The sequence below is a fragment of the Kribbella sancticallisti genome, assembly GCF_039530625.1.
GTDB lineage: Bacteria > Actinomycetota > Actinomycetes > Propionibacteriales > Kribbellaceae > Kribbella > Kribbella sancticallisti.
The window spans coordinates 112,631-169,086 of the sequence record NZ_BAAAOS010000045.1; the positions used below are offsets into that span (position 1 = coordinate 112,631).

Below are 56,456 nucleotides of genomic sequence, written 5' to 3' on the forward strand. Positions count from 1 at the left end.
ATCCGGTCCAAGTTCACCTCGCGCCGGACCAGCGGCAACCCGCTGGACCAACTGCTGAAGCGCCTGCTCGGCCTGGACGCCAAGCTGCGCCAGTACCAGGACGGAGCCGCCTTCGTCCGGCGGGTGGTCGACCAGGTCGGCATGGAGGGCTTCAACCGGGTCTGGACCGGCCCGAACACCCTGCCGACCAAGCACGAGATCGCCAACCCCGATGCCTGGGTCACCCGACTCCACGGCTGAGCCGGCACCCGCAGGCTCAGCACAACCGGCCGTGACCGCGGTCGAGGCGGAGGTGGAGGAGCGGCGGGGCCGGCTGCATCCGGCGGTCGCCAGGGTCCGCGAAGCAGTCCGTACTGCGCTCGCCGAGCTTCCGCGTGAGACCACAGTCCTCGTAGCCTGCTCCGGCGGCGCAGACTCGCTTGCACTGGCCGCGGCGACCGCCTTCGAAGCCCCCAAGCTCGGGCTGCGCGCAGGCGCGGTCATCGTCGATCACGGACTACAAGCGGACTCAGCCCACACCGCCGAGATCGCCGCCGACCAGTGCCGATCCCTGGGCCTTGACCCGGTGCAGGTGCGCGCAGTCGAGGTCGGCACCGAGGGCGGACCCGAGGGAGCCGCCCGAACCGCCCGGTACGACGCCCTGCGAGACGCAGCCGACGAGTTCGGCGCAGACGTCGTCCTACTCGCCCACACCCGGGACGACCAGGCTGAGACGGTCCTGCTCGGCCTGGCCCGTGGTTCAGGCGCCCGCTCGCTCGCGGGAATGGCCCCGATGGCGGGGCTGCTCCGACGCCCCCTGCTCGAAGTCCCCCGAAGTGCGACGGCCGCTGCCTGCATCGCGTCGGGCCTGCGCCCGTGGCACGACCCGCACAACGACGACCCGACGTACCGGCGGGTCCGGGTGCGGCACGAGGTGCTGCCGATCCTGGAGGAGGCCCTCGGGCCGGGTGTAACAGAGGCCCTGGCCCGTACGGCGGGTCTGCTCCGGGCCGACGCGGACGCCCTGGACGCCCTGGCCGCGGACCTGGCGGAGACCTCCGTACGCCGTACTGGTGACGAGGTGCTCTGCGACGTCGGCATGCTCGAGGCGGAGCCGGCCGCACTGCGCACCCGGGTGCTCCGGCAGGCCGCGCTGGAAGCCGGGTGCCGGTCCACGGATCTCACCGCCGGCCACGTCGCCGCGGTCGACGAACTCGTCACGGACTGGCGCGGGCAGCGCTGGATCGACCTGCCGCAAGGGGTCCGGGCGCTGCGCCGGGCCGGATTCATCGTCCTGCGCTGAGGGTGTGCCAGGTCACCACCCGGCTGCCGGGCACGATTACGTCGCACGCCGTGGGGTGTGTCAGGCTGACCTCGTGGACGCGTCGGACATCGAGAAGGACCTGGCCCAGATTCACTTCACCGAGGAGCAGATCCAGGCGAAGCTGCGGGAACTGGCCGGACAGATCGAGCGGGACTACGAGGGCAAGGACCTGCTGATCATCGGTGTCCTGCGGGGCGCGGTGATGGTGATGGCCGACCTCGCCCGGTCGTTCAGCCGGCACGTCGAGATGGACTGGATGGCGATCTCCTCCTACGGCTCGGGGACGAAGTCGTCCGGTGTGGTCCGGATCCAGAAGGACCTGGACACCGACATCACCAACCGGCACGTGCTGATCGTCGAGGACATCATCGACACCGGGCTGACGCTGACCTGGCTGGTCAGCAACCTGCAGTCGCGCAAGCCCGCCTCGCTGGAGATCTGCACCGCCTTCCGCAAGCCGGACGCGGCCAAGATGGCCGTGCCGGTGAAATACGTCGGGCTCGAACTGCCGGACGAGTTCGTCGTCGGCTACGGCCTCGACTACGCGGAGAAGTACCGCAACCTGCGCTGCGTGGCCACCCTCGCCCCGCACGTCTATTCCTGACCTCCCCCGGCGCTGACCTGTCCGCGATTTGATGACAGGTTGTAGACAGGCCCGTACCGTCGTTCGGTGACCCTCGTGGTGAGCACGCTTGCCCGGCACGAGACACTTGGACTGGTATTACCGTCACAAGCCCGTTCACCCGGGCCTGCTGAGCTAGGAGGGACGGGGCGCCTGCCCTGATCATGGACGTGAAGCGCATCTTCCGCGGACCCCTGTTCTGGATCATCCTCGCCTTCGTCGGCGTGTTGTTGATCGGGCAGCTCCTGACCGGCTCGTCCGGGTACAAGACCGAGCCCACCGGCCAGGTGGTGCAGCTGATCCAGCAGGCCAAGGCGTCGAGCGACAAGTCGATCAAGTCGGTGACGCTGATCGACCCCGACCAGGAGATCCGGGTCGAGAAGACCGACGGGACCAAGGTCCGGGCGCACTGGGTCGACGGCCAGGCCAACGCCCTGGGCACCGACCTGCAGACCCTCTTCCAGGATCAGAAGATCGAGCGGTACGACGTCGAGAACCCCAAGCCGAGCTTCATCGGCCAGGTCTTCTCCACGCTGATCCCGTTCCTGCTGATCGCGGTCGTCTTCATCTTCTTGATGAACTCGATGCAGGGCGGCGGCTCGCGGGTGATGAGCTTCGCCAAGTCCAAGGCCAAGCTGGTCACCAAGGACACCCCGAAGACGACGTTCGCCGACGTGGCCGGGGCCGACGAGGCGATCGAGGAACTCGGCGAGATCAAGGAGTTCCTGCAGGAGCCGGGCAAGTTCCAGGCGGTCGGCGCGAAGATCCCGAAGGGCGTGCTGCTGTACGGCCAGCCCGGTACGGGCAAGACGCTGCTGGCCCGGGCGGTCGCGGGCGAGGCGGGCGTTCCGTTCTACTCGATCTCCGGCTCGGACTTCGTCGAGATGTTCGTCGGTGTCGGTGCCTCCCGGGTCCGCGACCTGTTCGAGCAGGCCAAGACGAACGCGCCGGCGATCATCTTCATCGACGAGATCGACGCCGTCGGCCGGCACCGTGGTGCGGGTCTGGGCGGCGGCCACGACGAGCGCGAGCAGACGCTGAACCAGTTGCTGGTCGAGATGGACGGCTTCGACGTCCGCGGCGGTGTGATCCTGATCGCCGCGACGAACCGTCCGGACGTGCTCGACCCGGCGCTGCTGCGGCCGGGCCGGTTCGACCGGCAGATCCCGGTCGACGCGCCGGACCTGCCGGGCCGCGACAAGATCCTGCGGGTGCACGCCCGGGGCAAGCCGATGTCGGAGGACGCCGACCTGACGGCCGTCGCCCGCCGGACCCCCGGCTTCACCGGTGCGGACCTGGCCAACGTGCTGAACGAGGCGGCGCTGCTGACCGCCCGGCTGAACAAGCAGCAGATCGACAAGAACGCCCTGGACGAGGCGATCGACCGCGTGATCGCGGGACCGCAGCGCCGGACCCGGCTGATGTCGGACAAGGAGAAGGTGCTGACCGCGTACCACGAGGGCGGGCACGCCCTGGTGGCCGCGGCGCTGCCGCACTCCGACCCGGTGCACAAGGTGACGATCCTGCCGCGCGGCCGGGCGCTGGGCTACACGATGGTGCTGCCGGACGAGGACAAGTACTCGACCACCCGGTCGGAGATGCTCGACAAGCTCGCCTACATGCTCGGTGGCCGCGCCGCCGAGGAGATGGTGTTCCACGACCCGACCACCGGGGCCAGCAACGACATCGAGAAGGCGACCGCGCTCGCCCGGGCGATGGTCACGCAGTACGGCATGACCGAGCGGCTCGGGGCGATCAAGTTCGGCCAGGACTCCGGTGAGCCGTTCCTGGGCCGCGATCTGGGCAGCCAGCGCAACTACTCCGAGGAGATCGCCGCGGCGGTCGACGAGGAGGTCGGCAAGCTGATCCTGAACGCGCACCAGGAGGCCTTCGACATCCTGGCCGAGAACCGCGCGGTGCTGGACCACCTGGTCGAGGAACTGCTGGAGAAGGAGACCCTGGACAAGGCGGAGATCGCCCGGGTGTTCGCCCCGATCCAGAAGCGCGAACTGCGGCCGGCCTGGACCGGATCGTCGACCCGGGTGCCGTCCGAGCAGCCGCCGGTGATGCCGCTGCCGACCCGGGGCGAGCAGAACGGCTCGCTGTCCGACGTGATCCCCGGTGGGTCGGTCGGTCCGGACGAGGCCGCCAGGGGCCCGAACTACGGCGGTGGCCCGACCCCGCCGGCGGAGTGAGTCGGAGCCCTTATGACCTCGCCGAAGTTCGATCACGCACGCGCGGAACGTGCCGTCCGTGAGTTGTTGATCGCGATCGGCGAGGATCCCGATCGTGAAGGTCTGAAGGACACCCCGGCCCGGGTGGCGCGCTCGTACGCCGAGATCACCGCCGGGCTGGGGCAGTCCGCCGAGGACGTGCTCAGCACGACCTTCGACCTCGGCCACGACGAGATGATCCTGGTCAAGGACATCGAGGTCTGGTCCCTGTGCGAGCACCACCTGGTGCCGTTCACCGGGGTGGCGCACGTCGGCTACATTCCGGCGCCGGACGGCCAGATCACCGGCCTGTCCAAGCTGGCCCGGCTGGTCGACGTGTACGCGAAACGCCCGCAGGTGCAGGAGCGGCTGACCACCCAGGTGGCCGAATCCCTGGTGGAGTTGCTGAAACCGCGCGGCGTGATCGTCGTGATCGAGTGCGAGCACCTTTGCATGACGATGCGCGGGGTGCGCAAGCCCGGCGCCAAGACGATCACCTCGGCCGTCCGCGGCCAACTGCGCAACCCGGTCACCCGGGCCGAGGCGATGAGCCTGATCGTCGGCTGATTCCCTGCCCCGGCAGGTTGTCGCCGCCGGACCCGTAGCTTCCCGGCCGGCGGTCTCGTTGGACATTCAGAGCCGTGGCCCATGGACAATCCGTGTCTGAGCGAATACTTTCCGTAGTGGTGCTGTGTCGCACAGGCAGGGCGCCGGCGTGAGGAGGAAAGTATGGCAGGGCGTTTTCGGGTCGGCGCCGCACTCACCGGGATCGTCGTCCTGACGGCGGCCGGGCTGATCGCGGCGAACGGCGCGCAAGCGGATCCCCAGACCGGGGCTGAGGCCGCGAGTCCGGACCAGAAGCTTCTGCGGGTCCAGGACCAGGCACAGTCCCTGGAAGGCCAGCTCGGAGCGGGTGTCGTCGGCAGCTATCTCGACCCCGCGGGTGACCTGGTGGTCGCCGTCTCCGACGAGGCGACCGCACAGCTCGTCCGGGCAGCAGGCGCGATCCCCAAGCTGGTCGACTACACCCTCGAGCAACTGCGGGCGGTGCAGCGGCAGCTCGACCACATCGCCGTCGGGTCCAGCGCGGGCAAGGTCAGGTCCTGGTACGTCGATCCCGTCAGCGGGACCGTGGTCGTCACCGTCCCACCGGGCGCTCGTGACTCCGTGACCCAGCGATTCCTCCGCAAGGCGCTCGCCCACGGCGGCATGGTGACGCTCAAGCGGACGCCGGGCCAGGTGACCCTCACCGACGACCAGTTCGGCCTGCTGGGTGGCTATCAGGTGGACAAGAACACCGGCTTCACCTGCTCGCTCGGCTTCAATGCCCGGGCCGGCGACGGCGCCCGGATCTTCCTGACCGCCGGCCACTGCACGTCGGGCCGGCCCTCGTTCTCGCGCAACGGCTACATCATCGGCAACACCCGCACGTCCAGCTTCCCGGGCAGCGACTACGGCACGGTGGGCGTGATCGAGGGCTGGGACCAGCAGGGCCGGGTCGAGCGCTGGGGCGCCACCGACGTGGTGGTCCGCGGCTCGACGACCGCGATGGTCGGAGCCGGCCTGTGCAAGTCCGGCAAGAGCACCGGCTGGACCTGCGGGCGGATCGTGGCCCGCGACGTCACGGTGAACTACGGCAACAACAAGGTCGTCCGGGGACTGTTCCAGCACACGGCCTGCACCGAGGCCGGTGACTCCGGTGGTGCGAACATGACCGGCGACTACGCACAGGGCATCAGCAGCGGGGCCGCCCTGATCAGTGGCCAGTGCATGGAGAAGCACGGCCAGTCCAACGAGTCCTACTCACAACCGATCGGTGAGGCGCTGTCCGCTAGCGGCGCCTCATTGGTGCTGGGTTAGCGACCCCCGGCTGGAGCCGGGAGTTGATGGGGGCCCACGCACCTAGGTGGGGCAGTTCGAGCCGCGGCCACTACGGTGGTCGAGTGCGAACTGCCCCACCGAGTCACGTCCAGGGACTCCCAGCGCCGGATCGATGTCTGGTGATGGGGGTCGTCAACGTGACCCCGGACTCCTTCTCCGACGGCGGTGAGTGGTTCGAGCCGTCGGCCGCGATCAAGCACGGCCGCGAACTGCTGGCCGAGGGCGCCGATCTGCTCGACGTCGGCGGCGAGTCCACCAGGCCCGGCGCCGAGCGCCCCGCGCCGGCCGAGGAGATCCGCCGGGTGCTGCCGGTGATCGAGACCCTGGCCGCCGAGGGCGCGCTGATCTCGGTCGACACGATGCGGGCCGACGTCGCCGCCCTCGCACTGAACGCGGGCGCGGTGATGGTGAACGACGTGTCCGGCGGGCTGGCCGATCCGGACATGCTCGGCCTGGTGGCGGAGCGCGGTGCGGCGTACATCTGCATGCACTGGCGCGGGCACTCCGCCGGCATGCAGCAGCGGGCGCAGTACGACGACGTGGTGGCCGAGGTGATCGCCGAGGTGGGGGAGCGGCTGGAGGCGATCCGGGCCGCCGGCGTCGACCTGGGCCGGGTGGCGGTGGACCCGGGCCTGGGGTTCGCGAAGAACGCGGACCACAACTGGGAGATGCTGCGGCGGCTGCGCGAGTTCGCCGTACTGGGGCAGCCGTTGCTGATCGGTGCCTCCCGCAAGGCGTTCCTGGGTAGGCTGCTCGCCGACGAGGAGACCGGCGAGCCGAGACCGGCCGTCCGACGAGACGACGCCAGCGCGGCCGTCTCCGCCCTCGCCGCCGCATCCGGTGCCTGGTGTGTCCGGGCCCACGCGGTGGCACCGAGTGCGGACGCGGTCCGGGTGGCGCGCAGGTGGGGAGCGGTATGACCGAAGAGCCGGGCGGTACGCGGCGGGGTACGGGCGCCTCCGCGGAGAGCGTGGTGCTGAACGCGAACACGGCGTTCTACAACGCGTTCGAGGCGGGCGACCTGGACCTGATGGCGGCGGTCTGGCTGCCGGAACCAGATCCGGTCTGCATCCACCCGGGCAACGCGGCGATCTACGGCTACTCGGAGATGATGCGGGCCTGGGCGATGATCTTCGCCAACACGCCCTACATCCAGTTCTTCCTGACCGACGTGCAGGTAAGAGTGGATGAAGACGTGGCTTACGTCACGTGTACGGAGAACGTCCTGTCGTCCGGCGAAGGGGCGCCGGAGGAGGGCTTCGCGGGGGGCAAGGCGCTGGCCACGAACGTCTTCCGCCGTACTTCGACCGGCTGGCGGTTGTGGATCCACCACGCGTCCCCGGTACTGTCGTCTGGGGGTCGACAGGAGGAGGCGGAATGAGCGGTCCCTTGCTACCTGCCGCCAGGCCTCCCGACGTGATCGAGATCCGCGGTATCCGCGGCTTCGGCCGGCACGGGGTGTTCGACCACGAGCGGACCGACGGACAGGAGTTCGTCGTCGACGTCCGGCTCGAGCTGGACACCCGGGCGGCGGCGGCCACGGACGACCTGGCCGACACCGTGAACTACGGGGTGGTCGCCGAACAGGTGCACGCGGCGATCGAGAACGATCCGGTCGACCTGATTGAGACACTGGCCCAACGGATCGCGGATCTGTGCCTCGCCGACCGGCGGGTGACAGCCACCGCGGTGACCATCCACAAACCCTCGGCGCCGATCACGGTGCCGTTCGACGACGTTGTCCTGACCGTGCAGCGCAGAGCCGGAGAATCCTCGTGACCGAGACCCCTAGTCCCCACGTCATCGACGCGGACACCCTCAGCGGTGGCCTCAAGCCGATCCGTCAGGTGATCCTGTCGCTCGGCAGCAACCTCGGCGATCGGGAAGCGAACCTGCAGGGCGCGGTCGACGCGCTGCGGGACACGCCGGACGTGGTCGTCGTCGACGTCTCGCCGGTCTACGAGACCGAACCGGTCGGCGGGCCGGACGAGTCCGGTCCGTACCTGAACATCGTGCTGCTGGCCGACACCACCCTGTCGGTCGACACGCTGCTGGACCGGGCGCACGCCGTCGAGCAGGCGTTCGGCCGGGAGCGCAGCGTGCCGGGCGCGCCGCGGACCCTGGACGTCGACCTGATCACCTATGGCAAGAAGACGATCGAGTCCGAGGAACTGACCGTGCCGCACCCGCGGGCGCACGAGCGCGCCTTCGTGCTGGCGCCGTGGCTGGACATCGAGCCCGACGCGGTCCTGCCCGGCGTCGGCCCGGTCGCGGACCTGCTGGCCAAGGTCGGCACCGACGGCGTCAAGCGGGTCGACGAACTCACCATCGAGCTGCAGTAGTGGTGTCAGGCGGTACCGGTCCGGACCGGGCACCAGGGGCCGGCAAGGAGCCGCCGCGCCCTGGGTCCGTCCGGCCTACCTCGCGCCGGCTGCTGGTCGCGATCGTGGTCCTCGGGGCGGCGATCGGCTGGACCATCGTCAGGGCGGTCGAGTCCAGCGGTGGGGTGGCTCCGACTGTCTCCTGGCTCACCCTCGTCGCTTGGGGCTTCCTCGCGGCACTGCTGTTCGTGGCCGCCCGCAACACCCACCAGCGGATCCAGGTCCGCCACGAACGGGTCGAGCCGTCGCGCGCGGTGTTCCTGCTGCTGATCGGAAAAGCGAGTGCCTTCGTCGGCGCGTTGTGCACCGGTGTGTACGCAGGGTTCGCGTTATCCTTCCTGAGCGCGGTCGGTGCTTCCGGCCCGCGCAACCGGGTGATCACCGCTGGTGCTGCGGCAGTGATCTCAGTGCTGGTCGTCGTGGCCGGATTGCTCCTCGAACGTGCGTGTCGTATCCCCGAGGACCCTGACGAGACCCCCTAACATGTCGGTCCATGGGGTCAAGGGGTAGCCGCCGTCGAACCAAGGCCACTGTTCTCGTCGTGGCCAACGTGTTACTGGTCGTCGTCTGCCTGGCCGTCAGCATCTCCTTGTTCTCCCAGAACCAGTGGATCCTGCGCGCGGCCGCCGTCGCCGCCGTCCTGGTCGCGATCGGCGCGTCGGTCCTGACCCGCCACCAACTCCTGATCGAACGCCTCGCCCACAGCGACGAGCGGGCCCAGGTGGCCCAGGAGTACTCCCGGATCACCAGCGCCCGGGTGGTGGAGAACGCCGAGTTCGTCGACCTGATGCAGCGCCGCCTGGACCGGATCGACCAGCGCCTCGACAAGATCGACGAGGAGGTCGCCACGGTGGTTGCCGCGGGCGACAAGCACTCCCAGGCCGACGCCCCGACCGTCGTGGACCTGAAACTGCGGGGTCTGGCCGCTTCCTGAGGTACTCCGCCCCGGCCCATACTGCGTGGTGGGAGGGGACGACATGGGCTTGGACGCGAACTACCCGGCAGTGACGATGAACAACCCGCAGGGCACGGTCACGGTCTACAACGAGGACCACGTGCCGATCGGGCATCTCGGCCCGACGCCGTACGAGTCGCCGTCGGTCAACGTGACGTGCCGGCTGAAGTCGTGGGACGACGCGTACTGGTACCGCCTGCTGAACGCCGAGGGCTGGGACCTGCCCGCCACCACCGCGTACGTCTCAGCCGACGAAACCCATGAACTGAACCCGGGCATGCCCTATCCCATCCCCGACTGCGCCAACGTCGGCTGCCGCCGCAAGGCCGGCCAGGCCGCCGGCGCGGGAGTCCTCGCCCTCGGCGCCTACACCGCCGCCCGAGCCTGGCGCCGCCGCTTCGACGAGAGCTGAACCTACTTGTCGATGTCTCCCACTACGAAGAACATTGAGCCGAGGATGGCGATCATGTCGGCGACGATGGTGTCGGGGAGCATCTCGGGGAGGACGGAGATGTTGTTGAAGCTGGCGGAGCGGAGTTTGAGCCGCCAGGGGGTCTTGTCGCCGCGGGAGACCAGGTAGTAGCCGTTGATGCCGAGCGGGTTCTCGGTCCAGGCGTAGGTCTGGCCCTCGGGGACCTTGAGGATCTTGGGCAGGCGGGTGTTGACCGGACCGGCCGGGATCGAGCGGAGGCGGTCGAGGCAGGCGTCCACCAGGTCCAGGGAGACCTTGACCTGTTCGAGGAGCACCGAGAAGCGGCCGAAGCAGTCGCCGTCGGTGCGGGTGACGACGCGGAGTACGCCGTCGCGGGCCAGTTCCTCGTAGCCGAGGTAGGGCTCGTCGCGGCGCAGGTCGGCGTCGACGCCGGAGGCGCGGGCGATCGGGCCGGAGATACCGTAGGCGGCGATCAGTTCGGGGGACAGCCGGCCGACGCCGACGGTCCGGGCCCGGAAGATCTCGTTGCCGAGGACAAGGTTCTCGATGTCGGGCAGGCGGCGCCGGACCGCGACCGAGGCCTCGCCGGCGCGGTCGAGCCAGCCGTACGGGATGTCCTCCTTGAGCCCGCCGACCCGGTTGAACATGTAGTGCATCCGGCCGCCGGACAGTTCCTCCATCACCGCCTGGATGGTCTCCCGCTCGCGGAAGGCGTAGAAGACCGGCGTGATCGCGCCCAGCTCCAGCGGGTAGGAGCCGAGGAACATCAGGTGGTTCAGGACCCGGTTCAGCTCGGCCAGCAGGGTGCGCAGCCAGACGGCCCGGACCGGGACCTCGAGACCCATCATCCGCTCGACGGCGAGCACCACGCCGAGCTCGTTGGAGAAGGCCGACAGCCAGTCGTGCCGGTTCGCCAGCACCAGGATCTGGCGGTAGTCACGGACCTCGAAGAGCTTCTCGGCGCCGCGGTGCATGTAGCCGATGATCGGCTCGCAGTTGACGATCCGCTCCCCGTCCAGGGTCAGCCGCAGCCGCAGTACGCCGTGCGTTGCGGGGTGTTGCGGGCCGATGTTGAGCACCATGTCGGTGGTCGGCAGCTCGGAACCCGTCCCGGTCCCGCCCCGCTCGTACAGCGGGTCCAGCCCAGCGGCCCCCGCGCCGATTCCCACCACTCTTTCGGTACTCATGACCCTTAGTGTGCCGTGAACGGCACACGATCGTGACAGGCTGGTGGGGTGGATGACCTCTTCGCACCTGCCGATGTCAGCTGGACGCCGGTCTCTGCCAAGCTCGCGACGGTGCGCAGGCTGAACGCCGCGATCACGTTCGGTCTGCTGGCGATCGCCGGCTTGCTGCTGTTCGGGCTGCTGATGGGCTGGCTGTACGGCGGACTGTTCCTCGTGCTCGCCGGGCTCGGTTTCGCCTGGTCCTGGGTCCTGATCGGCCGGAATCAGCAGTCCTGGAAGTACGCCGAGCGCGAGGACGAGTTGCTCGTCAGCCACGGCATCATGTTCCGCCAGCTGGTAGTGGTGCCTTATGGGCGGATGCAGTTCGTGGACGTGGCTGCCGGGCCGTTGGAGCGTTCGTTCGGCCTGGCGACGGTGGAGCTGCACACAGCGACCCCGGCCACCGACGCGAAGATCCCCGGGCTGCACCCGGACGAGGCGGCGCGGTTGCGTGACCGGCTGTCCGCTCTCGGCCAAGCACAGGCGTGGGGCCTGTGACTGAGCCGTCCGCGCCGGTGCAGGCGCCACAGGTCCAGCAGGAGGTGACAGGTGCTCGTCTGCACCCGCTGACGCCCTTCGTGAAGGGCTGGGGGTACTTCGTCGTCGCCGCGGTCGCGATGGCCAACAACGAGGGCCTGCGGAGCAACCTCACCATCGCCGGCTTCGGCCTGATCGGCGTACTGGTCGGCGGGATCCTGCTGGGCGCGCTGTCCTGGTGGTTCACCAAGTGGCAGCTGACGGAGGACGCGATCCGGGTGGACAGCGGGTTCCTGTTCCGCCGGACCAGGATCATCCGGTTCGACCGGATTCAGGCGATCGACGTGGCGCAGCCCTTCGTGGCCCGGCTGTTCGGCATGGCCGAGCTGCGGATGGACGTCGCCGGTGGCGGCAAAAGCGACGGCCGCCTGAGCTACTTCACGTACGACGAAGCCCAGAAGCTCCGCGGACTTCTGCTGGTCCGGGCCAAGGGAGAGCAGGCCATTGAGCAGCAGACCCAGCAACCGGAGCCGGAGCCGCTGCTGGTGGTTCCGACCGGCAGGTTGCTCGGGGCCACGTTGCTGTCGTCCACAGTGCTCGGTAGTGCGGCCGCCCTGATCTGGTTGATCGTGGCGACCACAGTGCTGGAGTTCCACGTCGGTCTGTTCGCTGGTCTGCCGCTGCTGCTGGGTGTCGTGCAGCCGATCTGGAAGCAGGTCGTCGGCAACCACGGCTTCACCCTGTCGGAGACCCAGGACGGACTGCGTACCAAGCGCGGCCTGTTCGACGTGCAGCGCCAGACCATTCCTCCGGGCCGCGTGCAGGGCCTGCTGATCACCGAGCCGCTGATCTGGCGCCTGATCGGCTGGTCCCGGGTGGACCTGGACATCGCCGGGGTAGCCGGTTCCCAGGCGGACGGCGAGGACGACAACGAGGGAGCCCAGTTGCTCCCTGTCGGCGAGCGGCAGGAGGTCGCCGGAGTACTGGCCAGGGTCCTGCCCGGGCTGGACCTGGCCGCTATCGAGATGCACCGGGCCCCGGCGCGCGCCAAGTGGCTGCGCCCGGTCGGCTGGCGGTACCTGACCTACGGTGCCGACGACCAGGTCCTGGTGACCACCCGCGGGTGGGTGAGCCGTCGTACGTCGATCGTGCTCCACCACAAGACCCAGTCGGTCCGCCTCTATCAGGGGCCGCTGCAGCGCCGCCTACGCCTCGCCAACGTCCACGTGGACACGCCCCAGGGCCCGACCGACGCTGTGGCTCTCCACCGCGACGAGCGAGAGGCTGCGGCGCTGGTGGAGGCTCAAGCCCACAGAGCCCGAGAAGCCCGCCGTACTGCGGACTCCCCGCGCGCGGTCCACACCCAGCCGAAGGAGCCGAGCCCAGACGGGTTCAACAGCTCGGCAGCCTCCCCGGCCGACGACAGCTCGGCCAAGTAGCGCAAGGGCTCGGTGCGAGCCAGTTCCTGGCTAGGGCGTTCGGCAGACAGGCCGAGCGCCCGCAAAGCCTCCCGCTGCGTCGTGACCTCACCAGACACGGCGGCAGCCAAGGAATCCAGGGCAACGTGCGCAGTGACGTCGCACGAGCCGTCCAGGACCACCTCACACTCGCGGCCGTTCCTGAACCCCGTCAAAGTCCCGTACGCCGGCCGCCCCGCGCGCAGGTGTCCGTAGTCGACAGCGACGGCCAAGCCCTCCTCCAGCCGGCCGACCACGTCCGCCCAGGCGAGATCCCGGGCGAGCCCGATCTCGGCCCGATCACCCGGCTCGGCCAACGGCCACCAGCGCTCGAGCCAGGCCAGATCGTTGCCGGCGACAACATCGCCGAGGGACAAGTCCGCCAGCACGTAACGAGGCATGGACGACGAGTCCAGCTCGGCCACGTCGCACGGCACGTTGTCCAGCCATTCGTTCGCGATCACCAGACCGCGGAGCCGGGCGGGGAGCTCGTCGTTCAGCTCCACGTCGAGCACGTCCAGCCCGCTCTTGCGCAACTCCCGGCCGAGTTCGCCTTCCCCCGCGGCGATGTCGACCACTGTCGAGGCGCCGACGTCACGAGCCAGCCGCGCGATCGCCTCGGCGAACAACGGCGACGCGTGCACCGAAGTACGGAAGTGGGCGGCGGGTCGCTCACGCCGGTAGAACCCGTCCGGCCCGTACAGGGCCGCGTCCCAGGCCTGTCGCAGCGTCCTCAATCGGAGGCGCCTCCGAGCGGGACGGCCCCGGTCAGTTGCCAGACGCCGTCCTCGCCCTCCCGCCACAGGGTCAGGTCGTCGAGACAGACCGTGGGAGCCTTCTCGGCCGCGAGCACGTCCTCGGCCTCGGCGACCACAGCGGCGCCACCGCGGGAGGAGATCGTCAGATGGGGATGCGGGTCGGGGAACTCGCCACCGTAGGGCTGGCACTGCGGGAACGCGGCGATCACCGTCCTCAGCAGGTCGCGGACCTGGTCGAAGGGCTCGGGGCGCAGCCAGGCGGTCCCGTTGGCGAACTGCCCCGCGGCCGGGAAGCTGAGCTCGAACGGCTCCACCTGGGCGACCGCGTCCTCCAGTCGCTGGACGTGCTCCGGCGTGGGGTCCGGCATCCATGGCACCAGGACGGTGATGTGCGGCGGAATCAGCTCGGTCAGCGCCCGGTACGGCCGCGTCGACGAGTTGGACGAGGACCGCCAGCGATCCGTGAACTCGGCAAGTTCGGGCACCGCGATCAGGATCGCGGTCCGCGCCACCCAGGGCAAAGGTCGTTCGCTCACCGCCTCATCGTCCCACTTGTGACGCACAACTCGCCCCAGCAAGCCGTCCACGCGCATCAAGTGGTCGGCACCACCGATTCGTCGGCGCCTGCGGCGGTGCCGCGCACTAAGCTGTCCTGAACCGCACCAATCGTCTGGTACCTCGGTCGAGGACTGGAACGTAGAGAGTGGACATGAAACGCATCGGCATCATCGGCTCCGGCCGGGCCGGGAGCGCCTTGGGAGCAGCCTTGGCGTCTGCCGGACACCCCGTCACCGGCGTCACCGCACGCTCGCGCGCGTCGCTCGAACGAGCCGCGCGGCTTCTTCCGCACGTCCCGGTCCTGTCGCCCGCCGAGGTGACCGCCCGCGCGGACGTCGTTCTGGTCGCAGTACCTGACGATGCCCTCCGGGAGACCGCGGCGAGTCTCCCGCTGACCGCCGAGCAGTACGTCGTGCACCTGTCCGGCGCCCACGGCCTGGCGGTGCTCCAAACCGCCGCGATTCCGGTGGCGCTGCACCCTCCGATGACGTTCACGGGAGATCTGCCCGACCTGACCGGCGTGACCTTCACGGCGACCGCTCCGGACCAGGCCCGGCCGGTCGTCGAGCGGCTCGTGAAAGGGCTCGGCGCGGGTTTGCAATGGATCGCGGAGGACCAGCGCGCGCAGTACCACGCAGGAGTCGTGCACGGCGCCAACCACCTGGTCACCCTGGTCACGCAGGCCCTCGACGTACTCCGGGCGGCCGGGATCGAGGACCCGGCGGCCACACTGCGCCCGCTGCTGACCGCAACTCTCGACAACACGCTGCGGTCCGGTCATGATGCGCTCACCGGGCCGATCGCGCGTGGCGACGTCGAGACGGTGGCAGCCCACCTGGCCGTACTGCGGGGCCGCACCGCCGGCACCTACGCCGAGTTGGCCGGGGCGACGGTAGACGTGGCGGCAGCGGACGGACGGCTGGACGGGAACACGGCCGAGCGGTTCCACAAGGTGCTGGAGCGGTACAGAACAGGGGAGGCACCACGGTGAGACTCACCCAGACGAAAGCCGAGCTGCGGGCTGCCGCGGCGATCCGGCCACGCGCTGTCGTGATGACGATGGGCGCCCTGCACGAGGGGCATGCGGCCTTGCTCGCCGAGGCCCGCGAGCGGGTCGGACCGGACGGCAGCGTGGTCCTGACGATCTTCGTGAATCCCTTGCAGTTCGGGCCGACCGAGGACTTCGACCGTTATCCGCGGACGCTGGCCAGCGACCTGGCGATCGCCAAGAACGAGGGCGTCGACCTGGTCTTCAACCCGTCCCGCGACGAGCTCTACCCGAACGAGCCGTCGATCACCGTGCATCCCGGACCGCTGGCCGACGAGCTGGAGGGGATGGTCCGGCCGGGCCACTTCGCCGGCGTCCTGACGGTGGTGTCGAAGATGCTGCACCTGACCTCGCCGGACCTGGCGCTGTTCGGCGAGAAGGACTACCAGCAGCTGACGCTGATCCGCGAGATGGTCTGCGACCTGGACATGGATGTCGACATCGTGCCGGTGCAGACCGTGCGGGAGCCGGACGGGCTCGCCCTGTCGTCACGCAATCGCTACCTGGACGAGACCGAACGTGACGAGGCGCTGGTGCTCTATCGCGCTCTGACCGCGGGCGCGAAGGCGGGAATGAACGGCCCGGACGCCGTACTGGCCGCCGCTCACGCCGAGCTCGAGGCCGTCCCCTCAGTACAGATCGACTATCTGGCGCTGCGCGCGCCCGACCTGGGCCCGGTGATCGGCCCCGGCGAGGCCCGCATGCTGGTCGCGGCGCGGGTCGGGACCACCCGTCTCATTGACAACATTTCCATCACGCTGCGATGAAACTGGTTGATACGGTCGCCTGATGACTGCACCTGCTGTGCCGCAGCGGCTTGCCGCGCCTGAGCCGGGCTGGACCGACACGGTCGACGTGGTGGTGATCGGTTCGGGGATCGCGGGGCTGACGGCCGCCCTGAGGGCTCGGGAGCTCGGATCGGTGCTGGTGGTGACGAAGGATGTCGTCGCCTCCGGGTCGACCCAGTGGGCCCAGGGCGGGATCGCGGCGGCGCTCGGTGAGGGGGATTCTCCCGAGGACCACCTGACGGACACGCTGGTCGCGGGTGCCGGGTTGTCGGATCCGGAGGCCGTGCGGGTCCTGGTGACGGAGGGGCCGGACGCAGTACGGGATCTGATCGAGCTCGGTGCGGTGTTCGACACCGGCGCCGGCGGGGATCTGTCGCTGACCCGCGAAGGCGGCCATCTCCGCAACCGGATCGCGCACGCAGGTGGTGACGCGACCGGCGCGGAGATCGAGCGGGCCCTGGTCGCTGCCGTGAAGCGCGCGCCCGACATCCGGATCATCGAGCACGCGCTGGTGCTGGACCTGCTCACCGCCGACGACGGTTCGGTGGCCGGCGTGACGCTGCACGTGATGGGCGAGGGCCAGTTGGACGGCGTCGGGGCGATCCGCAGCCGCGCGGTGATCCTCGCCTCCGGCGGACTCGGCCAGTTGTATGCCGCGACCACGAACCCGAGTGTCTCCACCGGCGACGGGATGGCGCTGGCGTTGCGGGCTGGGGCGAAGGTGCGCGACCTGGAGTTCGTGCAGTTCCACCCGACCGTGCTGTGGCTGGGTAAGGGCGCGAAAGGCCAGCAGCCGTTGGTGTCCGAGGCCGTGCGCGGTGAGGGCGCCTTCCTCGTCGACCACGAGGGCAAGCGGTTCCTGCAGGGCCAGCACGAGCTCGCCGACCTGGCTCCGCGGGACGTGGTGGCGAAGGCGATCATGCGGCAGATGCTTGCCTCGGGCAAGGATCATGTGTTCCTGGACGCCCGCGCCTTCGGTGACGAGAAGTGGCGCGTCCGCTTCCCCACGATCCTGGCGTCCTGCCGGTCGCACGGTATCGACCCGGTGCATGAACTGATCCCCGTCGCCCCCGCCTGCCACTACTCCTCCGGTGGGGTCTGGACCGACCTGCACGGCCGGACGTCCGTGCCAGGTCTGTACGCGTGTGGCGAGGTCGCCTGCACCGGTGTGCACGGCGCGAACCGCCTCGCCTCGAACTCGCTGCTGGAGGGCCTCGTCTTCGCCCGCCGGATCGCGGCGTCGCTGGCCGAGGACCTGCCGGAGCTCCGCGAACCCGCGGTCGACCACCGAGTACCTGGGCTGGTGGATGCGGACGTAGTACCGGAGTTGCAGCGGGTGATGACGGTCGGCGCCGGCGTGATCCGGAGCGAGAGCGGACTGTTCGAGGCGGGTGACAGACTCGCCAAACTGATCGACCAGCCGGCCGCCCACCCCGGGACTCCCGACTGGGAGGCGACGAACCTGGCCACGGTCGCGTCCGCGCTGATCGCGGCCGCCACGACCCGGGAGGAGAGCCGCGGCTCGCACTGGCGAGAGGACCACCCGGATCGCGACGACGAGAACTGGTCGGGCAGTCTGGACCTCACATTGCCGGCCGAGGGCACCTCGGCCCGGCCTGCCGCGACGTTCGTGGCGCAAGCACCATCGGAGGGGAAGTAGCAGCATGGATGACACGCTCGACAGGCAGTGGGTCGAGGACCTCGTCCGGGCCACCATCGAGGAGGACCTGGCCGGCGGAGTCGACGTCACCACCACGGCCACGGTCGACGCGGACCAGGTCTCGGTCGCGGAGTTCGTGGCCCGGGCCGACGGCGTCGTGGCCGGCCTGGAGATCGCCGAACTGGTGCTCAAGCTGGTCGCGGGCAAGGACGAGGTGGAGATCGAGCACTCGGTCACCGATGGCGCCACGGTGAAGACCGGCGACGTCCTGATGACCGTGCGCGGCAAGACCCGCCAGTTGCTCACCGCCGAGCGGACCACGCTCAACCTGCTCTGCCACCTGTCCGGCGTGGCCACGCTGACCAGCCGCTGGGTCGCCGCCGTCGAGGGCACCGGCGCGGTCATCCGCGACACCCGCAAGACGATGCCGTTGCTGCGCACGCTGGAGAAGTACGCCGTCCGCTGCGGCGGCGGCAAGAACCACCGGATGGCGCTGTCGGACGCCGCGCTGATCAAGGACAACCACGTCATCGCCGCGGGTGGCGTCGCCGAGGCGTTCCGGCTGGTCCGCAAGGCCTACCCGGACGTCCCGGTCGAGGTCGAGGTGGACTCGGTCGAGGACGCCCTGATCGCGGTCGAGTCCGGGGCCGAGCTGATCCTGCTCGACAACATGGACGTGCCGCAGTTGCGCGAAGCGGTGGAGAAGGTGGCCGGCCGGGCCCGGCTCGAGGCCTCCGGTGGGCTCACGCTGGACATGGCCCGCGAGGTCGCCGAGACCGGCGTGGACTTCCTCGCCGTCGGCGCCCTGACCCACTCCGCCCCCGTCCTCGACATCGCGATGGACCTCTAAGTGGCCCGGACACACCGCGGGGAAGCCTGATGCTGCTCGCCGTCGCCGTCGAGAACACCCGGACGCTGGTCGGCTTGATCGACGACGGCACGGTCGAGCGGCACTGGTGGGTGGGCACGGACTCACGCCGTACGGCGGACGAGTGGGCGGTGCTCCTCGGCGGGCTCCTGGCCGGGGAGCCAGCCGTGTCCGGGGTCGCGCTGTGCTCGGCGGTCCCACACGTCCTGCACGAACTGCGGGACGTGGTCGCCCGGTACTACAGCGAAGTACCGAGTGTCGTCGTCGAGCCGGGCGTGAAGACGGGCCTGCCGGTGCTCGTGGACAACCCGCGCGAGGTCGGCACCGACCGGATCGCCAACGCCCTGGCCGCCGTCCACCGGTATGGCGCCCCCTGCATCATCGCCGACTTCGGTACTGCGACCACGGTGGACGTGGTGAACGCGAACGGCGCCTTCATCGGCGGCGCGATCGCCCCCGGCATCGAGACCGCCGTCGACGCCCTCGGCATCACCGCGGCCCAACTCCGCCGGGTCGAACTGGTCCGCCCGCGCGCGGTGGTCGCCAAGAACACCGTAGAAGCCCTCCAGTCCGGCGCCATCTTCGGCTTCGCCGCCCTGGTCGACGGCCTGATCACCCGAATCCTCACCGAACAGTCCCTGGACCCGGCCACCGTCACGGTCGTGGCCACCGGCGCCCTGGCCCCCTTGGTGGTCGCCGAGTCCCACCAGATCAACCACCACGAGCCCTACCTAACCCTCCAGGGCCTCCACCAAGCCTTCACCCGCAACCACTGACGGTCACGCTCAGGTCACCGATTTCCCCTCTTGTGTACTCCGGGTTACCGGATCAGGATGTGAGGAGCGACACCTGGGCGGGGAGGTCCGGGGCCACGGGGTGAGGTCGGTGGTCGCAACGCGCGGGTCGTGGTGGTCGGGGGAGGATCATGAAATCCATCTATCGCGCGCTCGCGGCGCTGATCGCTGTCGGGGTGCTGGTCCAGGTGATGGCCATCGGGCTCGGCTGGTTCACCGCCATCAAGGACGTCGACGACGGCCTGGTGATCGACAAGAACTACGAGGGCAACTTCGGTCATGAGGTGCACGGCATCGTCGGGATGATGGTGATCCCGGTCCTGGCGATCCTGCTGCTGATCGTGTCGTTCTTCGCCCGGGTGGCCGGTGGGGTGAAGTGGGCGGCGATCGTGTTCGGGGTGGTCGCGCTGCAGATCGCGCTGGCCGTCGTGTCCTTCGGGGTGCCGGCGATCGGGGCGCTGCACGGGGCGAACGCGCTGGCGCTGCTGGTGGTGGCGAGGATCGCGATGCGCCGGGCGACGCCTGCTCCGTCGGTCGTCGAGGCGGACCAGGAGGCGGCCGTTTAGATGCCGTTGGCAACTGACGGCGGCAGCTGCGGTCAGCTCGACGGCGTCGGCGGGACCTGCGGATGAACCGCCGCGGGCCGAGCCGCCGAACGCTCGTCGCGCTCGCGGCGACCCTCGTCGTGCTCGCGCCGATCGGCTGGTTCTGGCAGCAGAGCCTGGTGCCGGACGGCCTGTCGGCGATGGAGATGGGGTACGCCGACCACGGTGGCGGGCCGTCGATGCGGCCTATGCACCATCACCAGAGCCTGGCCGAGCTGAAGCCTGCCGCTGATCGGCCCGCTGACGTGTCGGTGCGGCTGGTCGCGCGCAAGGAGCGGTTCGAGATCGCCGGCCGCGGTTCGATGCGGGGCTACACGCTCAACCACACGTCACCGGGCCCGCAGATCACCGCGAAACAAGGCGAACTGATCGAGGTGACGCTGGTCAACGAATCCGTGCCCGAGGGGATGACCCTGCACTGGCACGGCGTCGACGTACCGGCTGCTGAGGATGGAGTCGCCGGGATCACGCAGGACGCCGTACTGCCTGGGCAGACGTTCGTGTACCGGTTCGTGGCGGTCGACGTGGGGACGTACTGGTACCACTCGCACCAGGTGTCACACGAGCAGGTGAAGGACGGCCTGTACGGCGTACTCGTGGTCTCACCCGGTACTACGGACGTGGTCGCCGCAGTACACACGTACGACAAGGTCCGGACCGTCAACGGCGGGTACGGCGAGCGCCGGGTGGCCGGGACCGGCACTGTCAGGCTGCGACTGATCAACACGGACAACGGGCCGATGGCGGCCTGGGTGGACGGTGCCGGGTATCGGGTGCTCGCTGTCGACGGTACCGAGGTGAACGCGCCGACACCTGTCGAGGGGAAGTCGGTACTGGTCACGGCAGGCGGCCGGATCGACTTGGAGATCACCCTGCCCGGCAAGGCCGTCCGCATCGGTCTGGGCGGTGGTCCGACCACCCTGGTGATCGGCGAGGGCGATGCCCCGGCCGGGCGGGAGCCGGCGGATCGGGTCGACCTGCTGAGCTACGGGAAACCGGCCGCGTTGCCGTTCGACCCGGCCGCCGCCGACCGGCACTTCGAGTACCGGATCGGCCGCCGGCCCGGCTTCCTCGACGGGAAACCCGGCCTGTGGTGGACGATCAACGGCCACCAGTTCCCCGACGTACCGATGTTCATGGTGGCCGAGGACGACGTGGTCACGATGACGATCAAGAACGGCTCCGGCCAGGTCCACCCGATGCATCTGCACGGCCACCACGTCCTGGTCCTCAGCCGCGACGGAGTACGAGCGACGGGCAGCCCGTGGTGGACCGACTCCCTCAACGTCGAGGACGACGAGACCTACGAGATCGCCTTCCGGGCCGACAACCCCGGTATCTGGATGGACCACTGCCACAACCTCCCGCACGCGGCCCAGGGCCTGACCACGCACCTGATGTACGAAGGCGTCACCACGCCGTTCCACCTGGACGGGCCGACGCACAACGAGCCGGAGTAGTCAGTCGATCGGGCGGCCGACGGTCAGGGCTTCGGCCAAGGAGCTCGGGAGGTTCCGGAAGGCCGCGTCCGGGGTGGTGCCGGTGGCGTCGAGGGTCTTGGAGAAGAAGGAGCGGGCCGCGGCGGCCAGGACGATGTCGAGGACATCCTCGTCGGACAGGCCCAGTGCGCGAAGGTCCTCGACATCGGAGCTGGTGACGGTGTCGGCGGCCAGGGCGACCTTACGGGCGAACGCCATCACGGCGCGGTCCACCGGGTCGGCCGGCGGCTCGACGACCAGGGCGGCGACCTCGGTGTCGGAGTAGAACTTGTCGGCCAGGACCTGGCCGTGGGCGAGGCTGCAGTAGCTGGACTTCAGCGCGGTGGCCGCTGCCAGCGTCACGAGCTCGTAGCGGCGCAGGTCCATGTTCGCCTTGATCGCCCCGTTGAGCTGCTTCCAGGCGTCGTAGACGTCCGGCCTGGCGGCGAACAGGGTGACGAAGTTGGGGATGTGCCCGGCCGGCGCCCGGTTCTGCTCGAGGAAGTCGTCAGCCGGTTCCGGCGTACTGATGAAGGCCATTTCCTGAGTGTGACCGATCCGGCCCGATCTGGCCGAGAGGCGCTCAGCTGTACGACCAGCCGGTCCAGTTCTCGATCGTGACGGTGATCACCGGTCCGCGGGGTGGATCGAGGCGGTACTGCGGGTACTTCGAAGCGAGTGACTCCACTGCTGCCTGGTTCTGCTCGTCCACCCGCGCCGTGCCGTCCGCGCGGATCCACCAGAGCTTGCGCCAGTCGGCGTCGTACCGGTCGCACAGAACCGCCACGTTCGGGTTCCAGGCGATGTTGCGCAGCCGGCGCAGATCGGTGGTCGACTTCGGCTTCTGGTCGATCGCGATCACCAGTTCGTCAGCCGTCGGTGCGACCGTCAGCGCGAAGACGACCGGGACGAGATGGGGCCGGAGATCCTCGCCGGTGCTGGCGAGGAAGGCGCGATCGGCCGCGGCCAGCCGTTCCCGGCAGACGTTCTCGCCCAGTCTCACGACTCCGACCCTACTGCTGCTCGGCCTACTATGTAGGGTCGAGCCGATCGCACGGTCAAGGGGCAGGTGAGGCGCGATGGTGAGGTGGCGGGCTGTTCTCGCGACCGCTCTCGCGGTCGTTCTCGGAGCGGCGACGCTGACCGCGTGCTCGTCCGATCCGACCCCCAGCGACGTGAAGCTCGCCTGGGCCGACGAGACCCGGCAGGCGGTCCGGGTGACCTGGAAGGACTCCGGCACCCCGAACCGGCTCACCATCGAAGGCGTGCTCAGCACCAACCCGTCGTTCGTGAAGTACGTCGGCGCGGACGATCCGGACAGCGCGGACATCCCGAGCTCGGCGTTCCCGCCGGACGGCACCTACAAGATCGCGGTCGGCGTCGGTACGTCGACGGGCGGGCTGACGAGCAGGCTGGTCCGCTCGGAGGTGTTCGACACCAACGGGCCGGTCCGGCCGAGTGCGGCGACGGCGACCCCGGTCGGCAAGGACGTGCTGATGCGCTGGACCGTGCCGGTGGTGCCGCAGGACTTCACCCCGAACGACCCGCTGGACGTGACCGGCAAGATCCAGTACTACGTGCCCGTCGTCGGCCTGCCGGGGGAGCCGCTGCGGGCGGCCGGCCCGGCGACCACCTCCAAGCGACAGGTGATCAAGAACCTCACCCCGCCGTACCTGTTCCAGCTCCGGGCCGAGAACGAGTGGACCTCGACCATCGGCGGCCAGATCTCGGCCCGGACCACCTCGACCACCGCGGCGATCCCGGGCCTGGCGCAGTTCAGCGTCCCGGTCCGGATCCGCGGCCGGACCATCCTGCAGGAGGTCGTCTGCGCGCCCGAAGGTAGTTGCGTGCAGCAACGAGCCACCTCGGCGGGGTTGCCGGTGGTGCTGCTGACCCAGGTGACTCCCGGGGCTCGCTGGACTCCCGCGGCCCGGGGTACGACGACCTCAGGCGGTCACTTCGAGGTGACCGTGGTGACCGGTGGCACCCGGCCGTACAAGGCCGTCTCCCCGCTCTACAGCAGGGTCGGCGTGCTGTCGTCGGAGTCGTCCAGCAAGCCGCAGTTGACCAAGAGCGTGGTGCGGGTCCAGTCGGCCGGCTTCGTCGGCGGCGGGATGAAGAAGCGCAACGAGAACGCCACCCTGGTCCTGCTGGTCAAGCCGGCGATGACCGCGAACGCCATGTTGCAGGTGTGGAACCGGCAGGCCAAGGCATGGTCGAACGTGAAGGCGGTCCCGATCCGCCGCGGTCAGGCCTCGATCACCTTCAAGGCGGCGCAGTTGGGCGTCTTCGTCTACCGGTTCGTGCTCCCCAGCGCGGTCCTGCTGGGCCGCCCGCTCTACCCGACGAACTCCCACAACCTGATCCTGAGCGTGCGGCCCTAAGCCTCCGCGGCCTCGGTCCGTACTACGTCGCCCGGCTGCACGCCGTCCGCCGCCTTCCGCTCGCTGCCGCGCCGGCGGAGCCGGTAGACGACGTACGCGCCGATGACCGCGGCCGCGACCGCCACGAGCGCCCAGACCGAGAGCGCGCCGAAGATCTTGTCCGCGTTGTCGCCGATGTTGTAGGCGACGATGCCGATCGTGGTCGACCAGGCGATGCCACCGGCCGCGTTGGCGACCAGGAACTGCGGGTACGGCATCCGGAGCATGCCCGCCATCGGGCCGGCGAAGATCCGCAGCAGCGCGACGAACCGGCCGAAGAAGACGGTCCACACGCCGTAGGACTGGAAGTACTTCTCCGCCTTGACGATCCGGTCCTCGGAGAAGTGGCGGAACCGCCGGCCGAGCCGTTCGAACAGGCCGCGGCCGGCCTTGCGGCCGATGAAGTACCCGATCGAGTCGCCGATGATCGCGCCCGTACCGGCCGCGGCGATCACGATGACCAGGTTCAGGTCACCCTGCGAAGCCAGCAGCGCGGCGGCGATCAACGTCGTCTCGCCCGGTAACGGAACCCCCATGCTCTCGATGCCGATGACCAGCCCGACGATCAGGTACGCCAGGACGGCCACCCCTGACCCGGTCGGAATCGCGATTGCCAGTGCCTCCAGCGGTGCCCCCATGGCCTCCATCCTGGCACCCGGGGGCAACCGTTTAACTGATCCGCGAGCTATTCCCGGGGAATCTCAGGGTTGACCCCGTTGAACGCCTTCGTCACGTTCTGTAGCGCCGCCGTGACCTCGGACGGGATCACCCAGAACGTGTTGCCGGGACCCTTGGCCAGCTCGGGCAGCATCTGCAGGTACTGGTAGGCCAGCAGTTTCGGGTCCGGGTCGTTGCGGTGGATCGCGTCGAAGACGGTGTCGATCGCCTTCGCCTGGCCCTCGGCGCGCAGGATCGCGGCCTGCCGGTCACCCTCCGCGGTCAGGATCCGGGCCTGTCGCTGACCCTCGGCGGCGAGGATCGCGGCCCGCTTCTCCCGGTCCGCGCGCATCTGCTTCTCCATCGACTCCTTGATCGACGGCGGCGGGTCGATCGCCTTCAGCTCGACCCGGTTGACCCGGATGCCCCACTTGCCCGACGCCTCGTCGAGGACCCCGCGCAACTGGGAGTTGATGTGCTCGCGCGACGTCAGCGTCTTCTCCAGATCCATGCTGCCGATCACGTTGCGCAGCGTGGTGACGGTCAACTGCTCGATCGCCTGGATGAAGTTGAAGATCTCGTACGCCGCCGCGCGCGGGTCGGTGACCTGGAAGTACAGCACCGTGTCGATGTTGACGACCAGGTTGTCCTCGGTGATCACCGAGCGCGGCTCGAACGAGACCACCTGCTCGCGCAGGTCGATCAGTGGCCGCGGCCGGTCGATGAACGGGATGACGATGTTCAGCCCCGGCTCGAGGGTGCGCAGGTAGCGGCCGAGCCGTTCCACGTTGCTCGCCCTGGCCTGCGGCACGATCCGGACGGTTCGCAGTACCAGCACGATGGCCAGTAACGCGGCGATCAGCCCCACGATCAGTTCGGCCATGGATCCTCCCGGGGGTGGACGAGGGCGGTCGCGCCCTCGATTGCGAAGACGTCGACAGTGGTCCCGGCCGGGATCATCAGGTCGGGATCGTAGGACCGCGCACTCCACTCCTCGCCGCCGATCCGGACCCGGCCGGGCTCGCGTCCGACCGGGCTGAGGACCACGGCCTCCTTGCCGATCAGCGCGGCCACACCGGTCCTGAGCTGCGGGTACGAGGTCAGGTGGCGCCGGGCCACCGGCCGTACCAGGGTGATCATCGCGGCGGCGGTGACGCCGAACGCCACCAGTTGCAGCGCGAGCCCCAGCCCGAGCGCGGCCGCCCCACCCGCGGCGAGCGCGGCGACGGCGAGCAGCAGAAGATCGAGGGTCGCCGTCATCAACTCGGCCACACCGAGCAGGCCGGCAACCATCAACCACAGATGCCAAGACTGCATACCCATCACCTACGCAGGCGGAGAGTGTCCTACTTTCGACGGTACTCCGCTCAGGCGGTTGTGTTGCTAACAGTTCAGCTTTCTTCGCTTCCCGCAGTGCCGCCGGCCGGCCACCGGTCGAGCGCGATTCGGTCGGAGAGGTGGTGAGTCACTAGCCTTTGGGCATGACTGAGCCACGTGAGAACCCGGTAAGCCCCGATGGGCAGGACGACCTGCCCGAGCAGATCCGGGTGCGCCGGGAGAAGCGTGACCGGCTGCTCGCCGAGGGTGTGCAGCCGTATCCGATCTCGGTGCCCCGCACTCACCTGCTGACGGACCTGCGCGCGAAGTACGACGGGCAGGAGCTCGAGCCGGACACCAAGACCGGTGAGCAGGTCGCGGTGGCCGGGCGGGTGATCTTCCTGCGCAACACCGGCAAGCTCTGCTTCGTCCGGCTGCGTGAGGGGGACGGGACCGAGCTGCAGGTGATGCTTTCGCTGGCCGACGTCGGCGAGCAGGAGTTGGCCCGGTTCAAGGCGCTGGTCGACATCGGCGACCTGCTGTCGGTGCGGGGCGAGGTGGTGACGAGCCGCCGCGGCGAGCTGTCGGTGCAGGCGACCTCCTGGCAGATGGCGGCCAAGACGCTCCGGCCGCTGCCGAACGAGCACAAGCCGCTGAACGAGGAGGCCAGGGTCCGGCTGCGCTACGTCGACCTGATCGTCCGCCCGGAGGCCCGGGAGATGGTCCGGACCAAGGCGGCGGTGCTGAAGTCGCTGCGCGCGACCTTCGACGGGCACGACTTCATCGAGGTCGAGACGCCGGTGCTGCAACTGACCAACGGTGGCGCCGCGGCCAAGCCGTTCCGGACCCACCTGAACGCGTTCGACCAGGACATGTTGCTGCGGATCGCGCTGGAGCTCGACCTGAAGCGCGCGATGATCGGCGGCGTGGACCGGGTCTACGAGATCGGCCGGACCTTCCGCAACGAGGGACTGGACTCGACCCATGCCGCGGAATTCTCGATGATCGAGGCCTATCAGGCCTACGGTGATTACGATTCCATGGCCGAGTTGATCGAGGAACTGATCCGGAACGCGGCCCGTGCGGTCGGTCGTACGGTGATCACCGCGCGCGACGGATCGCAGATCGATCTGGAGCAGCCGTGGCGGCACGCGACGCTTTTCGAGTTGGTCTCCGAAGCGGTCGGTGAGCCGGTCGACGCGAGCACCGAGGCGGCCGCGCTGGTCAAGATCGCCGAGCGTCACTCCGTCGAGCTGCAGCCGGGCTGGAATGCCGGTGAGATCGCCCTGGAGATCTACGAGAAGCTGGTCGAGCACACGCTGATCCAGCCGACCTATGTGCGCGACTATCCCGAGTCGGTCCGGCCGCTGTCGAAGCCGCACCGCGAAATTCCGGGCCTGGTCGAGGCCTGGGACCTGATCATCAACGGGGTCGAACTGGGAGTCGCCTACTCGGAGCTGAACGACCCGGTGATCCAGCGTGAACGCCTGGTGGCACAGTCGTTGCTGGCCGCCGCGGGCGATCCCGAGGCGATGGACCTGGACGAGGATTTCCTCCGCGCGATGGAGTTCGGGATGCCGCCGGCCGGTGGCATGGGGATGGGCCTGGACCGGCTGGTGATGCTGTTCACCGGGGTCGGTATCCGGGAGACGATTCTGTTCCCGCTGCTGCGTCCGGAGTGAGCAGTAAATCGGGCCCGGGGACCGTTGCATAGCACAACCAACGGTCAAATCCATTCCCGGGTCCGATAACTTCGCGATCGAGTCGCGGAACCGGATGAATACCCATCGTCACGATCGATGCGCTGCGTCGATCGGCCGGAGTGTTAAGTCACATCTTTACGATGGAAACCGTCACGTTGAATGACACGATGCCGGTTTGTGCTGTACAAATCAGTAACAAGAATTCGGCAGGGGGATTGTGCCCGGTGGCGGGCGCAGAAAGGACTGTCATCGATGGCGCAAAGGGTTCAGGTGGTTCTCGAGGACGATCTCGACGGCGGTAAGGCCGACGAGACCGTGACTTTCGGGCTGGACGGTTCGACGTATGAGATCGACTTGTCCAAGAAGAACGCCGCCAAGCTGCGTGACGCCCTGGCTGCGTACGTCGGCGCGGGGCGCCGGGTCGCCGGACGCCGCGGTGGCGCCGGCCGGGCGCGAGGACGGGGCCGGTCGGCGACCGACTCCGCGGACATCCGCGCGTGGGCCAAGGACAACGGCTACGAGGTCAGCGAGCGGGGTCGTATCTCCGCCGAGGTGCGGGCGGCGTACAACGACGCCAAGTAATTCCCCGGACATCGGTCCCGGTGCCACCCCCGGTGGTGCCGGGACCGTCCGCATTCCGGCCGTTTCACACTGTGGACAGCACTCGGGAGACCGGAACCGGGCGACTGGCTGACTCGGCAGGGAAAGCGGCGAATTCGCTGGTGGCGAACACCTGGCGCGTCGGGAACACCGGGCCGGCCGGCGGGGTTGTTCCCTTGTGATCCCCAGTTGGCGGTCGTACCGGAGGCCGTCGCTTGTTCGCTGAGAGCGAGGCCGTCGGTGCCGGGGACTAAGCTGCATGTACGGGGGTCGGCCTACACGGCATGGCCGACTCCTCTGAGGCAAGGAGCGCTTTGGCGATGTTTGAACGATTTACGGACCGCGCCCGTCGGGTAGTCGTCCTGGCTCAGGAAGAGGCCAGGATGCTCAGCCACAACTACATCGGGACCGAGCACATCCTGCTCGGCCTGATCCACGAGGGTGAGGGTGTCGCCGCCAAGGCTCTCGAGAGCCTGGGTATCTCGCTGGAGGCCGTCCGTTCCCAGGTCGAGGAGATCATCGGCCAGGGACAGCAGGCTCCTAGTGGGCACATCCCGTTCACCCCACGCGCCAAGAAGGTACTGGAGCTCTCCCTGCGTGAGGCCCTGCAACTGGGTCACAACTACATCGGCACCGAGCACATCCTGCTCGGCCTCATCCGCGAGGGTGAGGGCGTCGCAGCGCAGGTCCTGGTCAAGCTCGGCGCGGACCTGAACAAGGTCCGGCAGCAGGTCATCCAGCTGCTGAGCGGATACCAGGGCAAGGAGACGGCGACAGCCGGAGCAGGGGCCACCGAAGGTGCTCCCAGCAGCTCCCTGGTGCTCGACCAGTTCGGCCGGAACCTCACCCAGGCCGCGCGCGAATCCAAGCTCGACCCGGTGATCGGGCGCGAGAAGGAGATCGAGCGGGTCATGCAGGTGCTGTCCCGGCGGACCAAGAACAACCCGGTCCTGATCGGGGAACCGGGCGTCGGCAAGACCGCGATCGTCGAGGGCCTGGCCCAGGCGATCGTGCGTGGCGACGTGCCCGAGACCCTGAAGGACAAGCAGATCTACACGCTCGACCTCGGCGCGCTGGTGGCCGGGTCGCGCTACCGCGGTGACTTCGAGGAGCGCCTGAAGAAGGTGCTCAAGGAGATCCGCACCCGCGGCGACATCGTGCTGTTCATCGACGAGATCCACACCCTGGTCGGTGCGGGTGCCGCCGAGGGCGCGATCGACGCGGCGAGCATCCTGAAGCCGATGCTGGCCCGCGGTGAGCTGCAGACCATCGGTGCGACCACCCTCGACGAGTACCGCAAGTACGTCGAGAAGGACGCCGCGCTGGAGCGCCGGTTCCAGCCGATCCAGGTGGCCGAGCCCTCGATCGCGCACACGATCGAGATCCTCAAGGGCCTGCGGGACCGCTACGAGGCGCACCACCGGGTCACCATCACCGACCCGGCCCTGGTCGCCTCGGCGCAGATGGCCGACCGGTACATCTCGGACCGCTTCCTGCCGGACAAGGCGATCGACCTGATCGACGAGGCCGGTTCCCGGTTGCGGATCCGCCGGATGACCGCTCCGCCGGACCTGCGCGAGTTCGACGAGAAGATCGCGAACGTGCGCCGGGAGAAGGAGTCGGCGATCGACGCCCAGGACTTCGAGCGGGCGGCGAGTCTTCGCGACGACGAGAAGAAGCTGATCAACGCGAAGGCCGAGCGGGAGAAGCAGTGGAAGGCCGGCGACATGGACGTCGTCGCCGAGGTCGACGAGGAGCTGATCGCCGAGGTGCTCAGCACCGCGACCGGCATTCCCGTCTTCCAGCTGACCGAGGAGGAGTCCTCCCGGCTGCTCAAGATGGAGGAGGAGCTGGCCAAGCGCTACGTCGGCCAGATCGACGCCGTCAAGGCGCTGTCCCGGTCGATCCGGCGCACCCGTGCGGGTCTGAAGGACCCGCGCCGGCCGAGCGGCTCGTTCATCTTCGCCGGTCCGTCCGGTGTCGGTAAGACCGAGCTGTCCAAGGCGCTGACCGAGTTCCTGTTCGGCGACGAGAAGTCGCTGATCAGCCTCGACATGTCGGAGTACTCCGAGAAGCACACGGCCTCGCGGCTGTTCGGCTCGCCTCCCGGGTACGTCGGCTACGAAGAGGGCGGCCAGCTGACCGAGAAGGTCCGCCGCAAGCCGTTCAGCGTGGTGCTGTTCGACGAGGTGGAGAAGGCCCACCCGGACATCTTCAACTCGCTGCTGCAGATCCTGGACGAGGGTCGTCTGACCGACGCCCAGGGCCGCGTGGTCGACTTCAAGAACACCATCATCATCATGACCACGAACCTGGGTACTCGCGACATCTCCAAGGGCAGCCTCGGCTTCTCGCAGACCAGCGACACCGCCGGCTCGTACGAGAAGATGAAGGCGAAGGTGACGGAGGAGCTCAAGCAGCACTTCCGCCCCGAGTTCCTGAACCGCGTCGACGAGATCGTGGTCTTCCACCAGCACGGCAAGGACGAGATCGTCAAGATCGTCGACCTGATGGTCGCGCAGGTGGAGGAGCGGCTGAAGGACAAGGACATGGGCATCGAGCTCACCCCGGCGGCGAAGGCACTGGTCGCCGAGCGTGGCTTCGACCCGGTCCTGGGTGCTCGCCCGCTGCGTCGCGCGCTGCAGCGTGACGTGGAGGACGTGCTCGCCGAGAAGATCCTGTTCGGTGAGCTGCGGTCCGGCCAGATCGTGCTCGTGGACGTCGCCCCCGAGGGGACTGTCAGCGAGGACGGCGTGACGGAGTACTTCACCTTCACCGGCACGCAGAAGGCGGCCAGCCCCGACCTGGAGCTGACCGAGATCGCCGGCGGTTCGTCCGGCCTTCAGGACACCTGAGCGAGTAGCAAGTAGAAGGGCTCCGCGGACATTTTGTCCGCGGGGCCCTTTGCTTTCCGCGTCAGGACAGGTGGCAAGTGGGGCAGGGTGGGCGGCGGCGGTAGTAGTAGGCCGCGGTGGCCAGACCTACCGCGGCGCCCCACAGCGGGAACGGGAAGATGAGCAGGTTGCCCACGTTCTCCAGGGTGCCGGCGTCGGCGGACCACGCCAGCGAGACGAGCGACGGGCTGCCAACGAGCAGGAGGGTCGCGGCGGCGGCGCCCGGGATGACCACGGCCTTGAGCGGCACCGGGCGGCCGGCGCGGTACGGGATCCAGCGGGGCCAGACCTCGCCCCACGGGCGGATGAGGCCGAGGGTTGCGACTGCGGAGGCTAGGGCGATCAGGCCGAGGCCAAGACCGAACAGCTTGATCCCGGGCTCAGCGTCGAGTTCGGCCGCGCTGAAACCGATCGGGTTCGGCAGCAGCCAAGTCATCCGCAGCAATGCGTACGGAAGGGGGCACATGGCCGCTATGACAGTCGCCCAGAACCCCCAGCGCCGAGCTACCTCCGGCCGCGTCCACCGGGCTCCTGGCCGCCCGCAGCGGAGGCACCGGTCTCGTGCGCTCCGCAGCCCGCGTACGCCGAGCACAGCCCACCCGCAGCCGACCAGGAACGCCCCGTAGACGAACAGCGGCCTGGACCCGACCTTCTCGGGTCCTCCGGAGATCTCCTTCGCGAGGTCCTTGAACGCTGCCCAGTCGAAGAGGCCGGTAATCAACTCCAGCGCGGCCACGGCCAGCAGGATCAGCAGGACCACCATCCGGGTCGTCCGCTGCCGCCAGGCCCCGACGAGCAACGCCACCAGGGCCGCGGGAAGACCCAGCAGCACCAGCAGGTAGCCGGTCACCATCACGACGAGGACGCTCGGCGCGAGCAGACCGAACACGACCACCTGCACTCCGGTGAACCCCAGCAACGGCCGGTACGCCGACGCGCTCCACTCGGTCCGCGTATGCGCCAGAGCCGCCGGTACTCCCAGGAACCCCAGTACTGCGATCAGCCCGGCCCCCACCTGCTCAGGCAAGTACGCCAGCAACGACAGCCGGTCTCCGTCGGGTGGCACTTCCCCGAACGGGTAGCTGTCTGCGCCCAACATCCACGCCAGGCCCCAGATCCCGAACACCAACGAGCCGACCGCGACCACTCCCGGCAGTCGGTTCGTCCTCTGCCGGCCCGTCTCCGGTTGACTCGTCTTCTCTCGGCCCGAGTTCTGCCCGCTCCCGGTCTCTGGCGCCTGCACCCGAACACCGTCCACGATCAACCACCTCCACACCACGTCTGCCGAAGGCGCCTGCCTCCTGTCTCCCAACCCTCGCCGCGAGCTGTGCCGAGCGCCTCACGCCACGGATTGACCGCGTTCCCCCAGCCGAGTGATTCGGTCAGCGGTGGCGCCGGAGCCGGGCAATGGCGGCTGAGAGATCCGCAGGAGCCGGAGGCGTGGCTGAGGGGGCCGCGGCGGTGAGCAGGTGGGTCGCAGCCGCGAGCAGCCAGGCCAGCCCGGTGATGATGGCAATGGCCCTCCCCGGTCCAGGCCAAGTGTCGGAGAGGGAAGCGACCGAGGTCGCCTGCCAAGCACCGGTGACAAAGATGACCGCGATGACGCCGGTGACGGCTGCGGCGACCTGAGCCCTCGCGCCGGGATGTAGTGCCAGGGCAGCGATCGACGTGGCGAGCCCGGCCAACCAGGTGAGTGCCAAGGCCGGCTGGGTCTCGACGCCGAGTTGCCAGACCGACAGACCGAGTCGGCGGCTGAAGGTCCACGGGAGCAGGAGGGGCAGACCGGTGGCGAGTGCCGCGAGCAAGGTGGCGCGGCCGGACCAGCGGTGCTGGTTGGTGGCCAGGCTCCGTTCGATGGCGTCGAGCTTGCGGGGAAGCTCTTCGTCCGGAGGGAGTTCGCTCATGCCATCGGGTCCAGCCGGACGACGTCGTTGCCCAGTGCGAAGTACAGGCTGTGACCGATGACGGTGAGCTGGTCTGCTGCCTGCGGGACGCCTTGGGCCGGGCCGGCGACGACGGTGACCTGTCCTGGCCCGACCACGCGGACCAGGTGGCTGCCGTCGTACCCCCAGGGCTTGCCGTCCGGTCCGGCGAACCACTCGCCGTCGGTGGTCCATTGGTCGGGCGCGACGCCGGGCGACGAGATCGGCCAGCCCGACGTGGCTCCGCCGAACAGCGTGGTCGTCTTGCCCGCTCGTGAGACGAGAACGAGCCGCTCGTCCAGCACCATGGCCGCGTCGCCTGAGGGCAGCTGGACGAGCCCGTTTTGCCGGAGGCCGCCCTTCACCGTGATCCGGGTGACCTGCTGCCCGGGTCCGTAGAAGTTGTAGAGGTCGTTGCCGATCGCAGTGACGAGGTGTTCGCCTGCGGCGGCTGCCTCGCCGCGCTCGGTGGGGGGTCGAGGCAGCGGGTCCGTGACGGCCTCAGCCGCGCCGCGTGCCCAGTGGACCGCAACCTCGGCTGCAGGCCTGCTGCGGCCGCTCACGGACCACCAGACGCCGCCCAGCCCGTCTGGAGCCCACCCGTGCGCAGTGTTGGGCACCCGCAACCGCACCAGCTTCCCGCGCGCATCCAGTACCAGCTGAGTCCCAGTGCCAGGCATCACCTTCCCCGGCGGGTTCGCAGTCGGCACGACCGGCAACACCGACGCCTTGTACTGCGTACTCCCGGCAGCAGGCTTCCGGCGATCGCAGCGAGCATCCGGAGCAGGCGCAGCCGGATAAGACGCGGCAGCTTCCGCCGCCGAGGGGACCACGAGGATCTGATCTCCGCCACCAGGTGTAACCCCCAGCAGCACCGACCCGTCCGGCCGAGCCTCGATGTTGTCGACGCCAGCGGTTCCGCCCGGCAGGCGACGCAGTACTCCGTCCGGGGTGATCACCGCAGTCGGCGAGCCACCACCGAGCCAGAGGTTGCCGCGGACGTCCACTGCGAAGGCGTCCACGGTCAACGAGGAACTCGCGGCGTCACTGCTGAGCAGGCAGCCCGCGGGAGCAATCCCGGTCAGCTGCTGCGCCTTCGAACCCGGCCGAGCCAAGACCAGCCCGGTCTTGCTGTTCCGCCAAGCCCTGGTGCCGTCAGGCCCGCTGACGACGGCCTGACCCGGAGCACCCGGCCCGGGAGCCACCAGGAAGCGCTTGAGGTCCATCCCCGGCCGCAGTTGATCGGCCGGGATCTGCCAGGTGCTGGTCGATCCCCACACCACCACCGAGCGATCCGCGTTGCGATGCGTGAAAGCAGGTCCTTGCCCGGTGGCGAGCACGTCGATGTCGGGGGTTACGTAGTACGTGCCGTCGGAGTTCTTGTGGCTGAGGCTGACGTCTGCTGCCACGAGAGTCAGGGGGACCGACAGGATCGCCCACGGCCGGTTGACGGCGCCACCGGCCAGCAGGACCATCCGGTCGTCCGTCACCCCGAGCAGAGCCGGCGGAGTCACCCCGTGGCTCAAGGTCACTCGCGGCAGCGCGACGCCGTCGCGGTACTCGAACAGCGTCGAGCCCTCCGAGCCGGTCCGGCCCAGCAACCACTCGCCCGGCGTACCGTCGAGGGTTCCGGCGATCGAGTCCAGCGGGTCCGAGGTCGCGATCGCGACGCGCATCCCCAGGCGGTCCACCAGTTGCCCGCCTTGCAGATCCAGCAGCCGATGCGGAACTCCCGCAACCACCTCAGGCTCGTACTCGGGGGCTGCCGCAGCAGGCAACACCAGCCCGGCTCCTACGGCGATAGCCAGCACCACCGCCAGCTGCCAGCGGAGTACAGCCAGACCTCCTGTCAGAAGGAGCAGGCCAAGGCCCAACGCCAGCCAGGCTCCTATGCCGACCCTGTAGCCGACACCGTCAGTCAGCCGGGGTGGCAGCTGGGCAAGGGCACTGAGGACTCCGACCACGACGACAGTGCCGGTGGCTGCCGCTGCAAGTCGCAGTGCCGTCAACGCGGGGGTCAGGGCCAGGCCGACAGTGATCGCGGCACAGGAGGCGACCACGATCGCCCAGGCGCGAGCGGAGGGGATCTCCCAGAGCTGAACGCGGGCCAGACCAGCCTCGGCGCCGGCCGGGCCGAGCGCCACCGGATCGAGCAGTTCGCGCCAGGGGAGCACGGTCGAGAGCAGCAGCAACGCCGACAGCGCCGCGGTCATCAGCGGCACGAACACCGGTCGAGGGGCGGCCGGAGGATCGGCCAGCGAGCTCAACCGGAGGAATACAGCTCGCAATTCGGACTGGTCGAGAGCTTTTTCCGATGAATTTTCTGCATCTTCTCCCGGCCGCTCGAGCAGTGCCGGAGGGTCTGGCAGACGCGTCGCCCAGTAGGCCGCGACCGAGGCCGCGAGCCCTCCACCGACGACGACGCCGATCACAGCCGGTGAAGTAGAACAGCCCGTTCGGCCCTGTGCGGCCAGGCCTGTCCAAGCCGCGGCGGAGACCAGTACCAGGGTTACCGCGCCCCAACCAAGTACCTGCCGCCTCAGCTGAATTCTGTCGGCACACAGGCGATCCGCGAGCATCAGCGCCACCAGGGTGAGTGGTAGCGCCAGTGCGGCGCCGCGGCCGTTGACGGGTTGACTGGTCGCACGCCAGAGGTAACAGCCTGTACTCGCCGGACCGGGCAGCAGGATGGCCAGCAAAATGCCCACCGAAAGACACGCGAGGACTACGCCTGGCCACTGAGTCCGTCGTATGGTCCTTCGGTGCCGCAGCGCCTCCACGCGCAGGAGGGCCGCCGCGGCCTTCGATTCGGTGGGAAGATCGCGCAGCGGCATGAAAAGAAGTTACCCGTCCGCACATCGAGTGCCCTGCCCCGTTGGTTCGTGCACAGCTCCGCCGCCGGAGCCGAAGCACGAACTAACGGGGCAGGACACTAGCTCGTTGTAGCTGCATGACCACGGCTTTGGGACCCGGACTGTTGGAGAGGGGGCCGGAGATGGAATCATCTCGTCGCATGGACGCACCGCGTCTGCCGCTGACCCAGGAACCGGTCCTCGACGCCGGTTCCTTTGGCGTGCGGCAAGCGGGTGGCGTGCTGGAGCGTGCGCAGCGGATTGCTGACACGCTGCGGGAGCAGGCGGAGTACGAGAACGACACGGCGCTCGAGGAAGCCGAGCGGCTCCGGGCGGAAGCCGAGAGGGTCCGCGCGGAGGCCGAGCAGGCCGCGCAGAAGGTCCGCGCCGACGCCAACGCGGCGGCCCAGCGCCTGCTCGGCGATGCCGAGCGCGCCGCCGAGCAACTCCGGTCGGAGTCCGAGGCGACGGCCGAGCGACTGCGCTCCGAGTCGGAGACTGCAGCTCAGCAGCTTCGGTCCGAATCCGAAGCCGAGGCCTCGCGGGTCCGCGCTGAGGCCCACGCGGAGGCCGAGAGGCTGGAGCGGGAGTCGACGACGGCGGCGGCGGAGCTGCGGTCGGCTTCAGTGGCGGAGGCTGAGCGGGTTCGCTCCGAGGCCCACGCGGAGGCCGAGAGGCTGGAGCGGGAATCGATGACAGCCGCGGCGGAGCTGCGGTCGGCTTCAGTGGCGGAGGCTGAGCGGGTTCGCTCCGAGGCTCAAGTAGAGGCCGAGCGGCTCGAGCGGGAATCGACTGCCGCGGCTGGGCAACTGCGCAGTGAGTCGACCGCCGAGGCCGAGCGGGTGCTCACCGAGGCGAAGGCCGAGGCGGAGCGAGTGCGCTCGGAGGCAGTCGCCGAGGCGGAGCGGGTTCGGAGTGAAGCCCTGGCCGAGGCCAAGCGGCTGAAGACGGAGTCCGAGAGCGCGGCGGAGCAGCTTCGCAGTACGACGGCTGCCGAGGTGGATCAGCGCCGGAGCGAGTCCGAGGCGGCGGCCGAGCAACTGCGGACCGAGTCGCACCAGGCGGCGGATCGGTTGCGGGCCGAGTCGCAGGCCGCGGCGGATCGGCGAGTGGCCCTGGCCGAGGCGGAGGCGGCCCGGCTGAAGGAAGAAGCCGACGAGATTCTGGAAGAGGCGCGCGACGCCCGCGAGGCCGCCTCACTGGCAGTCGAAGCCGCGAGCCGGGAGGCCCAGCAGCTGGTCGCGGACGCCGGCGAGCAGGCCGCGCTGGTCTCGCAGGCCGCGGTCCGCAACGAGTCCGAGCTGATCTCCCGCGCCGAGTCCGAGGCGGCCGAACTGCGCACCGCGGTCGAGCGCGAGGCGGAGGCCGCCCGGGAGAAGGCCCGCGCCGAGATCGCCTCCGCGCACGCCGAGATCGAGCGCCTGCGCGGTGAGAACCGGGCCGAGCTGGAGCGCCGGACGGCCGAGCTGGAAGAGACCGAGCGGGCCAAGCTCGCCGCGATCTCGCTGGAGATCGACAAGCTCCGGGCAGCGGCCGTCGAGGACATCGCCGAGCAGAAGGCGGAGGCCGCGGCGGCCAACGAGCGCCTGATGGCCGACGCCCGGGCGCAGGCCAAGCTGGTCGTCGACAGCATCGAGGCCGACCGCCGGACCGCGACCGCCGAGGCGCAGCGGATCGTCGAGGACGCCAACCGGGCCGCCGAGACCGCCCTGGCCGAAGCCGAGAAGCAGACCACCTGGAGCAAGAAGACGGTCGACGACCTGGTCGCCGCGGCCGAGCAGGAGGCCCGCGGGATCCGGGACCGGGCGGCGATGGAAGTCGCCGAGATGGCCCGGCGGAAGCGGGCGCACCTGCGCCGGGTGGTCAGCCGCTCGACCAGCCGGCTCAAGGAGACGCAGACCGCGATCGCCAAGGAGAACGCCGAGCTGACCGCGCTCGCCCAGACCACGCTCGCGTCGGCCAACCAGCAGGCCGAGGCGACCCTGGCCGGCGTCACCCAGCAGGCGGAGAAGGTGACCGCCCAGGCACAGGCGAAGGCGGACCGGCTGAAGGCCGCCGCCGAGGTCGAGGCCAAGGAGATCATCACCCGCGCCCAGCGCCGCGAGTCCGAGGCCCAGTCCAGTACGCAGGTGCTGCGCGAGCGCGCCGCGAACGATCTGGCCGACGCCCAGCGCCAGGCCCACGAGCTGATCCGCAAGTCCCGCGCCGAGGCCCAGCAGCTCGAGGCGCAGGCCCGCGAGCACGCCGACGAACTGCGTGCGCAGGCCCGAAAACTTCTCGCCGACGCCGAGGCGAGGGTCGCCGCGCTGAACCAGCGCCGCGACGAGATCACCAAGGAGCTCACCCAGCTTTCGGGTGTGATCGAGGCACTCGCTATCCCTGGCTTCCACGCAGGTGGTGGAATGTCCGGTAGCGAGGGTTCCACGGGGGAATCAGGATGAGGACGTGACAGTCAGATCCTTGTCAGTGACAATGTGTGATCCACCCACCCACCGAAGTGAGCATCAGAAGACATGAGCAGTGAAGCCCCAACCCCGTTCCGCACCGTTCTGCGTGGCTACGAGCCTGCCCAGGTGGACCAGCACGTTCGAGAGCTGACCACCTCGCTGACCGCGCTGCAGCAGCAGTCGGAGCAGCTGCAGCGCCACGTACAGGAGCTGCAGACCCGGACGGACGCGGCCGAGTCCGCCGTGATCACCGCCCAGGAGGACAACAAGGACCGCACGCCCACCTTCACCGAGTTCGGTGAGCGGGTGGCGAAGATCCTGTCGCTGGCCGACGACGAGGCCCGCGATCTCGTCACCCGGGCCCGCGCCGACGCCGAGGCGATCGTCGCCGACGCCGAGGCGCACGCCAAGAAGGTCCGCAAGGAGGCCGAGCAGTACTCCCTGGACTGGAAGAGCGAGGTCGACGCCGAGGCCGCCCGCATCCTCGAGGAAGCGCGCACCCAGGCCGACGACATGCGCGACGAGGCCGAGCGCGACGCCACCGCGCGCCGCAGCGAGGCCCAGGCGCTGTACGAGCAGGAGCGGGCCAAGTCCGCCCAGGCAGCGGCCGCCTTCGAGACCACCCTGGCCGAGCGCCGCGGCAAGGTCGAGCAGGAGTTCGCCGCCCGGACGGCCCTGGCCGAGCAGCAGCTGGCCGCGGTCACCGACCGTGCGGCCCAGGTGCAGCGCGAAGCCGACCGGTCCCGGTCCGAGGCGGAGCGCCTGGCCCAGCAGCAGCTGGCCGACGCCAACCGTCAGGCGCAGGAGATCGTCGCGGCCGCCAAGGACAAGTCCGAGCGGATCCGCGCCGAGTCCGAGCGTGAGCTCGCGGCCGCGACGCAGCGCCGCGACAGCATCAACGCGCAGCTGACCAACGTCCGGCAGATGCTGGCCACGTTGTCCGGCAGCCCGGCGATGCCGCTGGACCTGCTCGCGGACGACGGCGACGAGGCGACCGCCTCCAGCAGCAAGAAGAACTGATCACCACCCGCTGAGGCCGGCCACCGGGGTCCCCAGGACCCCGGTCCGGCCTCCAGCACACCCCCACCCGATCCGGTCCGCCGGTCGGGTTTCACCCACGTCCGAAGACGCCACAGGCTCTTCGGGCGTTGTGCTTTCAGCACACCAAAGGGAAGGAAGGCGAAGCGTCCGCAAGGCCTGCTCAGGCGGAGCCTGGCGGCGAGGGAGGGCGGGCTCGGGTAGGCAGCCTGCTCAGGCTGGGAGGCGGTAGCGGGAGTGGGGGAGGGGGTCTACTAGGCCGTCGGCTACTAGGCCGTCTAGGGCTCGTTCGCGTTGGGTTTGGTCGGGCCAGCAGGTGTCTAGGGCTGTCTTGGGTACTGGGCCGGGGGCGGCGCGGAGTACGGCTAGGAGGCGGCCGCGGACCTGGCGGTCGGTGCCTTCGTAGGTCTGGCCCTTGCGGGGCGGACCGGAGTACGGGGGAGAGCCGGCTAGGACCCAGGCGCAGCGGCTGCGGATGGGGCAGTCGGCGCAGCGCGGAGTACGGGCAGTGCAGACCAGAGCACCGAGTTCCATGGTTGCGACAGCCCAGCGGGCTGCAGTGGGCTCGTCGTCAGGCAGGGCGGACGCTGCGAGCCGCTGGTCGGCGGCAGTAGGTGAGATGCTCGGCTGAGCAGCCCCAGTGAGAGCCCGGGCGAAGACCCGCCGCACGTTGGTGTCCACAACCGCATGACGCTGCCCGAACGCGAACGACGCGATAGCCGCCGCCGTGTACGTCCCGACGCCCGGCAGAGCGAGTAGTGCCGCATGATCCTCCGGTACTACGCCGCCGTGCTCCTCCACGATCGCCTTAGCCGCCGCATGCAGCCGCAGGGCGCGTCTCGGGTAGCCCAACCGCCCCCAAGCCCTCACAGCCTCACCTGGCGCCTCTGCGGCCAGGTCGGCAGGCTTGGGCCACCTCTCCATCCACACCCCGTACGCCGGGAGCACGCGGGTGACGGGTGTCTGCTGCAGCATGAACTCGCTGACCATCACGGCCCAGGCTCCCGCGTCCGGCTCCCGCCAGGGCAGCGTACGGGCGTTGCCGGCGTACCAGTCGAGGACGGGCTCGTGCAGGGCTGATGCGAGGGGGAGCGGCGAGTCTGACATGTCGAGCACAATCCTGACACTAAGGTTCCAGCATGAGCAGCCTGCTCCGACCGGTCGGGCATCTGCCCGCCAGCGTCTACTGGTTCCGGCGGGCGCTCGTTCTCGCCGTACTGGTGACACTGGTGATCGTGCTGACCAGTTGGATCGGCGGCGGCAGCGACCCGAAGAACACGGCCGCGACCAGTCCCGAGCAGGACCTGTCGGCCACGCCGACCGTGGAGCCGAGTTCGACGCCGACGACCACTCCGGACGCGAAGTCGACGAAGAAGCCTTCCGAGACACCGAAGACGTCGGAGACACCGAAGGACCTCAAGTGCACCGGCAACGACGTCAGGATCGACGTGGTGCCGGCCCACCGGACGCTGGCGACCGGCAACTCGATGAACCTCGTGGTCCAGTTGAGCGCGGTCGGCGACGAGTGCAAGGCGGCCATCGACCCGTCCCGGCTGTCGGTGACGATCACCTCCGGCAAGGACCAGATCTGGACCACTGACCAGTGTGGGCAGGTGATGCAGCGCGCTACCCTGGTCCTTGCCAAGGGCAAGCAGTCGACCACCACCATGCTCTGGAACGGCCGCCGGTCACGACCCGGCTGCCTGCCCGGCCAGTTGGAGGCGAAGCCCGGCACCTACGTGGCCAAGGCGGTCTACGACGGCCGCGCCTCGTCCGCGCAGGCCTTCCAGATCGTCTGACACAGCCAAATCGTCTGACTCAGCCAGATCGTCTGACACGGCCAAATCGTCTGGCACATCTAAGCCTCGGCGGTTGCGGTCGTCACGTCGGCCGGCCTTTCCAGGTGGGACGGTTTCGCGAACAGCGCCGCCGCGACGAACCCGACCAGCAACACCCCGGCCGGCAGGATCAACGCCTGCGCCATCGAATCGCTGAACCCCTGATGCATCGCCTCGGGCAACTTCCCGGCACCACCCTCAGCCATCGCGCCACCCTGCATCATCGGCAGATTGGCGGCCAGCCGCGACTCCATCAGTACGGCGATGCCCGCGCTGCCCAGGACCGCACCGACCTGACGGGTGGTGTTGTAGACCCCGGCTCCCGCGCCGGCCTGATGCATCGGCAGGTTCCTGGTCGCCGTGGTCCCGATCGGCGCCCACATGAAGCCGTTCGCCACGCCCAGCAAGGCGATCGGGAGCAGCAGTTCCCAGATCGGCACGGTCGGCTCCATCACCTGGCTGAGCCAGAACAGCGAGACCGAGCAGCAGAGCAGGCCGAAGCCGGCCAGGTACCGCGGATGGGCCTTGTCCGTCAGCCGTCCCACGAACGGCGCCAGCACTCCGGAGATGACCGCCATCGGCACCAGCAGCAACGCCGACCGGGTCGGGCTGAGCCCGCGCACGCTCTGCGCGTAGAGCATCAGCGGGAACGCCATCGCGGTGATCGCGAACCCGACCGTGGTGATCGCGGTGTTCGCCAGCGAGAAGTTGCGGTCCTTGAACAGCGACAGCGGCAGCAGCGGTTCGGCCCTGATCCGGGACTGCCAGAACAGGAACAGCGCGATCACCACCAGCCCGGTGATGATCAGCGACCAGACCGACAACGGCCCGCTGATCGTGCCCCAGTCGTACTTCTGGCCCTCCTGGATGCCGAACACCAGGCAGAACAGGCCGACCGTGCTCAGCGCGACGCCGGCCAGGTCGAACTTGTGCTCGTGCGTCGGCAGGTCCGGCACCAGTCGCCAGGCGAGGACGAAGCCGATCACGCCGACCGGCGCGTTCACGAAGAAGATCCATGCCCAGCCGAGCCCGTCGACCAGGACGCCGCCGAGGATCGGGCCGACCAGAGTCGCGACGCCTGCGGTGGCACCCCACAGGCTCATCGCGCGGCCGCGCTGGTCCGGCGGGAAGATCCGGGTGATCACCGCCATCGTCTGCGGCGTCATCATCGACGCGCCGAGGCCCTGGAAGACCCGGGCCACGATCAGCATCTCGATCGAGTTGGTGAAGCCACACCAGACCGACGCCAGGGTGAAGACGGTCAGGCCGGTGAGGTAAAGCTTCTTCGGCCCGATCCGGTCGCCGAGCCGCCCGGTGATCAGCAGCGGTACGGCGTACGCGAGCAGGTAGGCGCTCGTCACCCAGACCACGGTGCCGACGTCCGCCCCGAGGTCGTCCATGATCGACGGAGTCGCCACCGAGACGATGGTCGAGTCGACCAGGATCATGAAGAACCCGAGCACCAGCGCCCACAGCGCGGGCCACGGCCGCACGTCCGGGCTCAGTTCTTGCTGCGGTACGGCCATGGCAGATCCTTGCTCTCGATGCGTTCGACGATGGTCTGGAGCCAGTCGCGTTCGGCGACAGCCTGGGTGCGCAGGTAGTCGGCCACGAACCAGTACGCCTCTTGGACGTCCTCGGTCCGGACCCGCGCGATGGTGGCGTCGAGTTCGTCCACCTGCTCCTGCAGCAGTTCGATCCGCCGGACCAGTAACCGAACCGTCTCGTCGGCCGGCAGGTTGTGAGCCTCGCTGAGCGCCACGGGGAAGAGCGGGTACTCGTAGACCGGAGTCTCGATCGCGGTGCTGATCCGTCGGCGCAGGGCGGCGTCTCCTTCGGCGGTGATCGCGTAGGTGGTTCGTTCCGGACGGTTTCCGGCCCGGTCGACGCCGGTCGCCTCGACCAGTCGCTGGCCGGCCAGCCGCTCGACCGTGTGGTAGACGGTGCCCAACCGGACCTTGATCAAGCGGTCCTCTTCGCGGCTCATCAGCAGTTGGTACATCTCGTACGCGTGCATGGGCCGCTCGTTCAGCAGGGCCAGGACGGCCATGCCGACCGGGGTCAGGTCCGCCATGTTCCTCCATCCGGATTAGTCGACGCGAAGTGCTCCACGTGGAGTATTACCCGGCGACGACCGGTCCGGCAAGCGCACACCAACGACGCGGCGCCGGCTGAAAGCTCAGCCGGCGCCGCGTTCGCAGTACGGGAAGGGGTCAGACGTAGCGTTCCAGGATGCTGGACTCGGCCAGCCGGGACAGGCCCTCGCGGACCGTGCGGGCGCGGTTCTCGCCGACGCCGTCGACGGTCTGCAGGTCGTCGATGCTCGCGGCCAGCAGCTTCTGCAGGTGGCCGAAGTGCTCGATCAGCCGATCGATCACGGCGCCCGGCAGTCGCGGGACCTTCGCCAGCAGCCGGTACCCGCGTGGTGTCACCGCCGCGTCCAACTGCTCGGCCCCACCGAGCTGCAGAGCGCGCGCGACTTGTCCGATGTCGAGCAGATCTGTCGGGCTGACGGCGTCGAGCTCGAGCAGTACGTCGTCGGCCGTCTTGGCCCGGCGGCCGGTCGCCGGCGGCAGGTAGTCCCGCACGACCAGTTCGCGTTCGCCCGCGACACCGGCGACGAGTTCGTTCAGTTGCAGGGTGAGCAGCCGGCCGTCGGTGCCGAGCTCCACCACGTAGCCGTCGATCTCGGTGGCGATCCGGCGGACCATCTCCAGCCGCTGGGCGACCGCGGCGACGTCGCGAACCGTGACCAAGTCCTCGATCTCCAGCGCGGACAGCGTGCCCGACACCTCGTCGAGGCGCAGCTTGTACCGCTCGAGGGTGGCCAGCGCCTGGTTCGCCCGGGACAGGATCGCGCCGGAGTCCTCGAGCACGTAGCGCTGGTCGTCGACGTACAGCGCGATGATGTGCATCGACTGCGACACCGAGATGACCGGGAAGCCGGTCTGCCGGGCGACGCGGTCCGCCGTACGGTGCCGGGTGCCGGTCTCCTCGGTGTGGATCGACGGGTCCGGCATCAGGTGCACGGCGGCGCGCAACATCCGGCTCATGTCGCGGTCGAGGATGATCGCGCCGTCCATCTTGGACAGCTCACGCAGACCGGTGGCGGTGAACTCCACCTCGATCTCGAAGCCGCCGGTCGAGATGGAGTCGACCACCTTGTCCTGTCCGAGGACCAGTAGGGCGCCGGTGCGGCCCCGCAGGATTCGCTCCAGGCCTTCGCGCAGTTCGGTACCAGGCGCCACGGCGGCGAGGGTTGCTCGCATCCTGGCGTTGGTGCTGTTCTTGTCGGAATTCGGGGCCACGGTCCCTGAGTCTATGCGGCTCAGAGCGACGATGTGACCGACCCACCTGCTTTCCGGCCAGTCGCTTCTCCGGCGATCCGGTCGCGTTTGCAAACGCCCGTGCATCTGATCGTGCACCCGCTCGTGCAAGAGGAAACAGCCCCGAATGACGAGCGGGTGAACGCGGATCCCACCAGCCACAACGGATGCCGGTGACGTGCGGTGGTGGGTCAGGGGCAGCGGATGATCTGGCCGGCGTAGGAGAGGCCGCCGCCGAAGCCGAACAGCAGGACCGGCGCGCCGGCCGGGATCTCGCGGCGTTCCACCAACTTGGACAAGGCGATCGGGATGCTGGCCGCGGAGGTGTTGCCGGACTCGACCACGTCCCGGGCGATCACCGCGTTCACCGCGCCGAGCCGTTTGGCCAGCGGCTCGATGATGCGCAGATTCGCCTGGTGCAGCACGACGCCGCCGAGTTCCTCCGGCGTCACGCCGCCCTTCTCACAGACCTGGCGGGCGATCACCGGCAGTTGCGTGGTGGTCCAGCGGAAGACACTCTGCCCTTCCTGGGCGAACTTTCCCTCCCGGCCCTCGATCCGGACCGCGTCCGACATCTCCGGCACCGAACCCCACACCACCGGGCCGATCTCCGGCTCGTCGGAGGCGACCACCACGGCCGCGCCGGCGCCGTCGCCGATCAGGACGCAGGTGGTCCGGTCGGTCCAGTCGGTGAAGTCGCTCAGCTTCTCGACGCCGATCACCAGCGCCTTGGAGGCGGCCCCAGCGCGGATCGCGTGGTCGACCGTCGCCATCGCGTGGCTGAAGCCGGAGCACGCGGTGTTGACGTCCAGCGCGGCCGGGGTGGACAGGCCGAGCCGGGCAGCCACCCGGGCGGCGATGTTGGGGGAGCGGTCGATCGCCGTACAGGTCGCGACGACGACCATGTCGATGTCGGCCACGTCGAGGCCGGAGTTCGCGATCGCCTTCTCCGCGGCCCGCCAGGCCATCTCGTCGACCTGCTCGTCGGGCGCCGCGATCCGGCGCTCCCTGATCCCCACCCGGCTCTGGATCCACTCGTCGTTGGTCTCCACCATGGTCGACAGTTCGGCGTTGGTCAGCACCCGCTCGGGCTGGTAGTGGCCGAGGGCGACAACTTTGGAACCGGTCATCTCGAGTGCTCCTCCGGTCGGGGGACGGCCTGTTTCTGAGGCCGGTTGGGGGCGCCACCAGAGTAGTTCCGCCCTTCCGCGGCACGGACACCCGTCTCACCCGTCGATGTCAAAACGCTCCGGCCGGCTCCGACCAGGAGGTGACAGCAAGGCGAACACGACCACCGAGGAGCACGCCATGCGCAGGATCATCCACTTCGTCCACACCTCTCTCGACGGATTCATCGAGGGCCCGAACGGCGAGTTCGACTGGGCCGTGATGACCGGCAAGCTGTCGAAGTACAGCCTGGGTTTGGTCGGCCAGGCCGACACCTTCCTGTACGGGCGGGTGGTCTGGGAGATGATGTCGGGCTACTGGCCGGAGGTGGAGTCGATGTCGACCCACGAGCACGACCTGGCCTTCGCGCCGGTCTGGCGGAAGACGCCGAAGGTCGTCGTCTCGTCCTCGCTGGAGCAGGCCGACTGGAACACCACCGTCGTCAACACCGTCGAGGCTGTGGGGGAGCTCAAGCAGCAGCCGGGCGGTGACATCTTGCTGACCGGTGGTTCCACGCTCGCGGCGTCGCTGGAGGATTCGGGGTTGCTCGACGAGCGGCGCATCGTCGTCCACCCGGTCCTCCTGGGCGCCGGCAAGCGTCTCTTCCCGGAGAACCGGAAGCGCCGCTCCGTCACCCTGATCGAGTCCCGCCCGCTGGACGAGCACGCGGTACTCCTGCGCCACAGCCTGATCTGACGGTCAGGTCCGGCAGGTCAGCCGAGGCCGGCGGCTATCAGGGCGGCTCGGATGTCGCCGGCCGCGAAGGTGCGCAGGCCGTACTTCGCCTGCATGTCCATCGGCTTGGTGTCCTTGGAGCGGTTCGGGACGTCGGCGGGGATGATCGCCTTGGTGAACCCGAGCCGGGCCGCCTCGGCCAGCCGCTTCTCCAGGCCGCCGACGCGGCGGACCTCGCCGGCCAGGCCGACCTCGCCGATCGCGATCAGGCCGGGGTGGATCGGCTTGTCCATCACCGACGACGCCACCGAGATCGCGACGGCGAGATCCGCGACCGGCTCGGTGATCTTCACCCCGCCGACGGTCGCGACGTACACCTCCTGGTCGGTCAGCTTCAGCCCCGCGCGATTCCCCAGCACCGCGAGCACCATCGCGACCCGCGACGACTCCAGCCCGGACGTCGTACGCCGCGGCTGTGGTGCCGCGGACGGCCCCACCAGAGCCTGTACTTCGGCCAGCAGCGGCCGGCGTCCTTCCATCATCACGGTGACGCACGTCCCGGCGACCGGCTCGGCGTGCTCGGAGACGAACAGGCCGGTCGGGTCGCTCACCTCGACGATGCCGGTGTCGACCATGTCGAAGCAGCCGACCTCGTCGGACGGGCCGAACCGGTTCTTCGTCGCCCGCACCATCCGGAACCCCGAGTGCCGGTCGCCGTCGAACGCGAGCACCACGTCGACCAGGTGCTCGAGCATCCGCGGGCCGGCGATCGCGCCGTCCTTGGTGACGTGGCCGACGAGCACGACCGCGATGTTGCGCTCCTTGGCCAGCCGGACCAGGGCGCCGGTGACCTCGCGGACCTGGGTGACGCCACCGGGGGCGCCGTCGACCTCGGGGTGCGCCATCGTCTGCACCGAGTCGATCACCAGGAACGCGGGCTCGACCGCGTCCACCTGTCCGACGACGGCGCCGAGATCGGTCTCGGCGGCCAAGAACAGTTCGTCGACGAGCGCGTCCGTCCGGCCCGCGCGGAGCCGGACCTGCGCGGCCGACTCCTCGCCGGACACGTACAGCGTGCGCTGCCCCTTCCGGGCCGACTGCGCCGCGACCTCCAGCAACAACGTCGACTTGCCGACGCCCGGCTCACCCGCGAGCAGGATGACCGCGCCTGGCACGACACCGCCGCCGAGCACACGGTCCAGCTCGCCGATCCCGGTCGGGCGTGACTCGGCCTCAACAGCGGACACCTTGGCGATCGGCATCGCGGGCGACGACACTGGGCCCGCCGTGATCCGCGCGGCCTTGGGTGCACCGACCTCGGCGACCGTCCCCCAGGCCTGGCACTCACCACAGCGCCCGATCCACCGCGGCGTCGTCCACCCGCACTCGCTGCATGCGAAGGGCGACTTCCCCGCCTTGGACCTGGTCGACCCCGCTGCCTTCACCATGGCGACCAACCTAATTCACCGCACCGACAATCGACGGCGGACTATCCACAGAGCATCAGCCGGACTGACGAGTGAGCAAACGGCGCAGCCAGTTGGCGGCCGCGCGATGCGGAGGTTCTTCGGCGGGCCCGGACGGCTCCTCCCTCCGGCGAGACTCCTCCAAGTACTTCGACAGCGTGGCGTGCCCGGACTCGCCGCCCCGCAGCGTCGCGCTCAGCTCGAGTCGAGCTCGCCCAGTGCCAGGCCCCTCGGCGACCAGCTCGGCCGACCCGAGGTGCTGCAGACACCGCGCCTGCCCTTCCCACTCACCGATCTCGGCGTACAAGCGCTCGGCCTTCTGCCACCACTGCTCGGCGCCCTGGTGACTCTGCTGCATCCATGCGGCCACCCCGGTCAGTTCGAGCGCGTGCGCATAAGCACTCGCATCCCCAGCTGCCGAGGCCTTCGCCGCGGCAGGCCGCAGCTGGTCCAGCGCGGCTTCAGCGTCGTGTTGATAGAGGTGGACGATCGCCGAGTTGATTTGAATCGCCACCTCACCAGCAAGATCAGGTCCCGGCCTGGTCAACCAGGCATCGTCCAACCGGTCCCGCGCATTCAGCACGGCATCGTCCCGGTCGTTGCCGGCCGGAGCCAGTTCAGCCCGCGCCAGGTTCAGCAGAGCCCTCTCGACCTGCCGTCGCGTAGCCAGGGCAGCCGCAGTCCGGCTGTGCCCGCGCCGAGCCGGTGCCACGTTCTCGGAGATGCCCAGCCGGGTGCTCGCCGCACCCAGGTCTCCCAGCATCCGGTACGCCGTCGCGGCCCGTACTGCGGCCAGCTCCACCAAGTCACGCCGACCGCAACCGTCAGCCACAGCAGCGAGGTACTCGCTCAGCTCCAGCAGCTCGGCCGGTTGCCGTAGCCGCAGGTACCAGGTCTCCACTGCGTCGCAGATGCGCGCGATGTCGTCCGCGTTGTCCTCTCGCGCCTTCTCCGTGGCCAGCAGTTCGCGCAGTACGGGCTCTTGCTGCTCGAACCACTCGACGGCCGCCATGCCACCCACCTCGGAGCCCAGCGAGACCAGCCACTGCTCGGCCTCCTCGGCGGCGGTGTGCAGCTCGCCGGGCTCGGCCGGTGTCCCGGCTCGCCAGCGGCGAAACCGGCGGATCCCGATCGGCGCGTTGTAGATCGCCCAGATCAGCGCGAACCCGATGGTCAGGCTGAAGCCGACCACACTGACCCAGCCGCCGCTGTCCAGACTCTGCGACAGCTTGTCGCCGGCAAGCCCGGACAGCAACGCCGAAGCGAGCGCGCTGATACCGAAGAAGTCTCCGCGCCGCCGCTCCTGCTTGGCGCTCTTCTCCGGCTGACGTGCGTCAGGAGAGGTCATGGCTTGCTCCCGACCGTCAGGCCGCGCACTACCGTCTGCCAGAACGACAACAGCAGAACCACCGGTACTACGGAGGCCACGACAGCCGCCGCGGCCACCGTTCCTCCCGACGCGGAGAACTGCCGGGCTTCGCCCCACAACACCAGCGAGAGTGGCGTAGTACCGGCTCCGCTGATCAGGAAGCCCACGATGAAGTCGTTCCACACCAGGGCGAACTCCAGCACAGCCACAGCCACCAGAGCGGGCCGGTACGTCCTCTGCACAGTCGCCAGTACTGCGCTCTGCCGCGCCGGCCCCTGGAGCGCCTCAGCAACCAGCGCGGGTGGAGCCGACGCAAAGGCCGACCGCAGCAACAAGACGGCGAACGGAAGTCCCGCAGCCGCGTGCACCAAAGCCAATGTGATCCGCGAACCCGCAAGGCCCGCCGTGTTGATCGCGTCCCGCAGCGGCGCCGCATACATCTGCACCGGCGTCACCGCCAGTACTACGAACGCAGACGTGACCACCCGTCCCAGCCAGTGAGGTAGACCGCCCCAGGCCACGAGATACGCAGTCGGCACCGCGATCACCAGCAGCACGATCGTCGCGACCGAGGAGATCAGGACTGTCGACAACAGAGCCCGCAGTAGACCCGCATTCGCCGCAGCAGCAAAGGAATCCAGGCCTATTCCCCGCAGGGACCACCAGCCACCCAGTCCTGCTTCGCGAGGGGAGTGCAGAGCGGTGGCCACCAGCACTACCGCCGGCAGGACCCAGAACAAGCCCACGACGAACCCTGCTGTCCAGCCGATCCGCCGCGCTCGGCGGCTGAGCTTCGGGCGGCCCAGAGTGGCGTCCTTGCGAAGCACGCTGACCGGCACGGCCCAGCGGCGGCGACGCAGGCCTCGAACTCCGATCACCGCCACCGCCGACACCACGGCGAACAGCACCACGCCCAGCGCGGCCGTTCTTCCCTCGGCTTCGCCGGCAGCGGTCGCGCGCCACCAGTGCAGGCCGAGAATGTCCGCGTCGCGCTGCATCGGTCCTGGCACCACGATCAGCACCAGGTCGAAGACCCGCACGGCCGCGATCACCAGAGTCAGCGTGACAACGCCGGTGATCGGTCGAAGCAGGGGGAGTTCGAGAGCGAGTACCCGCCGCCAGCCGGTGACGCCTTCAGCCGCGATGGCCCGGCTCACGTCGTGCGGGATGGCGTCCAGGCCGGCCCGGAACAGCGAGACGACGTACCCGAGCCAGGTCCAGCCGAACGCCGACACCAGGACCAGCCAGAACAGGCCCGGCCCAAGCCAGACCGGGCTCGACCCGAACAACTTGGTCCAGACAGCCGTGACCGTACCGCGTTCCGGTGTCGGGTCGAAGATCAGCCGGAACGTCGCACCCGACGCCAGCACCGAGACGGCGAACGGAATCACCAGCGCGGGCTGCAGGAACGTCGACAGGCCGGGCAGCCGGTAGCTGATCAGAGCCAGCAGGAGACCGACCACGACCAAGCCGAGCGCGACTGCGATCCAGGCCAGGCTGTTGCCGACGGCATGCAGTGCGGCCGGGTCGCTCATCACCGCGAAGTTGCCGAACCCGAACGAGCCGCCCGGTTCCCGGAACGCGGCCACCACGGTGACGGCGATCGGGATCAGCAGCAGACTGCTCAGCAGGAGCGCCGGAAGTCCCAGCAGATAAGGCCCGGCCGCCCGCCGCGGCTTGCCCGGCACCGGTCGCCCGCTGATCTCCCGGCCGACGATCTCCAGCGACAGACCGTTGCTCTGCAGGCCCATCAGCTCTCCACCTTCCGCAACTCGTCCAGTGCGGCCTCCACCGCACCCGGGACGAGGTCGCTGCCGCGGTTGCCGACCCGGACCAGGAAGTCGGTCAGCACCCGCCACAAGCCGTTGATCGCGCCCAGGCTGCCCAGCCGGTCGGACAGGTCGAACTGCAACAAGGTGCCCGGCGCAACCAACTGCCCCGCCAGCAGCGACAGTTCGCGCGAGTACCCCGACGTTCTCCCGTCCGCCAGGAAGCCGCCGGCCGAGACCCAGGGATCCACCGCGGCCGGCGCGGCCAGCCGGCGGACGAGGTCGAGGGCGTCCTCGGTGCTGGGCCTGGGCAGAACAATCACGTCGCCGCCGACGACCACCGGGGCCGCAGTACCGTGATTGATCGGGGGGAAGGTGAACATCGCGATATCGGCCGGGTCGGCGGCGAAGGAGTGCACCACCGGCTCGGCGAAGTCCGATGCGAGCACCATGGCGGCCCGGCGATGCCCGAAGACCTCCAGGATCGCGTCCGGGAACTGCTGCACGAGCGAGCGTTCCACCCCGCCGGCCAGCGCGCCTGGCGCCGACCACATCGACCCGAGCAACCGCAGCGCCGCGGCGAACTGCGGCGACTCCGACGGCCGCGGGTGGTCCGCGACCGCCAGTGCCCGGTACGCCGACGGCGACGAGCCGAGCAGCACGTTCTCCAGGAAGTCCGTCAGTACCCAGCCGTCTCCGGCGGCCAGCGCCAACGGCCGGATCCCCTCCAGGGCAAGGGATCTGTTCACCTCGAGCCAGTCGCTCCAGTGCTTGGGCGGTTGCAGCCCGGCCTGTTCGAACACCGACGGCCGATACCAGACCGCCGACTTGTGGGCCGTCTTGAACGGCAGCCCGTACGTCGTACCGCCGACGACCAGGAGTTCGTCCCAGAGCCTGGCTCGGCCGCGACCGGCCAGATCCTCGGGCATCGATTCCAGATCGTCCACGTGGTCGGCGACCAGCCCGGGCTGCGGGAGCATCACGATGTCGGGCCGCCGGGCCGACCTGGGCCCGAACGCCGTCGAGATGTCGTCGCCGAGCGGGACCACCTCGACCGGGTAGTCGAGTCGCCCGAGCCCGTCGAGCACGCTCTGGAAGGCGCGGAGTTCCTGGCTGCTCCAGCTCACGGCGATCCGTACGCTGCGCCGCAACCCGAGGACGTCCGGAGTACCGGAGCAGCCCGCCGCCACCAGCGCGGCACTTGCTCCCAGGAAGGCTCGGCGGCTACTCGGCATGGACGAACCCCGCGGTCCGGTTGGAGTCGGTGGTGATGAGCAGAAGCACCGGTCCCGCGAGTTCGCCGTTGCTGCCGAACTGCAGCAGGGACCCCCACGTCGGCAAGCCGGGCGCGTCCTCCAGCACGATGACCGCGGGCCCTCCTCGCAGCGCCCGCGCGACGCCGGCCACTCGACGGCGACCGGCGGTGGTCTCGTGCGGGAAGCGTTCCAGGACATCGCCCAAGCCGCACTCGACTGCCGCCAGCCGGCTCACGTCCTCGGCGGCGCGGCGGGTGACCCGGTGCGTCACCGTGTGGCCGTGCACGATGTTCCCGAGGATGGTGAGATGAGGAAGCAGACCACCTTCGGCCGGCACCAGCCGCACCCGGCCGCCGGCCTTCACCACGACGCCCGGAGGCGGTTCCTCGAGTTGAGCGATCAGGTCGGCCAGCCGCCGGGCCGAACCGGCGTCGCCGACCACCAGGGCCCGCCGCTCGCCATGGTGGAACCGGAGTTGCGGCGGTAAGCCCGGCAACCCTTCGAGCAGCAGTCCGTCCATGCCGGCCTGGCGCCTCCCAGTATCGGTGCGAATGCTCACCTTAGAGTGACGACCGGGTCTCCGCAGCCGGGCCGCGCGCCGCGGCCGCGCCGTGGCCGCTCGCCACGGACGCTCGGGCTTTCAGTAGGTCCTGCTCCACAGGTTGACGGCGTAGTCGACCTCGACGCCGGTGTGCGAGGCGAGGAAGCGTTCGGCGTCGGCCGGCTTGAACTCGATCCGGACCACCGCCTCCAGGTCCTCCCGCCGCTCGAACCGCCAGCCCATCTCCAGCGGCGTCCGGTGCCAGCCGCGGGCGATCCAGAACCGCTCCACCTCGGGCGCCTTGATCATCGGGTAGCCCTCGGCGAACCAGCGGCCGAAGGTGGACCGGGACGCGTCGTTGTCGATCACGAACGCGGTCCCGCCCCGGCGCATCACCCGGTCCAGTTCGGCCAGGCCCGGCTCACAACCCGGCCCGAAGAAGTACGCCCAGCGTGCGTGCATCACATCCACCGACGCGTCCGCGACCGGCACCTTCTGCGCCGTGCCCACCCGTACCTCGACATTGCCCAACGCCCTCGTACGCCGCTGCGCTGCCGCGGCCAGGTCGCCATGCGGCTCGACCCCGATCACCCGGGCCGCGGTGGCCGCGAACATCGGCAGGTGGAACCCGCTCCCGCACCCCAGGTCGAGCACGGTCGTGCCGGCCCAGTCCCGGATCGCCCGCATCGCCGGCTCGATCACCCCGTCCGGGTCGACCGCCTTGTTCTCGATCTCGTAGACGGCCGGGTGGTGCCAGATGTTGGGACTGGGAATCCCCCCGTCCGCGATACTCGCCATGCGTCGAACCCTAGTGCCCCGGTGTCGCACTGGTTTGCTTGGTGGTGGCCGCCAGCAGGGCGACGGGGATCAAGATCAGGCCGCACAGTACTGCGAGCCAGTGGAAGCCGAGGTAGGCCAGGATCGGGCCGGAGGCGGTTCCGGCGATCGACGCGAGGGCTCCCATGGTCAGGTCGGACAGGCCCTGGGCGGAGGTGCGGATGTCCTCCGGGACCGAGCGGGACAGCAAGGTGGATCCCGCGACCAGGCAGGCGGACCAGCCGAGGCCGAGCAGGACCAGGGCGAGGGCGGTGAGGCTGTGGGCCTCGTCCGGAGCCAGGGCGGCGACAGTCATCGCCGAGGCGAGGATGGCCAGGCCGATCCCGATGGTGGGGATACGGCCGAGCTTGTCGGTCAGCCAGCCCATCACCGGCGACAGCGCGTACATGCCGGCCACGTGGGCGCTGATGACGAAACCGACAATGGTCAGGGAGGCGCCGTGGTGGCGCAGATGCACCGCCGTCATCGACATCACCCCGACCATCACCGCATGGGCGGTGGCGATCGCGAGCAGTCCCAGCCTGGCTTGGGGAATCTCCATCACCCGCCGGAAGGTGATGGTCAGCGGCTGGCGTTCGACCTTGGTCCGGACGGTCACCTGATGCAGCCGGCGGAGGCCGAACCAGACAGTGGCGAGCGCCAGGGCGAAGGCGACGACGGAGAAGATGTAGGGCCCGGCCAGCGCGAGAACCCCCACGGTTGTACCGACTGAGCCGCCGATGCCGGTGAGGTTGGGGCCGACGACTACTCCGATGGTGGTTGCCCAGACGACCAGTGAGAGGGACCTGGCGACGTGCTGGGGATCTGCCGCGTCCGTCGCGGCGTACCGGGATTGCAGGTTGGAGGCCGAGCCGCTGCCGAACAGGCAGCCGGCGAACAGCAGCAACGCCAGTGAGTCGATCTGCGCCGCGACGATGCTCAGCAGGGCGCCCGCGGTGGCGATCAGGTAGCCGACGGTCAGGGACATCCGGCGGCCCTGCGATCGGGCGAGCCTGGCCAGCGGTACTGCGAGGATCGCGGCGCCGAGGGTGGTCGATGTGGCCACCAGCCCCGCCATCGACGTCGAGCCGGAGATGTTCTCGGCGAGCAGTCCGGCGACCGCGAACCCGCTGGCGACAGCGACTCCGCCCAGCACGTTGCTGACCACCAGCACCCGCACCGTCCCCTGCTGCAGATCAGCAGCCGTCTCCGGTACTGCGCTGGGCACCGCGTCGGTGGGCCGTCGCGGGGAGGTCGCGGGCCGTTCTGGGCTGGACGGATCGGGGTCGGCGGTCACCCGCTCACCTTCTCACTGACTGGGGCTCCCGGCAGCCTGATTTGCTCCCGGCGAAATGCTCGGCAGTGTTCGAGGGAAATGAATTATGAACAGTTCAGAGCGTGGACCCGACCTGTGGATCCGGTGGTCCGCGCAGGTAGGGTCGCTGAAACCTGGCAGCGCAGACCCCTGGAGAGTCCGGATGTCCGAACAGATCGCGATCGTCCCAGCCCCCCGAGAACTCGTCACCGGCGACGGCCAGTGGGTCACCGAGGACCCGGCCGCCGACGCCGTCCGGACCGTGGTGGAGAACCTCGGCGAGACGGAGTACCGGATCGACGTGACGCCGGACGGCGCGCGGTTGTCCGCCGGATCCGAGGACGCTCTGCGCAACGCCGAGCAGACCTACCGGCAGCTGCTCGACTCGGCCACCGAGGTCGACGGTGGCGTCGCGGTACCGGCCGTGCGGATCGCCGACGCGCCCCGGTTCGGCTGGCGCGGGATGATGCTCGACGTCGCCCGGCACTTCCTGCCGAAGGAGTTCGTGCTGCGGATCATCGACGTGATCGCGCTGCACCGGCTGAACGTGCTGCACCTGCACCTGACCGACGACCAGGGCTGGCGGGTCGAGATCGAGGCCTTCCCCAAGCTCACCGAGGTCGGTGCCTGGCGACCGGAGTCGATGGTCGGCAAGATGGCGCACGGCCAGACCGAGTTCGAGTACGACGGGACCCGGCACGGCGGCTTCTACACCAAGGACGACCTGCGCGAGATCGTCGCGTACGCCGCCGACCGGGGCATCACCGTCGTCCCCGAGATCGACCTGCCGGGGCACATGCAGGCCGCGATCGCGGCGTACCCGGAGCTCGGCAACAACCCGGACACGCAGCTCGGAGTACGGCAGATCTGGGGCATCAGCGACGACGTGCTGAACGTCAACGACGAGACCGTCGAGTTCGTGAAGACCGTGCTGCGCGAGGTGCTGGAGATCTTCCCCGGCCCGTACATCCACCTCGGCGGCGACGAGTGCCCGGACGTGCAGTGGCGTACTTCGGACGCGGCGCAGGCGCGGCAGGCCGAGCTCGGGCTCACCGACGCGGGGCAGTTGCAGGGGTGGTTCACCGAGCAGGTGGCGGCGGTGCTGACCGAGGGCGGCCGGCGGCTCGTCAACTGGGACGAGATGGTCGAGACCGACTGCCCGAAGGACGCGGTGATCATGGCGTGGCGTGGTCCCGACCGCGGCGAGGTCGCGGCGAAGGCGGGCCACGACGTGGTGATGGCGCCGAACCAGTCCGTCTACTTCGACTACTACCAGGGCGACCCGGAGACCGAGCCGCTGGCGATCGGGCACTTCACCCCGCTGGAGAAGGTGTACGACTTCGAGGTGGTCCCGCCCGGCCTGACCGACGAGGAGCAGGCCCGGATCGTGGGAACGCAGTGCCAGGTCTGGACGGAGTACATGGAGGACCCCGAACGCGTCGGCTACATGCTCCTCCCACGCCTGTCCGCCTTCGCCGAACGAGCCTGGGGCTCCCCGAAAACGTCGTACGACGAGTTCCTCACCCGCCTCCGCCCCCACCTGAAGCGAATCGAGGCCCT

At 69.4% G+C, this 56,456-nt stretch carries 53 protein-coding genes and 1 pseudogene (2 of these 54 running past the window's edge); 31 read left to right on the forward strand and 23 right to left on the reverse strand.

The genetic code is table 11. The features are described 5' to 3' along the window. From ABD255_RS28710 to ABD255_RS28770, 13 genes are all read left to right on the forward strand, one after another. Nucleotides 1-240: the final stretch of a zinc-dependent metalloprotease gene (locus ABD255_RS28710; protein ID WP_344219447.1), read on the forward strand. The gene continues 855 nt to the left of window position 1, outside the view; the window shows 240 of its 1,095 coding nt (coding positions 856-1,095); its start codon lies off the left edge, out of view; its stop codon occupies nt 238-240. 31 nt (nt 241-271) lie between these two features. Next, the gene (gene tilS / locus ABD255_RS28715; protein ID WP_425554551.1) at nt 272-1,282 is read left to right on the forward strand and encodes a tRNA lysidine(34) synthetase TilS; all 1,011 of its coding nucleotides are present in this window, start codon (nt 272-274) and stop codon (nt 1,280-1,282) included. Nucleotides 1,283-1,355: 73 nt separating this feature from the next. Then, nucleotides 1,356-1,907: a hypoxanthine phosphoribosyltransferase gene (hpt, locus tag ABD255_RS28720; RefSeq protein ID WP_344219451.1), complete on the forward strand. Its 552-nt coding sequence runs from the start codon at nt 1,356-1,358 to the stop codon at nt 1,905-1,907. 182 nt (nt 1,908-2,089) lie between these two features. After that, nucleotides 2,090-4,120, forward strand: a complete 2,031-nt coding sequence (gene ftsH, locus ABD255_RS28725) for an ATP-dependent zinc metalloprotease FtsH (protein WP_344219453.1) — start codon at nt 2,090-2,092, stop codon at nt 4,118-4,120. Between the two features lie 12 nt (nt 4,121-4,132). Next, the gene (folE, locus tag ABD255_RS28730) at nt 4,133-4,705 is read left to right on the forward strand and encodes a GTP cyclohydrolase I FolE (protein ID WP_344219455.1); all 573 of its coding nucleotides are present in this window, start codon (nt 4,133-4,135) and stop codon (nt 4,703-4,705) included. Between the two features lie 162 nt (nt 4,706-4,867). Next, complete coding sequence (locus tag ABD255_RS28735) at nt 4,868-5,998, forward strand: S1 family peptidase (RefSeq protein WP_344219457.1); 1,131 nt, start codon at nt 4,868-4,870, stop codon at nt 5,996-5,998. A gap of 143 nt (nt 5,999-6,141) precedes the next feature. Further along, nucleotides 6,142-6,939, forward strand: coding sequence for a dihydropteroate synthase (gene folP, locus ABD255_RS28740; protein ID WP_344219583.1), 798 nt, complete (start codon nt 6,142-6,144; stop codon nt 6,937-6,939). Further along, on the forward strand, nt 6,936-7,400 hold the full coding sequence (locus ABD255_RS28745; protein WP_344219459.1) for a nuclear transport factor 2 family protein: 465 nt from the start codon (nt 6,936-6,938) through the stop codon (nt 7,398-7,400). The genes folP and ABD255_RS28745 overlap by 4 nt, the downstream gene beginning before the upstream one ends. Then, on the forward strand, nt 7,397-7,798 hold the full coding sequence (gene folB / locus ABD255_RS28750; protein ID WP_344219461.1) for a dihydroneopterin aldolase: 402 nt from the start codon (nt 7,397-7,399) through the stop codon (nt 7,796-7,798). Before ABD255_RS28745 ends, folB begins: the two co-directional genes overlap by 4 nt. Further along, a complete protein-coding gene (folK, locus tag ABD255_RS28755) occupies nt 7,795-8,361 on the forward strand; it encodes a 2-amino-4-hydroxy-6-hydroxymethyldihydropteridine diphosphokinase (RefSeq protein WP_344219463.1) in 567 nt (188 codons plus the stop codon). The genes folB and folK overlap by 4 nt, the downstream gene beginning before the upstream one ends. Nucleotides 8,362-8,363: 2 nt before the next feature. Then, nucleotides 8,364-8,882, forward strand: coding sequence for a DUF3180 domain-containing protein (locus ABD255_RS28760; RefSeq protein ID WP_344219466.1), 519 nt, complete (start codon nt 8,364-8,366; stop codon nt 8,880-8,882). A 59-nt stretch (nt 8,883-8,941) separates the two neighbouring features. Beyond that, nucleotides 8,942-9,334: a hypothetical protein gene (locus tag ABD255_RS28765; protein ID WP_344219468.1), complete on the forward strand. Its 393-nt coding sequence runs from the start codon at nt 8,942-8,944 to the stop codon at nt 9,332-9,334. Nucleotides 9,335-9,377: 43 nt separating this feature from the next. After that, entirely contained in the window at nt 9,378-9,767 is a 390-nt protein-coding gene (locus ABD255_RS28770; protein WP_344219471.1) for a hypothetical protein, read from the forward strand. 2 nt (nt 9,768-9,769) lie between these two features. On the opposite strand, the gene ABD255_RS28775 is transcribed toward ABD255_RS28770, so the two are convergent. Further along, complete coding sequence (locus ABD255_RS28775; RefSeq protein ID WP_344219473.1) at nt 9,770-10,975, reverse strand: NADH-quinone oxidoreductase subunit D; 1,206 nt, start codon at nt 10,973-10,975, stop codon at nt 9,770-9,772. A gap of 48 nt (nt 10,976-11,023) precedes the next feature. Here ABD255_RS28775 and ABD255_RS28780 point away from each other — a divergent pair, with 48 nt between their 5' ends. After that, nucleotides 11,024-11,512, forward strand: a complete 489-nt coding sequence (locus ABD255_RS28780; RefSeq protein ID WP_344219475.1) for a PH domain-containing protein — start codon at nt 11,024-11,026, stop codon at nt 11,510-11,512. Continuing rightward, nucleotides 11,509-12,930 (forward strand): PH domain-containing protein, encoded by a 1,422-nt coding sequence (locus tag ABD255_RS28785; RefSeq protein WP_344219477.1) that lies wholly within the window; start codon nt 11,509-11,511, stop codon nt 12,928-12,930. Before ABD255_RS28780 ends, ABD255_RS28785 begins: the two co-directional genes overlap by 4 nt. A 98-nt stretch (nt 12,931-13,028) precedes the next feature. On the opposite strand, the pseudogene ABD255_RS28790 reads toward ABD255_RS28785, so the two are convergent. Both ABD255_RS28790 and ABD255_RS28795 read right to left on the reverse strand, forming a co-directional pair. Further along, nucleotides 13,029-13,751 (reverse strand): annotated as a pseudogene (locus ABD255_RS28790) (SAM-dependent methyltransferase); the annotation flags it as partial. Beyond that, the gene (locus ABD255_RS28795) at nt 13,682-14,242 is read right to left on the reverse strand and encodes a 2'-5' RNA ligase family protein (RefSeq protein WP_344219479.1); all 561 of its coding nucleotides are present in this window, start codon (nt 14,240-14,242) and stop codon (nt 13,682-13,684) included. The pseudogene ABD255_RS28790 and the gene ABD255_RS28795, both read right to left, overlap by 70 nt. A gap of 173 nt (nt 14,243-14,415) precedes the next feature. Between ABD255_RS28795 and ABD255_RS28800 the strand changes: the two genes are divergently transcribed. The 7 genes from ABD255_RS28800 (at nt 14,416) to ABD255_RS28830 (ending at nt 21,487) form a co-directional block, all read left to right on the forward strand. Next, entirely contained in the window at nt 14,416-15,255 is an 840-nt protein-coding gene (locus ABD255_RS28800) for a Rossmann-like and DUF2520 domain-containing protein (protein ID WP_344219481.1), read from the forward strand. After that, the gene (gene panC / locus ABD255_RS28805) at nt 15,252-16,079 is read left to right on the forward strand and encodes a pantoate--beta-alanine ligase (protein WP_344219483.1); all 828 of its coding nucleotides are present in this window, start codon (nt 15,252-15,254) and stop codon (nt 16,077-16,079) included. Before ABD255_RS28800 ends, panC begins: the two co-directional genes overlap by 4 nt. A 22-nt stretch (nt 16,080-16,101) precedes the next feature. Then, nucleotides 16,102-17,760 (forward strand): L-aspartate oxidase, encoded by a 1,659-nt coding sequence (locus ABD255_RS28810; protein WP_344219485.1) that lies wholly within the window; start codon nt 16,102-16,104, stop codon nt 17,758-17,760. Between the two features lie 4 nt (nt 17,761-17,764). Next, on the forward strand, nt 17,765-18,610 hold the full coding sequence (gene nadC, locus ABD255_RS28815) for a carboxylating nicotinate-nucleotide diphosphorylase (protein WP_344219487.1): 846 nt from the start codon (nt 17,765-17,767) through the stop codon (nt 18,608-18,610). A 29-nt stretch (nt 18,611-18,639) separates the two neighbouring features. Beyond that, nucleotides 18,640-19,404, forward strand: coding sequence for a type III pantothenate kinase (locus ABD255_RS28820; protein WP_344219489.1), 765 nt, complete (start codon nt 18,640-18,642; stop codon nt 19,402-19,404). Nucleotides 19,405-19,553: 149 nt separating this feature from the next. Then, a complete protein-coding gene (locus ABD255_RS28825; RefSeq protein WP_344219491.1) occupies nt 19,554-19,988 on the forward strand; it encodes a hypothetical protein in 435 nt (144 codons plus the stop codon). A gap of 62 nt (nt 19,989-20,050) precedes the next feature. Then, on the forward strand, nt 20,051-21,487 hold the full coding sequence (locus tag ABD255_RS28830; RefSeq protein ID WP_344219493.1) for a multicopper oxidase family protein: 1,437 nt from the start codon (nt 20,051-20,053) through the stop codon (nt 21,485-21,487). Here the strand turns inward: ABD255_RS28830 and ABD255_RS28835 are convergent, their stop codons facing one another. Then, nucleotides 21,488-22,045, reverse strand: coding sequence for a carboxymuconolactone decarboxylase family protein (locus tag ABD255_RS28835; RefSeq protein WP_344219495.1), 558 nt, complete (start codon nt 22,043-22,045; stop codon nt 21,488-21,490). A gap of 43 nt (nt 22,046-22,088) precedes the next feature. Then, nucleotides 22,089-22,508 carry a TIGR03668 family PPOX class F420-dependent oxidoreductase gene (locus ABD255_RS28840; RefSeq protein ID WP_344219497.1) on the reverse strand — a complete coding sequence of 140 codons (420 nt, stop codon included), beginning with the start codon at nt 22,506-22,508 and terminating at the stop codon, nt 22,089-22,091. 76 nt (nt 22,509-22,584) lie between these two features. Here ABD255_RS28840 and ABD255_RS28845 point away from each other — a divergent pair, with 76 nt between their 5' ends. Continuing rightward, nucleotides 22,585-23,889, forward strand: coding sequence for a hypothetical protein (locus ABD255_RS28845; protein WP_344219499.1), 1,305 nt, complete (start codon nt 22,585-22,587; stop codon nt 23,887-23,889). Here the strand turns inward: ABD255_RS28845 and ABD255_RS28850 are convergent. From ABD255_RS28850 to ABD255_RS28860, 3 genes are read right to left on the reverse strand one after another with little or no spacing between them, the layout of a single operon-like run. Beyond that, entirely contained in the window at nt 23,886-24,566 is a 681-nt protein-coding gene (locus tag ABD255_RS28850; RefSeq protein WP_344219501.1) for a DedA family protein, read from the reverse strand. The two genes, ABD255_RS28845 and ABD255_RS28850, sit on opposite strands and share 4 nt — an antisense overlap. 47 nt (nt 24,567-24,613) lie before the next feature. Beyond that, the gene (locus tag ABD255_RS28855; protein ID WP_344219503.1) at nt 24,614-25,468 is read right to left on the reverse strand and encodes an SPFH domain-containing protein; all 855 of its coding nucleotides are present in this window, start codon (nt 25,466-25,468) and stop codon (nt 24,614-24,616) included. Then, entirely contained in the window at nt 25,456-25,902 is a 447-nt protein-coding gene (locus ABD255_RS28860) for an NfeD family protein (protein ID WP_344219505.1), read from the reverse strand. Before ABD255_RS28860 ends, ABD255_RS28855 begins: the two co-directional genes overlap by 13 nt. 164 nt (nt 25,903-26,066) lie before the next feature. On the opposite strand from ABD255_RS28860, the gene lysS reads away from it, so the two are divergent. The 3 genes from lysS (at nt 26,067) to ABD255_RS28875 (ending at nt 31,060) form a co-directional block, all read left to right on the forward strand. Beyond that, complete coding sequence (gene lysS / locus ABD255_RS28865) at nt 26,067-27,584, forward strand: lysine--tRNA ligase (protein WP_344219507.1); 1,518 nt, start codon at nt 26,067-26,069, stop codon at nt 27,582-27,584. Between the two features lie 273 nt (nt 27,585-27,857). Further along, entirely contained in the window at nt 27,858-28,187 is a 330-nt protein-coding gene (locus ABD255_RS28870) for a histone-like nucleoid-structuring protein Lsr2 (RefSeq protein ID WP_344219509.1), read from the forward strand. Nucleotides 28,188-28,525: 338 nt separating this feature from the next. After that, nucleotides 28,526-31,060 carry an ATP-dependent Clp protease ATP-binding subunit gene (locus ABD255_RS28875; RefSeq protein WP_344219511.1) on the forward strand — a complete coding sequence of 845 codons (2,535 nt, stop codon included), beginning with the start codon at nt 28,526-28,528 and terminating at the stop codon, nt 31,058-31,060. Nucleotides 31,061-31,121: 61 nt separating this feature from the next. On the opposite strand, the gene ABD255_RS28880 is transcribed toward ABD255_RS28875, so the two are convergent. From ABD255_RS28880 to ABD255_RS28890, 3 genes are all read right to left on the reverse strand, one after another. Continuing rightward, nucleotides 31,122-32,357 carry a hypothetical protein gene (locus tag ABD255_RS28880; protein ID WP_344219513.1) on the reverse strand — a complete coding sequence of 412 codons (1,236 nt, stop codon included), beginning with the start codon at nt 32,355-32,357 and terminating at the stop codon, nt 31,122-31,124. Nucleotides 32,358-32,481: 124 nt separating this feature from the next. Then, complete coding sequence (locus ABD255_RS28885; RefSeq protein ID WP_344219515.1) at nt 32,482-33,003, reverse strand: hypothetical protein; 522 nt, start codon at nt 33,001-33,003, stop codon at nt 32,482-32,484. After that, on the reverse strand, nt 33,000-35,288 hold the full coding sequence (locus tag ABD255_RS28890) for a hypothetical protein (RefSeq protein ID WP_344219517.1): 2,289 nt from the start codon (nt 35,286-35,288) through the stop codon (nt 33,000-33,002). The genes ABD255_RS28885 and ABD255_RS28890 overlap by 4 nt, the downstream gene beginning before the upstream one ends. Nucleotides 35,289-36,034: 746 nt before the next feature. On the opposite strand from ABD255_RS28890, the gene ABD255_RS28895 reads away from it, so the two are divergent. Further along, nucleotides 36,035-38,314, forward strand: a complete 2,280-nt coding sequence (locus ABD255_RS28895) for a kinetoplast-associated-like protein (protein WP_344219519.1) — start codon at nt 36,035-36,037, stop codon at nt 38,312-38,314. A 72-nt stretch (nt 38,315-38,386) separates the two neighbouring features. Further along, nucleotides 38,387-39,340 (forward strand): DivIVA domain-containing protein, encoded by a 954-nt coding sequence (locus tag ABD255_RS28900; protein WP_344219521.1) that lies wholly within the window; start codon nt 38,387-38,389, stop codon nt 39,338-39,340. 231 nt (nt 39,341-39,571) lie between these two features. On the opposite strand, the gene ABD255_RS28905 is transcribed toward ABD255_RS28900, so the two are convergent. Then, complete coding sequence (locus tag ABD255_RS28905) at nt 39,572-40,465, reverse strand: HhH-GPD family protein (RefSeq protein ID WP_344219523.1); 894 nt, start codon at nt 40,463-40,465, stop codon at nt 39,572-39,574. 32 nt (nt 40,466-40,497) lie between these two features. On the opposite strand from ABD255_RS28905, the gene ABD255_RS28910 reads away from it, so the two are divergent. Continuing rightward, complete coding sequence (locus ABD255_RS28910; protein WP_344219525.1) at nt 40,498-41,157, forward strand: hypothetical protein; 660 nt, start codon at nt 40,498-40,500, stop codon at nt 41,155-41,157. 59 nt (nt 41,158-41,216) lie between these two features. Here the strand turns inward: ABD255_RS28910 and ABD255_RS28915 are convergent, their stop codons facing one another. The 4 genes from ABD255_RS28915 to ABD255_RS28930 form a co-directional block, all read right to left on the reverse strand. Continuing rightward, on the reverse strand, nt 41,217-42,722 hold the full coding sequence (locus ABD255_RS28915) for a DHA2 family efflux MFS transporter permease subunit (protein WP_344219527.1): 1,506 nt from the start codon (nt 42,720-42,722) through the stop codon (nt 41,217-41,219). Continuing rightward, entirely contained in the window at nt 42,698-43,270 is a 573-nt protein-coding gene (locus ABD255_RS28920) for a PadR family transcriptional regulator (RefSeq protein ID WP_344219529.1), read from the reverse strand. Before ABD255_RS28920 ends, ABD255_RS28915 begins: the two co-directional genes overlap by 25 nt. 139 nt (nt 43,271-43,409) lie before the next feature. After that, nucleotides 43,410-44,504, reverse strand: a complete 1,095-nt coding sequence (gene disA / locus ABD255_RS28925) for a DNA integrity scanning diadenylate cyclase DisA (RefSeq protein WP_344219531.1) — start codon at nt 44,502-44,504, stop codon at nt 43,410-43,412. A 209-nt stretch (nt 44,505-44,713) separates the two neighbouring features. Beyond that, nucleotides 44,714-45,652 (reverse strand): beta-ketoacyl-ACP synthase III, encoded by a 939-nt coding sequence (locus ABD255_RS28930; RefSeq protein ID WP_344219533.1) that lies wholly within the window; start codon nt 45,650-45,652, stop codon nt 44,714-44,716. 178 nt (nt 45,653-45,830) lie between these two features. Between ABD255_RS28930 and ABD255_RS28935 the strand changes: the two genes are divergently transcribed. Further along, nucleotides 45,831-46,385, forward strand: coding sequence for a dihydrofolate reductase family protein (locus ABD255_RS28935; protein ID WP_344219536.1), 555 nt, complete (start codon nt 45,831-45,833; stop codon nt 46,383-46,385). A gap of 17 nt (nt 46,386-46,402) precedes the next feature. Here ABD255_RS28935 and radA read toward each other — a convergent pair whose 3' ends face one another. The 7 genes from radA to ABD255_RS28970 all read right to left on the reverse strand — a co-directional run bounded on the left by radA (nt 46,403) and on the right by ABD255_RS28970 (nt 54,878). Beyond that, nucleotides 46,403-47,812: a DNA repair protein RadA gene (gene radA, locus ABD255_RS28940; RefSeq protein ID WP_344219538.1), complete on the reverse strand. Its 1,410-nt coding sequence runs from the start codon at nt 47,810-47,812 to the stop codon at nt 46,403-46,405. Nucleotides 47,813-47,867: 55 nt separating this feature from the next. Beyond that, nucleotides 47,868-49,178, reverse strand: a complete 1,311-nt coding sequence (locus ABD255_RS28945) for a hypothetical protein (RefSeq protein WP_344219540.1) — start codon at nt 49,176-49,178, stop codon at nt 47,868-47,870. Next, nucleotides 49,175-50,950 (reverse strand): sugar ABC transporter permease, encoded by a 1,776-nt coding sequence (locus ABD255_RS28950; RefSeq protein ID WP_344219542.1) that lies wholly within the window; start codon nt 50,948-50,950, stop codon nt 49,175-49,177. The genes ABD255_RS28945 and ABD255_RS28950 overlap by 4 nt, the downstream gene beginning before the upstream one ends. Further along, nucleotides 50,950-52,203 carry an ABC transporter substrate-binding protein gene (locus tag ABD255_RS28955; RefSeq protein WP_344219544.1) on the reverse strand — a complete coding sequence of 418 codons (1,254 nt, stop codon included), beginning with the start codon at nt 52,201-52,203 and terminating at the stop codon, nt 50,950-50,952. Before ABD255_RS28955 ends, ABD255_RS28950 begins: the two co-directional genes overlap by 1 nt. After that, on the reverse strand, nt 52,193-52,744 hold the full coding sequence (locus tag ABD255_RS28960) for a P-loop NTPase family protein (protein ID WP_344219546.1): 552 nt from the start codon (nt 52,742-52,744) through the stop codon (nt 52,193-52,195). Before ABD255_RS28960 ends, ABD255_RS28955 begins: the two co-directional genes overlap by 11 nt. A 120-nt stretch (nt 52,745-52,864) precedes the next feature. Continuing rightward, nucleotides 52,865-53,563: a class I SAM-dependent methyltransferase gene (locus ABD255_RS28965; RefSeq protein WP_344219548.1), complete on the reverse strand. Its 699-nt coding sequence runs from the start codon at nt 53,561-53,563 to the stop codon at nt 52,865-52,867. Nucleotides 53,564-53,573: 10 nt separating this feature from the next. Beyond that, nucleotides 53,574-54,878: an MFS transporter gene (locus ABD255_RS28970; RefSeq protein WP_344219550.1), complete on the reverse strand. Its 1,305-nt coding sequence runs from the start codon at nt 54,876-54,878 to the stop codon at nt 53,574-53,576. A gap of 181 nt (nt 54,879-55,059) precedes the next feature. Between ABD255_RS28970 and ABD255_RS28975 the strand changes: the two genes are divergently transcribed. Beyond that, nucleotides 55,060-56,456: the 5' portion of a beta-N-acetylhexosaminidase gene (locus ABD255_RS28975; RefSeq protein ID WP_344219552.1), read on the forward strand. The gene runs 28 nt beyond the window's last position; only the first 1,397 of its 1,425 coding nucleotides appear in the window; it begins with the start codon at nt 55,060-55,062; its stop codon lies off the right edge, out of view.

Bases quoted from the DNA above. Each gene is read 5' to 3' on its own strand.
- ftsH (WP_344219453.1), top strand. From the start codon at position 2,090: ATGGACGTGAAGCGCATCTTCCGCGGACCCCTGTTCTGGATCATCCTC.
- folE (WP_344219455.1), top strand. From the start codon at position 4,133: ATGACCTCGCCGAAGTTCGATCACGCACGCGCGGAACGTGCCGTCCGT.
- ABD255_RS28735 (WP_344219457.1), top strand. From the start codon at position 4,868: ATGGCAGGGCGTTTTCGGGTCGGCGCCGCACTCACCGGGATCGTCGTC.
- folP (WP_344219583.1), top strand. From the start codon at position 6,142: ATGGGGGTCGTCAACGTGACCCCGGACTCCTTCTCCGACGGCGGTGAG.
- ABD255_RS28745 (WP_344219459.1), top strand. From the start codon at position 6,936: ATGACCGAAGAGCCGGGCGGTACGCGGCGGGGTACGGGCGCCTCCGCG.
- folB (WP_344219461.1), top strand. From the start codon at position 7,397: ATGAGCGGTCCCTTGCTACCTGCCGCCAGGCCTCCCGACGTGATCGAG.
- ABD255_RS28770 (WP_344219471.1), top strand. From the start codon at position 9,378: ATGGGCTTGGACGCGAACTACCCGGCAGTGACGATGAACAACCCGCAG.
- ABD255_RS28775 (WP_344219473.1), bottom strand. From the start codon at position 10,975: ATGAGTACCGAAAGAGTGGTGGGAATCGGCGCGGGGGCCGCTGGGCTG.
- ABD255_RS28800 (WP_344219481.1), top strand. From the start codon at position 14,416: ATGAAACGCATCGGCATCATCGGCTCCGGCCGGGCCGGGAGCGCCTTG.
- ABD255_RS28810 (WP_344219485.1), top strand. From the start codon at position 16,102: ATGACTGCACCTGCTGTGCCGCAGCGGCTTGCCGCGCCTGAGCCGGGC.
- nadC (WP_344219487.1), top strand. From the start codon at position 17,765: ATGGATGACACGCTCGACAGGCAGTGGGTCGAGGACCTCGTCCGGGCC.
- ABD255_RS28820 (WP_344219489.1), top strand. From the start codon at position 18,640: ATGCTGCTCGCCGTCGCCGTCGAGAACACCCGGACGCTGGTCGGCTTG.
- ABD255_RS28825 (WP_344219491.1), top strand. From the start codon at position 19,554: ATGAAATCCATCTATCGCGCGCTCGCGGCGCTGATCGCTGTCGGGGTG.
- ABD255_RS28830 (WP_344219493.1), top strand. From the start codon at position 20,051: ATGAACCGCCGCGGGCCGAGCCGCCGAACGCTCGTCGCGCTCGCGGCG.
- ABD255_RS28835 (WP_344219495.1), bottom strand. From the start codon at position 22,045: ATGGCCTTCATCAGTACGCCGGAACCGGCTGACGACTTCCTCGAGCAG.
- ABD255_RS28845 (WP_344219499.1), top strand. From the start codon at position 22,585: ATGGTGAGGTGGCGGGCTGTTCTCGCGACCGCTCTCGCGGTCGTTCTC.
- ABD255_RS28850 (WP_344219501.1), bottom strand. From the start codon at position 24,566: ATGGGGGCACCGCTGGAGGCACTGGCAATCGCGATTCCGACCGGGTCA.
- ABD255_RS28855 (WP_344219503.1), bottom strand. From the start codon at position 25,468: ATGGCCGAACTGATCGTGGGGCTGATCGCCGCGTTACTGGCCATCGTG.
- ABD255_RS28860 (WP_344219505.1), bottom strand. From the start codon at position 25,902: ATGCAGTCTTGGCATCTGTGGTTGATGGTTGCCGGCCTGCTCGGTGTG.
- lysS (WP_344219507.1), top strand. From the start codon at position 26,067: ATGACTGAGCCACGTGAGAACCCGGTAAGCCCCGATGGGCAGGACGAC.
- ABD255_RS28870 (WP_344219509.1), top strand. From the start codon at position 27,858: ATGGCGCAAAGGGTTCAGGTGGTTCTCGAGGACGATCTCGACGGCGGT.
- ABD255_RS28875 (WP_344219511.1), top strand. From the start codon at position 28,526: ATGTTTGAACGATTTACGGACCGCGCCCGTCGGGTAGTCGTCCTGGCT.
- ABD255_RS28885 (WP_344219515.1), bottom strand. From the start codon at position 33,003: ATGAGCGAACTCCCTCCGGACGAAGAGCTTCCCCGCAAGCTCGACGCC.
- ABD255_RS28895 (WP_344219519.1), top strand. From the start codon at position 36,035: ATGGACGCACCGCGTCTGCCGCTGACCCAGGAACCGGTCCTCGACGCC.
- ABD255_RS28900 (WP_344219521.1), top strand. From the start codon at position 38,387: ATGAGCAGTGAAGCCCCAACCCCGTTCCGCACCGTTCTGCGTGGCTAC.
- ABD255_RS28905 (WP_344219523.1), bottom strand. From the start codon at position 40,465: ATGTCAGACTCGCCGCTCCCCCTCGCATCAGCCCTGCACGAGCCCGTC.
- ABD255_RS28910 (WP_344219525.1), top strand. From the start codon at position 40,498: ATGAGCAGCCTGCTCCGACCGGTCGGGCATCTGCCCGCCAGCGTCTAC.
- ABD255_RS28915 (WP_344219527.1), bottom strand. From the start codon at position 42,722: ATGGCCGTACCGCAGCAAGAACTGAGCCCGGACGTGCGGCCGTGGCCC.
- ABD255_RS28920 (WP_344219529.1), bottom strand. From the start codon at position 43,270: ATGGCGGACCTGACCCCGGTCGGCATGGCCGTCCTGGCCCTGCTGAAC.
- ABD255_RS28930 (WP_344219533.1), bottom strand. From the start codon at position 45,652: ATGACCGGTTCCAAAGTTGTCGCCCTCGGCCACTACCAGCCCGAGCGG.
- ABD255_RS28935 (WP_344219536.1), top strand. From the start codon at position 45,831: ATGCGCAGGATCATCCACTTCGTCCACACCTCTCTCGACGGATTCATC.
- radA (WP_344219538.1), bottom strand. From the start codon at position 47,812: ATGGTGAAGGCAGCGGGGTCGACCAGGTCCAAGGCGGGGAAGTCGCCC.
- ABD255_RS28945 (WP_344219540.1), bottom strand. From the start codon at position 49,178: ATGACCTCTCCTGACGCACGTCAGCCGGAGAAGAGCGCCAAGCAGGAG.
- ABD255_RS28950 (WP_344219542.1), bottom strand. From the start codon at position 50,950: ATGGGCCTGCAGAGCAACGGTCTGTCGCTGGAGATCGTCGGCCGGGAG.
- ABD255_RS28955 (WP_344219544.1), bottom strand. From the start codon at position 52,203: ATGCCGAGTAGCCGCCGAGCCTTCCTGGGAGCAAGTGCCGCGCTGGTG.
- ABD255_RS28960 (WP_344219546.1), bottom strand. From the start codon at position 52,744: ATGGACGGACTGCTGCTCGAAGGGTTGCCGGGCTTACCGCCGCAACTC.
- ABD255_RS28965 (WP_344219548.1), bottom strand. From the start codon at position 53,563: ATGGCGAGTATCGCGGACGGGGGGATTCCCAGTCCCAACATCTGGCAC.